Here is a 49,972-nt window from a genome sequence, read left to right as displayed (position 1 = left end):
GCAGATGCGCCGCCGGGCCGAACTCGCCGAACACCCCTTCGGCACCCTCAAATGCCGGGCGGGCTACCGCCACTTCCTCGTCCGCGGCTTCGACAAGGTGCGCGGCGAATGGAGCCTGATGGCGCTCTGCTACAACTTCTCCCGCGTATTGAGCATCCTCGGAATCGACAGCTTCATGGCCTATCTGGCCAATTGCCATCCACATTGGGCGTTCTGGCTGCTTAACGCCGTCACCCGCCTACAAGCCACGGCACCGCGCTTCCAAGCAAAAATACGCCCGACCCTCGGCTACGCCATATAATCAGGGGCGAAACACAATTCTTGCCCACTCTCTTCGCTCCATCCGGGCTACGGAGTTATTGCGTGGCTCCGACCGCATCACATATTCCGTCATTGCGAGCGCAGCGAAGCAATCCAGAATCTTTCCGCGGAGGCAGTCTGGATTGCTTCGCTACGCTCGCAATGACGACGGAGAGAAATCCCCATGGCCAAAGCCGCAGCCGCTGCAGGAATCGCCACCGGCCAATGCCTGTGCGGCAAGGTCAGCTTCGAGATCGACGTGCCCGCGCGCTGGGCCTGGCACGATCATTCTGCCAGTAGCCGCCGCGCCCATGGCGCGGCCTACGCGACCTATGTCGGGAGCTGGAAAAAGCGCTTTCGCATCACCGCTGGCAAGGCCGCGCTCACGCATTATGAAGACAAGGCCACCAAGACCACTCGCAGCTTCTGCTCGCATTGCGGCACGCCGATCGCCTATGAGCGCCCGCGCGGGCCGCACATGGTCAATATCCCCCGCGCGCTGTTCAACGAGCGCACCGGCCGCCAGCCACTCTATCACATCGCGATCGAAGAGCTGCAGGAGTGGGCCTATACCGGCGAGCCGCTGGTGCCGCTCAAAGGCTTTCCGGGCGTGGTCTGGCAACGCTCGAAAAAGAAGAAGCGCGCGGGTGGCGAGGACCCGTTCGAACTCGGGCGCGACGAGATGTAGCTGCGCCCTCCTGCCCCGGACGCAGCGCAGCACCGCTTCGGTGATGCGCTGCTGAGCCGGGGCCCACGCATCGGCGAACTCCGCACAAATCTGGGTCCCGGCTCTGCGCCGCAACGCTGCGCGCTGCGTCGCGTCCGGGACACGAGATCGTCGCACGCAACGCAGCCATGACCGCACTTCCTTGCGCGCCTCCCAAGACTTCGGTCATCATGCTCCCGTCCTTGCGGCAACGTCCGCTCCTGGAGGAAACATGAAGAACAAGATCACCGGCCGCTCCGCCTTTCTCGCGTTGCTCAAGGACGAGGGCATCACGCATCTGTTCGGCAATCCCGGCACCACCGAGCTGCCGATCATGCACGCGCTGAAGGACCATCCTGATCTCACCTATGTGATGGCGATGCAGGAGAGCCTGGTGGTGGCGATCGCCGATGGTTACAGCCGCGCCTCCGGAAAGCTCGTCGCCTGCAATGTCCATGTCGCGCCAGGCCTCGGCAACGCGATGGGCTCGCTCTACAACGCGCAGTTCACGGGCACGCCGATGATCCTCACCGCCGGCCAGCAGGAGCAGGGCCACGGCCTGATGGAGCCGGTGCTGTACGGTCCCTTGGTGCGCATGGCCGAGCCGCTGGTGAAATGGGCGGTCGAGGTGACGCGGCTGGAGGACCTGCCGCGCATCGTGCGCCGCGCTGCCAAGGTCGCGACCACGCCGCCGACCGGCCCCGTGTTCATCTCGCTGCCTGGCGACATCCTCAATAGCGAGGCCGGCATCGATCTCGGCCGTTCCACCCGCATCGACGCGCGTACCAAACCACCGGATGAGGCGCTCAGGGCCTTTGCTGCGCGGCTTCTGAAAGCCGAGCGTCCTGTGATCGTCACCATGGACGAGGTCGTCAAGAGTGATGCGCTGAAGGAAGCGGCTGAATTGGCCGAGTTGCTCGGCGCCGCCGCGTATCAATCCTCGACGCCCTATGGTTCGCACTTCCTCTCGGAGAGCCCGAGCTTCGTCGGCACGCTGGCGCGGGTTCAGAAGGCGGCGCGCGATACGCTCGCGCCCTACGATCTCCTGATCGCGCTTGGCGGCGATCCCCTGCGCATGTCGGTCCATAGCGAGGTCGTTGCGCTGCCGGATGGTCTCGGCATCGTGCAGATCGGTCTCGCGGATTGGGAGATCGCCAAGAACTACGGCGCCGAGATCGCGCTGAAGGCGGATTTGAAGGAAACGCTGCGCGCGCTGATCCCCGTGCTGAAGGAGCTGGGCGGCACAACGCTCGCGAGCCGCGCCAGGCAACGTCTTGCCGAGCTTGCGCCGAAGAATTGGACAGCGCGCCGCGCCGCGCTGATCGAGCAGATCAGCAAGAGTGCCGGCCGCACGCCGATCGATCCGGACTTTCTGGTGCTGCAAATGGTCGAGGCCATGCCCGACCATGCCATTCTCGTTGACGAAGGGCTCACCTCCAGCCGCCAGATCACGAGCCTGCGTCCGCACCGCGATCGCTACGGCTATCACGGCCTCGCCTCCGGCGGCATCGGCTGGGGCCTGCCGGCCTCGGTCGGCGCCAGCATCGCCAATCCGGATCGCCCCGTCGTGTGTTTCTCCGGCGATGGCAGCGCAATGTATTCGATCCAGGCGCTGTGGACGGCGGCGCATCACAAGCTGCCGCTCAACGTCGTCATCGCCAACAATGGCGGCTACCGTATCATCAAGCAGCGCCTGCTTGCCTTCCATGGCGATGACAATTACGTCGGCATGGATTTCGTCGATCCGCCGGTGGATTTCGCCGGCATCGCGAAGGCGCTGGGCTGCGAGGCGATTAGGGTGAGCGATCCGCGGGAGCTGAAGGCAACGCTGGCGTCAGCGTTCGGCCGACCGGGGACGAAGCTGATCGAGGTGATGGTGGATGGGAAGGTTTGAGACGCGATCGAGTTCCCACACACTCAGTGTCATCGCCCGGCTTCGACCGGGCGATCCAGTATTCCAGAGACAGCTGTTGTCTACGGAGAAGCCGCGGCGTACTCGATGCCCCGGTCAAGCCGGGGCATGACACCGAGTGTGTGGTGGCTACCCCTTGTTCCCCACGCGATACCCCGCCGCCGGATGCGGCGCACCTAACCGCGCACGGCCGGCGCCGAACAGCTTCTCCCGCAGCGTACCCTTGGCATAGTCCGCCTTGTATCGTCCGCGCCGCGTCAGCTCCGGCACCAGCATGTCGGCGATGTCCTCGAAATCGCCGGGCGAGACCGCAAAGGCGACGTTGAGGCCGTCGACGTCGGTCGCCTCGAACCACTGCTCGATCTTGTCGGCAACCATCTCCGGCGTGCCGACCACGACCGGGCCGGCGCCGCCGATGCCGACATGCTCGATGACGTCGCGCACGGTCCAGACCCGGTCGGGGTCGGCACGGGTGACGTTGTCCATCGCGCTGCGGCCGGCGTCATTCTGGACGTGCCGCACCTGCTGGTCGAGGTCGTAGCCGGAGAAATCGACGCCGGTCCACCCCGACATCAGCGCCAGCGCGCCTTCCGGGCTGATGTGGCGGCGATAGTCGGCGTATTTCTCTTTCGCCTCGGCTTCCGTCCGTCCCAGGATGATCGTCATCATCGAGAACATCAGGATTTCGGCCGGGTTGCGGCCGAGCGCAGCGGCCTCCTGCCGGATTGCTGACACGCGCGGCGCGATCACCTTGGCCGACGGTCCCGACATGAACACGCATTCGGCATGCTTTGCCGCGAACTGCCGGCCGCGCGGCGAGGTGCCGGCCTGGTACAGCACGGGCGTGCGCTGCGGCGAGGGCTCGCTGAGGTGAATGGTGTTGTTGATGCGGTAGTTCGCCCCCTCATGATTGACGCGATGCACTTTCGTGGGATCGGTGAAGATGCCGCGCTCGCGATCCCGCAGCACAGCGTCGTCCTCCCAGCTTCCTTCCCAGAGCTTGTAGACGACCTCCATATATTCGTCCGCGATGTCGTAGCGGTCGTCATGCCCGGTCTGCTTGTCCTTGCCGGCGCCGCGCGCGGCGCTGTCGAGATAGCCGGTGACCACGTTCCAGCCGATCCGCCCCTCGGTGAGGTGATCGAGCGTCGACATCCGCCGTGCGAACGGGTAGGGCGGCTCGAAGGACAGATTGCTGGTGACGCCGAAACCGAGATTTTGCGTCACCGCCGCCATCGCCGAGAGCAGCAGCAGCGGCTCGTTCGACGGCGTCTGCGCCGCATTGCGCAAGGCTGCGTCAGGGCTGTTGCCGTAGACGTCGTAGACCCCGAGCACGTCGGCCAGGAACAGCCCGTCGAAGCGGCCGCGCTCCAGCGTCTTGGCGAGATCGATCCAGTAGGGCAGGCGGTTATAGTCGGCAGTGCGGTCGCGCGGATGGGTCCACAGGCCCGGTGACTGGTGTGCGACGCAATTCATCGCAAAGGCGTTGAGCCGGATCTGCTTGGCCATGATGTCCCTCGGCACTCTGTACTGAGCACTCTTCGAATGGTAGACGTGCGCCCGAATTTGGCGAAGTTCTTGCATATCCTAGACTTGGATGTCTCGGCCTTGGCAAGGCCAAAATCCGTAGCGCTGCCGCGCTTGGCAAGCCGATCTCAAGAGAGCAAGAACGAAATCCCAAGAGAACTCCAAGAACTATCGACGTCCCCGCCACTTTCGAAGTCCCGCCCGTCTCGGGTAATGTCCTTCGTCCCAAAACCTCGAAAAGCAAGTCATGACCAGAGCCGACGCCATCGCCCGCGCCCGTGAGGATTTCAAATCCGGTGCGTTCCTCACCGAGCTCGACCGCCGCGTCGCTTATCGGACCGAGAGCCAGAATCCGTCGCGCGGCACTGAGCTGCGCGCCTATCTGGAACAGGAAATGCAGCCGGCCTTTGCTGCGCTTGATTTCACCAGCCGCATCGTCGAATCCCCGAGCGGCAAGGCGCCGTTCCTGTTTGCCGAGCACCACGAGAGTGCCTCAGTGCCGACCGTGCTGATCTACGGTCATGGCGACGTCGTCGATGGCATGGAGGGGGAGTGGCGCGATGGCCGCGATCCCTGGCGCACGACGGTTGCGGGCACGCGCCTCTATGGCCGCGGCACCGCCGACAACAAGGGGCAGCACAGCATCAACATGGCGGCGCTCCGCGCAGTGCGGGAGGCGAGAGGCGGCAAGCTCGGCTTCAACGCCAAATTCATCGTCGAGATGGGCGAGGAAATCGGCTCGCCCGATCTCGGTAAGGTCTGCGATCTCAATCGCGACGCGCTCAAGGCCGATCTGTTCATGGCCTCCGACGGGCCGCGCCTGTCCGCCGACCGTCCGACGTTGTTTCTGGGCTGCCGCGGTGGCATCCGCATCCATCTGGACGTGAACCTGCGTGATGGCGGCCACCATTCCGGCAATTGGGGCGGCGTGCTCGCCAACCCCGCGACCATCCTGGTCAACGCGATTTCCACGCTGGTCGACGGCCACGGCCGCCTCCAGCTCGACGCACTGAAGCCGCCGCGGCTCACCAACCAGATCCGCAGCTATCTCGCCGACGTGCAGGTGGTGCCGACCGCGGACGAGCCGGCGCTGGCTGAGAATTGGGGCGAGGATGGACTAACGGCGGCCGAACGGCTCTACGCCTGGAACACGCTGGAAGTGCTGGCGATGTCCTCGGGCAATATCGAGAAGCCGGCGAACGCCATTCCCGGCCATGCCAATGCCGTGCTGCAACTGCGTTTCGTGGTCGGGACCAAGATCGAGGGCCTGATCGATGCCATCCGCGCGCATCTGGTCGCGAGGGGTTTTCCGATGGTCGAGGTGCGGGCGGCCCAGAGTTTTGCTGCATCGCGCACAGACTTCGACAGCCCCTGGATCAAATGGGCGGCGGATTCGGCACAGGAGACCACCGGCAAGGCGCCGGCGGTGCTGCCGAATTTCGGCGGCTCGCTGCCCAATGACGTGTTCTCCGAGATCCTGGGCCTGCCGACGATCTGGGTGCCGCACTCCTATCCCGGCTGCTCCCAGCATGCGCCCAATGAGCACATCCTGCTGCCATTGACCGAAGAGGCCTTGACGGTGATGGCCGGGCTGTTCTGGGATCTCGGCGAGTTGCCGGCGCCGTTAACCTGAGCCTTTGATCCAGCCGAAAGTTACATTCTAATCCGGCTCGATTTGTGCTTGCATCCGGGCCGCATCATCCGAAAGGGGAAGAAAAAGTGAAACATTTCCGTCACATCGGGCTCGCGCTGGCCGCAACCTTCGTCGTCAGCCAGGCCGGGGCCCAGGGGCTGACCGGCACGCTGAAGAACATCAAGGACACCGGCGCGATCACGCTGGGCTTCCGCGACTCCTCGATCCCGTTCTCCTATCTCGACGACAACCAGAAGCCCGTCGGGTTCGCGATGGACATCTGCTACAAGATCGTCGACGCCGTGAAGAAGGAGCTCAAGCTCGACAAGCTCGAGGTCAAGCTCAACCCGGTGACCTCGGCAACCCGCATCCCCTTGATGGCGAACGGCACGATCGATCTCGAATGCGGCTCGACCACCAACAACGCCGAGCGCCAGAAGCAGGTCGCCTTCACCAACACCCACTTCCTGACCGCCAGCCGCTACGTCTTCAAGAAGTCGAGTGGCCTGAAGTCGATCGACGATCTCAAGGGCAAGTCGGTGGTCTCGACCGCCGGCACCACCAACATCAAGCAGCTCACCGAAGCCAACGTCGCGAAGGGCCTCGGCGCCAACATCATTCCGGCCAAGGACCACGCCGAAGCCTTCCTGATGGTCGAGACCGACCGCGCGGTCGCCTTCGTGATGGACGACATCCTGCTGGCGAGCCTCGTTGCCGGCTCGAAGTCGCCGAACGACTATGCCATCTCCAAGGACGCGTTCTCCAAGCCCGAGCCCTATGGCATCATGCTGCGCAAGGACGATGCCCCCTTCAAGAAGGTGGTCGATGCGGCGACGGCGGCCCTCTATACGTCCGGCGAAGCCCAGAAGATCTACGACAAATGGTTCACCCAGAAAATCCCGCCGAAGGGTCTGAACCTCAACACGCCGATCTCGGCCGAGCTGAAGAACGAGTTCGCCAAGCCGACAGACTCGCCGAACCCGGACGACTATAAGTAATATAGACCTCGATCTTTCGATCGGAATCATGTCCGGCCACTCTTGACACCAGGGTGGCCGGACATTTGCATAGGCGCCGGGACATCCATGACTGGCGCGTTCGCGCGGGGGACACGTGAACTACAACTGGAACTGGGGAATCTTTTTCCAGCCGAACCCGATGGGGACCGGCACCTATCTCGACATGCTGCTGGCGGGCCTGGTGCTGACCCTCAAGACCGCGGCGCTGGCCTGGGTCATCGCGCTGATCACCGGCTCGATCGTCGGCGTGATGCGGACGCTGCCGTCGAGGGGCGCCACCTGGTTCGGCTTCGCCTATGTCGAATTCTTCCGCAACATGCCGCTCCTGGTGCAGCTGTTCCTGTGGTTCTTCGTGCTGCCGGAAATCCTGCCGAAGGCCGCAGGCCTCTGGTTGAAACAGCTGCCGAACGCGCCGTTCTGGACGGCCGCGATCGGCGTCGGCTTCTTCATGTCGGCGCGCGTGGCCGTGCAGCTGCAGGCCGGCATCTCGTCGCTGCCGCGTGGGCAGAAGATGGCGGCAACCGCGCTGGGTCTGACCACGGTGCAGGGTTATCGCTACGTGCTGCTGCCGATGGCGTTCCGCATCATCCTGCCGCCGCTGACGTCCGAGTTCCTCAACACCATCAAGAACACGGCGGTCGCGATCACCATCGGTCTGCTCGAGCTGACCGGACAGGCGCGCTCCATGCAGGAATTCTCGTTCCAGGTGTTCGAGGCCTTTACCGCCGCGACCATCCTCTACCTCCTCGTCAACGCCGTCGTCGTGACCGCGATGCGCTTCCTCGAGCGCTGGGTTGCGATCCCCGGCTACATCACGGGGAAATAAGCGATGCTCGGCAATTTCGATTTCGACGTCATCCGCCGCGCGCTGCCCTACCTGTTCTACGAGGGCATGACCTTCACGCTGACGCTAACGGGACTCGCGGCTCTCGGCGGTCTCATCTTCGGCACGGCGCTCGCCCTGATGCGCCTTTCCGGCTTCAAGATCCTTGGCCGCATCGCCGGCGTCTATGTCGACTTCATGCGCTCGCTGCCGCTGGTGCTGGTCATCTTCTGGTTCTACTTCCTGGTGCCCTATATCGGGCAGTGGCTGACCGGCGCCTCGCGCCCGATCAGCGTCGGCGCGTTCGCATCCTCGCTCATCACTTTCATCATGTTCGAGGCGGCGTATTTCTCCGAGATCATGCGCGCCGGCATCCAGTCGATCTCGCGCGGGCAGCCCGCCGCGGCCAGCGCGCTGGGGCTGACTTACGCCCAGACCATGCGCTACGTCGTGCTGCCGCAGGCCTTCCGCAACATGCTGCCGGTCCTGATCACGCAGACCATCGTGCTGTTCCAGGACACCTCGCTGGTCTACGTGCTGTCGATCACCGACTTCCTCGGCGCCGCCAGCAAGGTGGCACAGCGTGACGGGCGCCTGGTCGAAATGTATCTGTTCGCAGCTGTCGTCTACTTCACCATTTCCTGTATCGCGTCGTTCGGCGTCCGCCGGCTCCAGGCGCGCATCGCCATCATTCGCTAGGTCGGAACGTGGATTTGAGCTCTCGACAGGTGGTGCCCTTCACCTCTCCCATAGGGAGAGGTCGGATCGCGCTAGCGATCCGGGTGAGGGGTTTTGCTCCAACCATAAATCTGAACCCCTCACCCGGCGCTTCGCGCCGACCTCTCCCCTTGGGAGAGGTGAACCGAGTCTGCCGCAGGGCTTGAGAAACACATGATCGAAATCAGCCACGTCAACAAATGGTACACTCCGAGTTTCCAGGTGCTGACGGATTGCACCACCAGCGTCACCAAGGGCGAGGTGGTCGTGGTCTGCGGTCCGTCGGGCTCGGGCAAGTCGACGCTGATCAAATGCGTCAATGCGCTGGAGCCGTTCCAGAGCGGCGACATCCTGGTCGACGGCACCAAGGTCAACGATCCCAAGACCGATCTGCCGAAGCTGCGTTCGCGCGTCGGCATGGTGTTCCAGCACTTCGAGCTGTTTCCGCACCTTAAGATCATCGACAATCTCTGCCTCGCGCAGGAGAAGGTGCTGGGGCGGTCGCACGACAAGGCGCTGACCAAGGGCACGCAGCTTTTGGAGCGCGTCGGATTGAAAGAGCAGGCGCAGAAATTCCCGGCGCAGCTCTCCGGTGGTCAGCAGCAGCGCGTTGCCATCGCGCGCGCGCTGGCGATGGACCCCATCGCCATGCTGTTCGACGAGCCGACCTCGGCGCTCGATCCGGAGATGATCAGCGAGGTGCTCGACGTCATGGTCGACCTCGCCCGCGAAGGCATGACGATGATGGTCGTGACCCACGAGATGGGCTTTGCCCGCAAGGTCGCCAACCGCGTCATCTTCATGGACCGCGGCGAGATCGTCGAGGACGCCGCGAAGGACGATTTCTTCGGTAAGCCCCGCAGCGACCGCGCGCAGAAGTTCTTGTCGAAGATTCTTTCCCATTAATTCCTGTCGTCATTCCGGGACGCGCCTCTTGGCGCGGGCCCGGAATCCATCGAGCGGCAGGACGCGAGGCGAGCTGGATTCTCAGATGCGCAATTGCGCATCATAGTTCATTCGCTTCGCGCCGCCCCGGAATGACGAAACAGGGGTGATCGCGACCCCCGTTTCGCGTATAACGCCCCAAATTCCCCATTTCCCGCCAGGAGACCTGCCTTGGACTCGATCGCCTACGTCAACGGCTCATTCGTCCCGCTCTCGAACGCGAAAGTCTCGATCCTCGATCGCGGCTTCCTGTTCGCCGATGGCATCTACGAGGTCTCGGCCGTGCTTGACGGCAAGCTGGTCGACAACGCCTCACATCTGGCGCGGCTGGAGCGCTCGGTCGGCGAGATCAAGCTGAAGTTGCCCGAGACGGTCGAGCGCATCACCGAGCTCCAGAAAGAGCTGATCGCGCGCAACAAGGTCGAGAGCGGTCTCGTCTACCTCCAGGTGACGCGCGGCGCCGACAAGGGCCGCGACTTCGCGTTTCCCAAGGGCGACGTCAAGTCGAGCCTGGTGATGTTCACCTCCGAGAAGGACATCATCAATGCCGCGTCGGCGAAGACCGGCATCAACGTGATCACCGTGCCCGACATCCGCTGGGAGCGGCGCGACATCAAGAGCGTGGCGCTTTTGGCGCAGGTGCTGGCGAAGCAGGCCGCGGCTGAAGCCGGCGCCGGCGAAGCCTGGATGCTGGAAGACGGCTATGTCACCGAAGGTGGCTCGTCCTCGGCATTCATCCTGACACAGGACGATGTCATCGTGACCCGCAAGAACTCCAACGCGATTCTGCCGGGCTGCACTCGCAAGGCCGTGGTGGCGCTCGCCGAAGAGCGCCAGCTCCGCGTCGAGGAGCGTTCTTTCACGGTGGCCGAGGCGCTCGCCGCCAAGGAGGCTTTTGCGACGTCGGCCTCACTGTTCGTCCAGCCGGTGGTCGCGATCGACGGCAAGAAGATCGGCGACGGCAAACCCGGCCCGATGGCAACGCGGCTGCGCGAGATCTACGTGGAGTTCGCCAAGGCGACGGCGGTTTGAGGCGGCGCATCCAGGTGTCATCGCCCGGCTTGACCGGGCGATCCAGTACTCCGAGACGGTCGTGATTGGATCGAGAGGCCGCGGCGTACTGCATGCCCCGCCTGCGCGGGGCATGACGGCGGCGTGAGTTGTGACAGCGACCAACCCTTACGCCACGGACGCCTTCACCTTCACCGGGTGAACCGCGCGGAACGAGATCGCAATCCTGTTCCAGGCGTTGATCGCGCCGATCAGCATGGTCAGGTTCACGGTCTCCTCCTCGGAGAAATGTGCCCGGACCTGCTCGTAGACGTCGTCCGGCGCATGCGTCTTCGAGATCAGCGTCACCGCTTCCGTCCAGGCCAGCGCGGCGCGCTCGCGGTCGGAATAGAGCGGGGATTCGCGCCAGGCGTTGAGCAGATAGATGCGCTGCTCGGTCTCGCCGCGCTTGCGGGCGTCCTCGGTGTGCATGTTGATGCAATAGGCGCAGCCGTTGATCTGCGAGGCCCTGATCTTGACGAGCTCGATCAGTGATTTCTCCAGGCCCGTCGACTGGATCTGCGTCTCCAGCGCCATCAGTGCTTTGATCGTGTCGGGCGCGGCCTGGTAGTAGTTCATGCGGGGCTTCATGGTCGTTCTCCTTTCGTGGGGTGAGGTCAGTGGGCTCCGCCGGCGGAAGTCTGGCCGGGCTTCTTCAGGAAGAGGCCTGCGATCAGGGCCACGATCAGCGCCGCGCCGAGCAGATAGAAGGTGTCGCTGAAGGCGAGGATATAGGCCTGCTTCTGCACGATACGACCGATCGCGACATAGGCGCGATGCGACGCATCCGCATGATCGAGGATGCCGTGATTGATGAAATATTGCGTGAGTTGCTCCAGCCGCGTGCGCGTCGCCTGCTCGAACACCGAGACCGACTGCATCAGCACGTTGGAGTGATACTGCTCGCGCTTGGTCAGCACGGTCTGCAGCAGCGCGATGCCGACGGCGCCGCCGAGATTGCGCATCATGTTGAACAGGCCGGACGCGGAGCCCGCATTCTCCGGCTCGATGCCTGATGTCGCGACGGCCGACAGGGGGGCCATCACCAGCGCCTGGCCGATCGCCCGAACCACATTGGGCCAGAGCAACTGATCGGCGGCATAGTTGCTGGTCATATAGATATTCATGAAGTTGGAGGCCGCGAACAGGACGAAACCGACACCGATGATGATCCTCGCGTCGAACTTCTGCATCAGCCGCGGCACCAGCGGAATCAGCATGAGTTGCGGCAGCCCGGTCCATGCCAGCACAAAGCCGATCTGCTCGGCGTTGTAGCCCTGGATGCGAGCCAGATATTGCGGCAGGATGAAGACCGAGCCGTAGAGCGCGACGCCGAGCAGGAAGTTCGCGAGCATGCCGAAGCCGAAATTGCGGCGCACGAGCAGGCGCAGGTTGAGCAGCGGCTTCTTGACTGTGAGCTCGATGATCAGGAACGCAGTCAGCGCAACGACGGCGATCACCGACAGTTTCACGATGAAGGGCGAGCCGAACCAGTCGTCCTTGTTGCCTTCCTCCAGCACGGTCTGGAGCGCGGACAGGCCGATTGCCATGGTGACGATGCCAGCCCAGTCGCCCTCGCGCAGGAGCGAAAGCTTCATCGGCCTTGCGTCGAGCGCGTACCAGAGCATGCCGACCATGATCGCGCCGGGCACGAGGTTGACGTAGAAGATGTATTGCCAGCCGAAATTCTCGGTGAGATAGCCGCCGATGGTCGGGCCGATCGCGGGTGCAAAGGTCGCCGACAGCGCGAACAGGGCAAGGCCCACCGGCTGTTTTCCGCGCGGCAGCAACGTGATGATCAGCGTGAAGGCCATCGGAATCAGCACGCCGCCGGTGAAGCCTTGCACCGCGCGCAGCACGATCATCTGCGACAGATCCTGCGCCAGCGCGCAGGCCGCGGACAGCGCCAAGAACAGGATCGCGTTGGTAAGGAGATAAATCCGGATCGAGAACACCTGCGCGAGCCAGCCGGAGAGCGGAATCACCACGATCTCGGCGATCAGATAGGAGGTCGAGATCCAGCCGCCGTCGTCGATGCCGGCGCCGATCGCACCCTGGATGTCGGCCAGCGAAGCGTTGACGATCTGGATGTTCAGCACCGCCATGAAGGCGCCCAGTGTCGCACCGATCACGGCGATCCATGTTCTTGCGGAAACCGCCGGCGTGGCGGGCGCAGCAGGGGCGGGGAGGCCGGCTGCGGCGTTGAGGGTGGGTTGGAGCGTGCTCATGGAAGCCTCGTCAGCTTCAGCCGCCGTTCGGACGGGACGTGTTGTCGGCGAGATGCCTGGCCGTCTCGCGTTCGGCCAGCACCGCCTGCTTGGTGTCGACGGTCGGCACCGCGGACATGCCGGGGCGCAGCAGTCCGGTGAGGTTATGATCGTCGAGCACGATCTTCACCGGCACGCGTTGCACGATCTTGGTGAAATTGCCGGTGGCGTTGTCCGGCGGCAGCAGGGCGAATTCGAGCCCGCTCGCCGGCGACAGGCTGTCGATATGGCCGCGCAGGGGCTGGCTGCGGAAGCTGTCGACGCGCAGCTCGACCGGCTGGCCGGGACGCATATGCGTGAGCTGAGTCTCCTTGAAGTTCGCAACGACATAGACCGCATCGAGTGGCACCACGGCCATCAGCTGTGTGCCGGCCTGCACGTACTGGCCGACGCGCAGCGAACGTGCGCCAACCGTGCCGTCGACCGGCGCTGTGATCTCGGTATAGGACAGGTTCAGCGCCGCCTGCTGCGCTACCGCACGGGCGCGCTCGAGCTGGGCCGTCGCCTGGGCGCGCTGGGTGGTGAGCACGTCGACCTTGCGCTGCGCCGCCAAGAGGCCGGATTTGGCGTGCTGCAATTGCGCGGTGCTGGCGCGCAGCGCCGCATCGGTCTGCTGCGCGCGCTGGATCGTGCCGGAGCCCGACTTCATCAGGTCGTCGTAGCGGGCGCGTTCCTCCTGGGCGAATTTCAAATTGGCGTCCGCAGCAGTGACGTCGGCGGTGCTCTGGGCGATGATCGGCTGCTGCAATTCGAGCTGGGCATCGATGTTGCGCACCGAGGCTTCGCCGGCGCCGACATCGGCGCGGGCCTGGTCGAGTGCTGCCTTGAAGTCACGATCGTCGATTTTGGCTAGCGGCTGGCCCGCTTTGACCTTCTCGTTGTCGCCGACCAGCACCTTCGCGATGTAGCCGGAGACCTTAGGCGCGATGATCGTGGAATCGGCCTTCACATAGGCGTCGTCGGTGGATTCGAGGTAGCGGCCGGTGGTCCAATAGTCGTGTCCGAAATAGACGATTGTTGCCGTTCCTGCGAGGAGTGCGAGCACCAACGCCGCGCGCCGGACCAACGTCCGGGAGGGCAGGCGCGGCGGCGTCTTGGAATAAACATCAATGATTTCAGTTGCTTGCTGGAAGTTTTCGGTGCGCGGCATTTCGGACATGGTGGTCTCCTATCGGCGTGCTGAGACTATCTTTCTTTCTTGCTTCGATGATAATCGGCGAAATACCGGAAGGATTATCCATTAAGGGTGGATAGTCCGGGGGATCGCCTTATTGCCTGAGGTCTACCGAACCGGATGTGCCGCTGCCCCAGAGCGATTGCCGCGCCTGTCGAGCAATTGCTGCTAACGAGGGCCCACGCCGCGCGAACCTGTAGGCGGGCGAGACCGCCTGGGTGATCTGTTAGATAATCCCGGCGAATTCCTTGCGATTATCGATCAAGAGCGGATAATCAGGCGGCATGGACCGATTGACCAGCCTCGAAGTCTTCAGCCGGGTGGTCGAGACCGGCGGCTTTTCCGCAGCAGCCCGCAAGCTCAACATGTCGACCAGCATGGTGAGCAACCATGTCCAGGCGCTGGAAGACCGGCTCGGCGTCCGGCTGCTCAATCGCACCACGCGCAAGGTCAGCCTCACCGAGATCGGCAAGGCCTATTACGACCGTGCCACGCAGATCCTCGCCGATCTCGAGCAGGCCGACGACATCGCGAGCGAATTGCAGTCGGTGCCCCGCGGTACGTTGCGCATCCACGTCGCCACGCATATGGTGCCGTTCGTCGCGCCGGTGGTGGCGCAGCTCCTCTCGACTTATCCGGAGCTCAAGATCGACCTGCGCATGGGCGAGGCCGACGTCGACCTCATCGAGGAAGGCTACGACGTCGCCCTGCGCATGACCGCGCCGCCGGATTCGAGTCTGATCGTACGCAGTCTCGCCACTTGGCGGCACGTGCTGTGCTGTTCGCACGATTATCTCGAGAGGCATGGTCGTGTTCAGAAGCTCGACGAACTCGCCGCGCACCATTGTGCGCGTCACTTGAACTATCCTTTCGGCGACGAGTGGCGCTTCTTCGATCGCAAGGGTGCCCCGGCCTCGGTACGCATCTCCGGCCGCTTCGTCACCAATAGCGGGGAAGCGCTGCGGAAGGTGGCACTGGAGGGCGCTGCCGTCTGCCTGATGGCCGGGTTTCTGGTTCAGGACGATCTTGAAGCAGGCCACCTCGTTCGGCTCCTGCCCGAATATCGCCCGGTCGAGATGTCGATGAATGCGGTCTATCCGCACCGCCACCATCTGTCGGCGAAGGTCAGGACCTTCATCGACATGCTCGTGCATCACAGCGCCGAGCAGCAGAAGCTGATCAATCCCTATTCATGAGCGGCGCGGCGGTCAGGCCGCTCGCGCCGTTACCGGCCGCGCCAGCAGGGATTCGACCTCCGCCTTGACCGAGGCGATGGCAGCCTCTTTCACGGGCCCATAGCCGCGGACGTCCATGGGAGCCTTGGCCACGACGATGAGATCTGCCAGGCGTGCCGCGTCGAGCCCGCCGAGCATCCGGTCGATCAGGTCCTCGTACCAGGCGATCAGCTCCCGCTCGGCGCGCCGTTCGGCGGTGTAGCCGAATGGATCGAACGGTGTTCCGCGCAGCCCCTTCAATCGCGCCAGCATGGCGAGCGGCATCTGGATCCACTGCCCGAAGGCGCGCTTGCGCGGACGTCCACGTGCGTCACGCCTTGACGGCAGGAATGGCGGGGCAAGGTGATACTGGATGCTGAAGCCGTCCTCGAACTCGCGCTTCAACTCGTCGATGAAGCCGCTCTGCATGTGCAGCCGCGCCACCTCGTATTCGTCTTTGTAGGCCATCAGCTTGAACAGGGCGCGGGCTACCGCATCGGTCAGGGCCTCGCTGCTCAGGACAGCCTCGGCACGGCGGACCTTCGCAACGATCGCCCGGTAGCGCGCTGCATAGGCTTCATCCTGATAGGCGGTGAGGAAATCGGCGCGGCGTTCAATGAGCTGGTCGAGTGTCTCGACCGTGGGCATATCGTCCGTCTTCGGCAGAAATTCCGGATCGGCAGCGGCGATGCGGCCCCAGGCGAAAGCCTGCTTGTTGCGCTCGACGGCGACGCCATTGAGCTCAATCGCGCGCAGCAGCGCTTGCAGCGAGACCGGCACCAGTCCGTGCTGCCAGGCAAAGCCCAGCATGATGATGTTGGCATAGACGGCATCGCCGAGCAGCCGTTCGGCCAGCGCATTCGCGTTGAGCGTGTCGAGATTGTTGTCGCCGATCACGCGGCTGATCGTGCGCAGGCGGGCAGGCGAGGCGAGGTCGGCGTCGCGGAAGCGGACGACGTCGCCGGTCGGCATCTCCGCGGTATTGATCGCGGCACGCGTGCCGCGGCGATAGGTGCCGGAGGCCTTCGGCGAGGAGCTCACGACAAGGTCGCAGCCGATCAGCGCATCGGCCGCGCCCTGGTCGATGCGCACCTGGTGCAGCACCTCGGGGGAAGCGGCAAGCCGGATGTAGCTCAGCACGGGCCCGAATTTCTGCGCAAAGCCGGTAAAATCCAGCACCGAGACGCCGCTTCGTTCGAGATGCGCGGCCATACCGATCAGCGCACCGACCGTGATCACGCCGGTGCCGCCGACGCCGGTCACCAGCAGGTCATAGGGCCGGTCGAGCATTGCGAACGCGGGCAGGGGAAGCGTCGCGGCGCGGCCGATCGCGTCGATCTGGCTCGCGGTCTTCTTCCGGCGCGTCGCGCCCTCGACGGTAACAAAGCTCGGACAGAAGCCGTTGAGGCAGGAAAAGTCCTTGTTGCAGGCCGACAGATTGATCTGGCGCTTGCGGCCGAACGGCGTTTCCTTCGGCTCGACGCTGAGACAGTTGGACTCGACCGAGCAATCGCCGCAACCTTCGCAGACGAGATCATTGATGTAGGCGAAGCGCTTCGGGTCGTCCATCTGGCCGCGCTTGCGCCGCCGCCGTTTCTCGGTGGCGCAGGTCTGCTGGTAGATCAGCACGGAGACGCTGGGCACGCCGCGCAGTTCGCGCTGCACGGCGTCCATCTCCTCGCGGGGATGGATTGTGACGCCGGTTGGCAGGTCGGGCGGAGAAAATTGCGCGGGATGGTCCGACACCAGCGCGATGCGCTCAACACCTTCGGCGCGGACGCTGTGAGCGATGGCATGCACGCTGATGGGCCCGTCGACCGGCTGGCCGCCGGTCATTGCGACGGCGTCGTTGAACAGGATCTTGTAGGTGATGTTGGCCTTGGCGGCGATCGCCTGCCGGATCGCCATCGAGCCGGAGTGATAATAGGTGCCTTCACCGAGATTCTGGAACACGTGCTTGTGGCCGGTGAATTTCGATGAAGCCGCCCAGTTCACGCCCTCGCCGCCCATCTGGATCAACGAGGAGGTCTCGCGGTCCATCCAGCTCGCCATGAAATGGCAGCCGATGCCGGCCAGTGCCTTTGATCCCTCCGGCACCTTGGTCGAAATGTTGTGCGGACATCCCGAGCAGAAATAGGGTGTGCGCGTCGCGCCTGGGACGTTGATCGTGCGTGCCGCCTCCGGCATCAAGGCGGCTGCCCGCGCGGCGAGATTGAGGCCCGGAAACATCGGGTCGAGCCGCCGCGCCAGAACGGCAGTCAGCGCGCGCGGCGACAATTCGCCGATCCAGGAGATCAGCCGCGCTCCTTGCTCGTCGTGCTTGCCGACCATGCGCTCGGGCTTCGCGCCCGGATAGTCGTAGAAATATTCCTTGAACTGGCTCTCGATGATGCCGCGCTTCTCCTCGACCACGAGAATCTCGCGCTTGCCCTTCACGAATTCCATCGCGTCATGCAGCGCCAGCGGCCAGACCATGCCGACCTTGTAAACGTCGATGCCGATGCTGCGGCAGGCCGCTTCATCGAGGCCCAACAGCCGCAGCGCTTCCATAAGGTCGAGATGCGCCTTGCCCGTGGTAACGATGCCGTAGGTTGCGTTCGGAATGTCGTAGATGTGCCTGTCGATCGGATTGGCCTTGGCAAAGGCGTAGACAGCGTGCTTCTTCGCTTCCAGCCGCTCCTCGATCTGCGGTCCCGGCAGGTCGGGCCAGCGATAGTGCAGGCCGCCCGGTGGCGGCGTGAAGTCGGGCGCACGGAAGTCGCGGGGCGGGCTTAGCGCCACGGAGGCGCCCGATTCCACGATCTCCGAAATCGCTTTGAAGCCGACCCACATGCCGGAGAAGCGGCTCAGCGCGTAGCCATATTCGCCGAATGCGAGGTATTCGCTGACGCTTGCGGGGTGCAGCGTCGGCATGAACCAGCTCATGAAGGCGACGTCGGACTGGTGCGGCATCGAGGACGAAACGCAGCCATGGTCGTCGCCGGCAACCACCAGCACGCCGCCATGCGGCGAGGAGCCATAGGCGTTGCCGTGCTTGAGCGCATCGCCGGAGCGGTCGACGCCGGGGCCCTTGCCGTACCAGAGCCCGAACACGCCATCGACCTCGCGGTCGGCTTGCGTCTCGACCTGCTGCGAGCCGAGCACGGCGGTTGCCGCAAGGTCTTCGTTCACGGCGGGGAGGAATTCGATGCGGTCACGCTTGAGCCGCTCCGGGATGCGCCAGAGCTCGAGATCGATGCCGCCGAGCGGCGAGCCGCGATAGCCGGAGATGAAGCCGGCGGTGTTGAGGCCGCGCGCGCGATCGCGCCTGACCTGGTCGAGTGCGACACGGACGATCGCCTGTGTGCCGGTCAGGAAGACACGGCCTTCCTCACGGTCATAGCGGTCGGAGAGTTCGTAGATGTCGAGCGACGGAATGGCGTCCATGAGGACCTCCCGCGGCATTCCCTGCCGGATCAGCAGAGGGTAGGCCCGGGCGGCTGGTAGGTCTTACCTATCTTTCCTGATAGGAGCTTCGTTCTGGTAGATATGTCCGATTTGGCCTATTATTCGGTAAAATTATCCAGTTTGGCGGGATCTCATGATCGAAGAGCAGGACACGCGGATTCTTGCGCACCTCCAGAAGGACGGCCGCGCCACCAACCAGCAGCTTGCCGATGAGGTCGGCATGTCCACCTCGGCCTGTTGGCGCCGGGTACGCGCACTGGAGGAAAGCCGCGTCATCCGCGGCTACGCCGCGCTGATCGATCGCGAGCGGGCGGGCTTCGCGATGTCCGCCATCCTCCATGTCTCGCTGGAGCGGCATGACGCAAAGTTCGTCGACGAGTTTGTGTCTCGGGTCACCAAGCGCCGCGAGGTGCTGGAGTGCTTTGCGACCACGGGCGATGCCGACTATCACTTGCGCGTCGTCGTGCAGGACATGGCTGCCTACAACAGATTCTTGGACGAGTTCATGTTCCGCATCCCCGGCATCCGCTACGTCCGCAGCAACGTGGTGCTGAAGGAGATCAAGACCGGCGTGGCGCTGCCGTTTTGAAGCAATGTCGCCAGGGATCCGTGGCTCACACCGTCTCCGACCGTCGGCGCAGTTGGCGCAACGAGAGGAGATGCAACAGGATCGAGCATGGCACGACGAAGGCAGGGGTCAGCACGTTCGGAAAACGATCCAGGGCCATGCTCGGGCCGTCCGGAATGATCAGCTGGAGCGGGCCCGGCGACATGATCATCCCCAAGGTGATCGCGACAGCCAAGTCCGCCAGGCCGAAGACGTTCCAGAAGATGCCTGCCTTCCGCCCGTCAGCTGTCCCGGTTGCCAAAGCCATGGCCGCCGGCACGGCAAGCAGGCCAGTCAGCACATCGCCGGTTCCTGCCGGTAGCGCCCACAATCCCGGCAGCAGCCCGCGCAGCCAGTAAGCCAGCCATTGGCTGCCGAAGATGCGGTAGAGTTGAAGGGCAACGAGCCAGGTCGTCGGCATTGCATCGAGCAATTGTCCGATCCGCTTCGACGACAGCAACACCGGCGCACCGACGATTACCGGCAGCAGGATCGCCGCCGGAAGCAGCGGCAAGGGCGAAGCGCCGGTGCCGAATGCGCCGTTGATGGCTGCGGTCCAGGTGACGGCTGCCCAGAGCGTGAAGGGGACCATCAAGGCCAACCAGGTTGCCCGGCGCTGTGCCGGCGCCAATTCCGTGTTTTCGAGGCAGAGCCACAAGCCGAGCGCAATGAGTCCATGGGTCATCAACCGAACGCCAAGCGCAGGAAAGCCGCTCTCCGGAAGTGCAGGTAGCGCGATGATCAACCAGGTCCATAGCATGGCGAACGGCACGGTCCAGGTCAGGCTGAGCCAGAGAGGACGCTGGGCAGTCATGGTGGCGGAAACAGCATCGGTGCTCATGTGCTCACTCCATTTGGAACGCCGTGGTTGCGGGCGCGTGCAAGGGCAGCATCGCGGCCGGCACCCGACGGATCGCGATCCTGTCCGAGGTCACGGACTTTTTTCTCTGTTCCGGCCCTGAGCAGAATCATGAAGGCAAGGGCGTGGCCGACGAGCAGCAGTGGTACGTAAAGTGTGGGGATATAAATGCCGGCGCCGAACAGGCCGGGATCCGGGATCTTTGTCGCGCCCATGTAGTACGCGTTCAGGAGGTCAAGCGTCCCCCAGACGTTGAAGATCCAGACCACCGGGATGGCGATCGACCATCGCCACGAGAGAGCCGCCATCGACAGAAGCGCAAGGACAGCAGCGATAAGATCACCCCATCCCACCTCGGCGGCAAAGCGCGAACTCAACTCCGCAGAGACGAACCCGGTCACCATGAAGTTCATTCCCAAGAACCTGAACGCATGGAAAGCTGCGATGAGTCTCAGGGCGTCATAGCGCGGCATCACGCGGATCGCCGGCCAAACATAGATGGCAGCGACCACCGAGCTGGTCAGGAAAGCGCCGGCGACGCTGAGAACGAATGGAAGATTGAAGTTCGGCGGCACGTTCGGATTCCCTATGATTGACCATGCTGTCGAGCCGGGGCGATGCCTATCAATCCGGCTCGACGTGGCGCCGCTCAGGGTTTGGCCATGAGCAGACGGAGCGGCATGAGTGGACCGACCGCGATGTACTCGTGGTCGATGAGGTTCTGCTTCGCCAGTGGCAGGCCTTCCATGATGGCGTGCCCTTCGGCGACATCCTTGACGTTCAGCAGGAAGACGGCTCCGCGCCCATCGGACCGCGAATACCATTCGCGAACCATCCCATTGAGATAGAGCTGGGTGGTTTGCCTGATTTCATCGGGCATCACCGCCATGACCTGTTCGCGTGTGATGCCGGGCCTGACAGTCAGAATGACCATCACGCCGGTTGTCGGTGACGTGGTTTGTGCTTGGGCAAGGGATGGCTCTGCCATGGAGGTAATACCTGTCAGTGTGAGGGTGAGCGCCAGGACGATGTTGCGGATTGCCTTCATCGGTTTCATCTCTCTGATCACGGCCATTGCCGCGATGTCGCAAATGTCAGGCGCACCAGCGGCGCGGCGCATTTGCGATCCTGATGTAAGGCCGTCTTTGCGAGAGCGACTATTCGCGATAATATTGATAGGCCATGAAGCAGAACTTCACAGTCCGGCAAGGTGCGCTCGACGGTGTGGAGGCGTTCCTGAGCGTCGCCCAGCACCGCAGTTTCCGCCGGGCGGCTGCTGGGCTCGGGGTAACGCCGTCGGCGATCAGCCAGTCGGTGCGCGCACTCGAAGCACGCGTCGGCGCCGTGCTGTTCCTGCGCACGACTCGCAGCGTCAGTCTGACCGAGGCCGGCGAACGGTTCTTTGCGCGCGCAAGGCCTGCCTTCGAGGAGCTCGTCGCGGCAAGCGGGGCCGCGCGCGACCTCGGACAGCGACCGGCCGGGCTCTTGCGTCTCACGGTGCCGCGCTCGGTCGTGCCGATTCTGCTGGAGCCCCTGGTCGCCTCGTTCTGTCAGGCCTTTCCGGAGATCGAGGTGGAGCTTGCTGCAAGCGAAGAGCTGGTCGACCTCGCCGCTGGAGGTTTCGATGCCGGCATCAGGATGGGGCAGTTCATCTCCCCGGACATGATTGCGGTCCGCCTGACGAAGCCGTTGCCTTTCCTGATCGTCGGCAGCCCGGCCTACCTCGAACGTCGCGGCCGGCCCCGGCGGCCGGACGATCTGCGCGAGCACGCATGCCTGAGATTGCGGCGATCAAACGGTGCGCTCGCACCCTGGTCGCTCAACGACGGCGGTCGTTCGATCGAGATTGCCGTTGCGGGACCCTTCATCGCCAACGACTTCCCGACGATGTTAGGTGCCGCCGTCGAAGGCGTCGGCCTTGCGCAAGTGCCAGGGCCGCTGGCGACCGACGCCGTCAGAACGGGAAAACTCGTCGCCGTGCTGGAGAAATTCGCGCCGATGACGCCGGGGGTGTTTCTCTACTATCCCAGCCATCGACAAATCATGCCGAAGCTTCGAGCCTTCATCGATCATGTGAAGGGCCGATCCCGGGCCGCGCGCTGAGCTATTGCCCCTCCCGCACAAACCTGTTGCGCAACGTCCCGATCCCCGTGATCTCAATCTCGACGACATCGCCATGCTTGATATCCGGCGAGGCGCCGTCCGTGCCCATCCAGATCACATCACCGGGCCATAGCGTGAAATATCTGGTCAGCTCGACCAGGAACGGCACCACGCCGAAGATCATGTCATTGGTGTGGAAGCGATTGGTCTCCTTGCCGTTGACCCGGACGATAGTCTGCATCTTTTCGAGATCGGCCTTGGTCTCGATCCACGGTCCCATCGGCTTGAACGTGTCGACGTTCTTGGAACGCCACAGGCTGCGATCGGCCTTCTGCCAGCTGCGCTCGCTGACGTCGTTGCCGATGGTGTAGCCGAACACGCAATCCATCGCGTTCGCTTCAGTGAGATGTTTCACCTTCTTGCCGATGACAACGACGAGCTCGCCTTCATAGTGGATCTTGTCCGTCGCAAAGGACGGGATCACGACATCCTCGTCGTGTGCGATCAGCGCGTTCTGCGCGCGATAGCCGATTTCGGGCCGGTCGGGCACCGCCGGTACCTCGCCGCGTTTGTCGGCGGCCTCCTTCAGGTGCTTCAGATAGTTCAGGCCGACGCAATAGAAGGTGCGCGGGATCAGTGGCAGCTCGATCTTGACCTGTGCCAGCGAATGCGTGCGCGAGGTGCGCTGCCATTCACTGAAGGGATCGCCGTCGACGGCGATCACCTTGTCACCCTCGAGGATCCCCCAGGATGTCTTGTCCGACGCGGTGAATTTCAGCCAACGCATGTCCGGTCCTCGTCATTATTCCGCGGCATCGCGGGGCCGCGTCTTCCAAGCACCTGCGGCCGGCCGCTTCAGCCCGAGATTGTCCCGCAACGTCTTGCCGCGGTACTCTTTCTGGAATAGCCCGCGTCGCTGCAATTCCGGCACGACGTGTTGCACGAAGTCCGCGTAGGAGCCGGGCACGTAAGTCGCGGCGATGACAAATCCGTCGCAGCCGCGCTCGACGAACATCTCCTCCAGCTTGTCCGCGATCTCCTTGGGGCCGCCAACCATTGCGTCCTGGACTTGGCCGCGGCCGGAGAAGGTGACGAAATCGCGCGCGCTCGGGTTGCTCTTGCCCGAATTCTTCAGCACGCCGTCGCGAATCCCTAAGATGCCCTGCATGCTCTTCAGCTCGTCCGTCGTCAGCGGCTCGTCGAGATCCTTGGAGGCGAAGTCATAATTGAGCGCTTCGGCGAGCAGCGACAGCGCGTCGATCTCGAGCGGAAGTTTGTTGATCAGCGCCATCTTGTCTTCGGCCTCCGCCCTGGTCGCCGCGCAGACCGGCGTCGTCAAGTTGCAGAGGAACATCTGGTCGGGATCGCGGCCAGCCTTGGCGGCTTCGTTGCGCACGGAAGCATAGCCGTCCTTGGCGGCGGCGAGGTTGCGCGCGGCGGTGAAGATCACTTCGCCCCATCGCCCCGCGAAGCGCTGGCCACGGCCGGATGCGCCGGCCTGGATGATCACGGGATGGCCCTGGTCCGAGCGCGGCACGGTGAACGGTCCGCGTGACTTGAAGGCCGGCCCCTTATGATCGAGCCGCTTGACCTTGGCCGGATCGGCAAAGCGGCCGCTTTGCTTGTCCATGATGAGCGCGCCGTCCTCCCAGGTGTCCCAGTGGCCGAGCACGACCTCCATGAACTCGTCGGCGCGGTCGTAGCGGGAGTCATGTTCCGGGTGGGAGTCGCGCCCCATATTGAGCGCCTCGCCGTCGTTGAGCGAGGTGACGACGTTCCAGCCGGCACGCCCGCCGGACATCAGGTCGAGCGTTGCAAAGCGCCGGGCGACGTCGAACGGCTCGTAGTACGTGGTGGAGCAGGTCGAGCCAAGGCCGAGCTTCTCGGTGACCATGCCCATCGTGGTTAGCACGATCAGCGGGTCCATCTTCACGCAGCGGATGCCGTATTCGACGGTGTGGGCGTGATCGTTACCGTAGCGGTCTGGCATCGCCAGGCGATCGTCGAAGAACGCCATGTGGAACTTGCCGGCCTCGAGGATTTTCGCGATCTCCTGATAGTAATCCGCCGACATGGAATCGTTGCGCGAGTCCGGATGCCGCCAGGAACTCGGCAAGTTCGTGCAGTTCTGAGCCTGGAGGAAGCCGACCAGTACCACCTGCCGCGTCATGCTGCTGTTCTCCTGATGCCGTCAGGCCAGATCGAGGACGGTGTCGAGCCTGTACTCGCGCGCCAGCGCGCGCAGCTTCTCCCAAGTGGCATCCTCGATCTCGATGCCGTCGCGCAGACGTTGCTGCTCGCGCAGGCCCTCGATCTCGCCGGGATAGAACACGCCCTTGCTGCCCTCGGACGGCGGTGTCGATTTGAGGTAGCGTGCAAACTCGGCGACTTCACGCTTGAACTCCTGCAGCGGACGGAAGGCCGCGACGTTGAACACCGCCATGAAGCATCCGTCATTGTGCCGCCCGGTGGGCTCGACGCCGAAGCCGAGACCGGTGAGCAGGCCGCATAGCACCTCGACCATGGCAGCAAGTCCGCTGCCCTTGTAGCCTTCGGTGCCGCCGAGCGGCAGCAGCGCGCCGCCCTTGCGGTATTGGGTCGGATCGGTGGTATGCCGCCCCTCGGCATCGATGATCCATCCCGTTGGAATTTCTTCGCCGCGGGCGACGGCGAGCTGGACCTTGCCGGCCGCCACCGCCGAGGTCGCCATGTCCAGATAGAACGGCGCGTCGAGGTCGGACGGCACCGCGATCGAGATCGGGTTGGTGCCGAGCCGCGCTTCCTTGCCGCCGAACGGGGCGACGTGCTTCGGCGAGCGCCCGGAATCCGCGGTCGCAATCCCGATCATGCCTTCGCGCATCGCCATCAACGGATAGGCGGCGAGGCGGCCGACATGGCTTTGCCGGAACACGGTGCAGGCGACGACGTTCGTCGTCCTCGCCTTCTCGATGGTCAGTGCCATCGCCTTTGCATTGACGTGGAAGCCGAATCCCCAATGGCCGTCGATCACGGTCGTGGTCGGCGATTCCTGGACGATGGTCCATTCGGCGCCGGGCACGATGTGTCCGGCCTTGATGCGGTCGATATAGGTGGGAACGGCGATTACGCCGTGCGAGTCATGGCCGGCGAGATTGGCGTTGACGCAGCCGGTGGCGACTGCGTCGGCCTCTTCCTCGGACGCTCCGGCGGCACGGAGCAGTGCGGCGCTGATGCGCGTGAGGCGATCGGCCCTGACGATCGGCATGGCGTTCCCTCGGCTTAGTGCCCTTAACACGCTGCTCGTTGGGTGCCATCGTCTCAAAGCGCCGCTGCGATATCAATCTCCCGTAAACCAATACAGGGCTGCAAATTCGTAAAGAGAGCGCACCTTTGGTCGAAACTTCATCCCGTGCGGCGGTATTTTTGATAGTTTGGCGCCGGTCGTTCGCAGCTCATTCACTTTGATCGACGGTTTGCAGCGCGCAATAACGACCACTTAGGCGATCGGCATTCATAAAGTCACCCGGGAGAAATGGGCAGAAATGCCCGGGAGCTGAGATCGTGCCGACGACACTCGCGCGCACCTTTGCGGCGTTGAGCGCCATCAACGAAGCGATCCTCTACGCGAAATCGCCGGACGAGCTGTACCAGAAGGTCTGCGACGCCGGGTTTTCGAGTGGAGACTTCTTGGCCGTCGCCGTATTCCTGGTGGGACCGGATTGCGGGCGGCTGCATTTTGCGGCCGGTTGCGGCGACGACGTTGCGCGGCTGCGCTCGATCATGATCACGACGGAAGCAGGCACGCCCGAAGGATCCGGCGTCGGCGGTGAGGCGTTTCGCGATCAGAAGCTGTGCATCAGCAACGACTATCTGAACGACCCGCGTTCGCTGGCGTGGCGCGAGGGAGCGGCCAAGGCCCATATCGGCGCGGCCGCGGCGTTGCCGCTGCTCTGCAATGGCAACAGCGTCGGCGTGCTCTACGTGACCCGCCGCGAAGCCGGCTCGCTGAACGAGCAGATGGTGTCGCTGTTCGAGCGCATGTCGGCCAATATCTCCTATGCGATCGAGAATTTCGAGCGAGAAGGAGCACGCCGGGACAGCGAGGCAGCGATGCGGCGGCTCAATCGCATGTTTGGGGCGCTGAGCGCGACGAACGAAGCAATCCTCAAAGCCAGCACCGAATTGGACTTGTATCAACGGGTCTGCGACGCAGCAGTGCACGGCGGTAAATCGCTGGCGACTTTCGTGCTGCTGCGCGAGCAAAATTCGCACTGGCTGATGCCGGTGGCCGCAACCGGACAAAATCTCGACCTGATCAGGCAGGCGCGCTACTCGGTCGATCCCGACAATCCTCACGGTCGGGGCATCTCCGGCCAGGTCTTCCGGACGCAGAAGGCGATGGTCGAAGACGATCTCGTCGGTCGCACCAAGGGAACGACCTGGGAGCGAGCCAACATCAATGCCGGCGCGGTCGCCTGCGTCGCCGCGCCACTGATCAAGCGCGGAAGCAGCGTCGGCGTGATGTTCTTCTTCGTCAGCAAATCCTGGGCGAAGGACGAGGGTATCGTCGCGCTGTTGCTGCGCATGACCGAGAACGTGTGCTTTGCGCTCGAGAACTTCGATCGCGACGAGGAGAAGGCGCAGATCGCGCACGAGGAGGAACGGCTCGCGCGCATGTACGCCGCGCTGAGCGCCACCAATGAAGCGATCATCCGGGCCACATCGCGTGCCGAGCTGTTCGATCTCGTATGCGAAGCTTCGGTACAGGGCGGCAAGTTCGGCTCGGCGACGATCGCGCTCGCCGAGCCTGCGTCCGAGCTGCTGCGGGTCGTCGCCTCTGCAGGGCCGAACTCCGATGAAGTACGCACGCTCAAATTCGCCACGACCGACAAGGTGCCGGAGGGAAGAGGCCTGACCGGCACGTGCTTCCGCACCGGGCAGCCGTGCCTCACCAACGACCTGTTCGCCGACGAGCGCCTCAAGCCCTGGCACGACAGTGCCCGCCGAACCGGCGTCAAGTCCTCCGCTGCGCTGCCGCTGCTCAACGGCGAACGCGCGGAGGGCGTGTTTCTGTTCAATTCCCTCGAGATCGGCGCGTTCACGCCTGAATTGGTCGAACTGCTGCAACGGCTCGCTCGCAATGTGTCATTTGCGATCGCAAATCTCGACCGCGCCGAGGAGAAGGCGAAGGCCGACAAGCAGCGAGACCGGCTGAGCGGCATGTTCGCGGCGTTGAGCGCCACCAACGAAGCCATCATGCGCGCCGAGACCCGCGAGGAGCTGTTCGACGTCGCATGTCAGGCGGCCGTGCTGGGCGGTATGTTCACCTCGGCGACGATTGGAATCACCGACGAGAAACGTGAGCTGGTCCGGGTCGTCGCGGCGAAGGGGCGGCTTCAGGAGCGAATGGTCGGGCGCACCTGCGCGATTTCCCCAGATCATCCCGAGGGCCAGGGGATCATCGGAACCTCGCTGCGGACGTGCCGGCCCAGTGTCATCAACGACTATATGAACGACCCGCGCTCGGCACATTGGCACTCCAAGGCAGTCGAGGACGGGACCCGCGCCGCTGCCAGCTTCCCGCTTCTGCGCGCCGGTCAGGAGCCGATCGGCATTCTGCTGTTCCTTGCGCCGGAGGAGGATACATTCACGCCCGATCTGGTCGAGCTGCTGGCTCGCCTTGCCGAAAACGTCTCCTTCGCGCTCGACAATTTTGATCGCGCCGAGGAAAAGGCCCGCACCGAGGCGCAGAAGGAGCGTCTGACCCGCATGTTCGCGGCGCTGAGCGCGACCAACGAGGCGATCATGCGGGCGAAATCGCGCGCCGAATTGTTCGACCTCGTGTGCCTCGCCGCTTCGAACGGCGCCAAATTCACCTCGACGACGATTGCGCTCGCCAGCGCCGACAGCGATCAGCTCAAGATCGTCGCCAGCGCCGGACCGTCGTCCGACACCACGCGTAATGTCCGCCTCTCTGTCGACCCCGAGCGCCCCGAGGGCCGGGGCATGGCCGGCACAGCGTTCCGAACCCGGCAGCCCTGCATCAGCAACGACTACCTCAACGACCAGCGCGTGAGCGCCTTCCACGCCATCGTTCGCGGCGACGGTGCGCGCTCGGGCGCGGCGATCCCCCTCGTCGTTCACGATCTGGCTGTCGGCGTCATGATCTACATGTCGACCGAAAAGGACACGTTCACGGCCGAGTTCGTCGAGCTGTTGCAGCGCCTCGCCGACAATGTCGCCTTCGCGATGGAGAATTTCGATCGCGCCGACGAGAAGAACAAGGCGGATGAGCGGATCGAATACCTCGCCTCGCATGACAGCCTGACGGACCTGCCGAACCGCGAGACGTTCAACGGATTGCTGCGCGAGGCGATCGACGTGGCGCAGCGCAACGATCACCGTTTTGCGGTGCTGTTCATCGATCTCGACCGCTTCAAAGTCATTAACGATTCGCTGGGTCACGAGGCTGGCGACCTGCTCCTGCTCGAAGTGGCGAATCGCTTGCGCGGCGCGCTGCGGTCAAGCGACGTGGTGGCGCGGCTCGGCGGCGACGAGTTCGTGGTGATCCTCGACCAGTGCGGCGAGATCGACGACGTCCAGCGCATCGCCAGCGGACTGCTCGCCGCGCTTGCCGAGCCCACGGAGCTGGCCGGCCACGAGTGCCACACCACGGCCTCGATCGGCATCGCGATGTATCCGGCCAACGGATCCGACGCGCAGACGCTGACCAAGAACGCCGACATGGCGATGTATCTCGCCAAGGAAGACGGCAAGAACGGCTATCGCTTCTTCTCCAAGGAAGTGAAGACGCAGTCGATCGAACGTCTGTCACTGGAGAGCGCGCTGCGCCGGGCGCTGGAGCGCGAGCAGTTTTCGCTGAACTACCAGCCCAAGGTGGATATGGAGACCGGCCAGATAACCGGCGTGGAAGCGCTGCTGCGCTGGACGCATCCCGATCTCGGCAATGTCTCGCCGGCGCAATTCATTCCACTTGCGGAGGAGACCGGGTTGATCGTGCCGATCGGCCGCTGGGTGCTGAATGAAGCCTGCGCGCAAGCCATGGCCTGGCAGCGACGCGGCCTGCTGCCGCTGTCGATGGCGGTCAACCTGTCGCCGCGCCAGTTCGCCGACGAGCATCTGTTGCAGGACGTCGACGAGGCGCTCGCCGCCAGCGGCATGTCGCCGGTGCTGCTCCAGCTGGAGGTCACCGAGAGCATGATGATGCGCAATGTCGGACGCGCGCTCAAGGTGCTCGATGCCATCCAGAGCCGCGGGATTCGCCTCGCCATCGACGATTTCGGTACCGGCTATTCGTCGATGTCGCTGATGAAGCACTTCCCGATCGACACCATCAAGATCGACCGCTCCTTCGTGCGCGACCTGCCGCAGGATTCGGAAGACCAGGCGATCGCGCAGGCGATCATCAGCATGGGCAAGGCGCTCGGCATGACAGTCGTCGCCGAAGGCGTCGAGAATGCCGAGCAGGAGGCGTTCCTGCGCACCCATGGCTGCGACGAGATGCAGGGCTATCTGATCGCCAAGCCGCTGCCGGCGCGACAGATGGCCGAACTGCTGCGGCCGATGGTTCTGCCCGTGGCGCCACCGCTCCAGCCGGAGCGGGATCCGGTCGCCGAGGAGGCCGCAGCGTTACGGCTGAAACGCGCTGTCGTCTGACGGCTGCGGGTGCAGCTCGCGGACGGCGTGTTCTCCGCCCTCGGACTTGTTTGGAAACTCCTGCGGTCCAGTCAGCGACGTCTGCTCGACGAACAGGGCGAGAATGCTGCGCGCGCCCTCGGCGAAGCTCGACCCCTCGTTCAAGCCGAGCTCGGCGCACCATGCGCAACCCATCGGCTCATTGTCGTCGAGCACCGCCATCGCAGGCCCCCACCACCAGGCCGGCGCGGGGGAACGCTCGCCCTCGGGCACGACCTGCCAGCGGGCGAACTCTTCCATCACGCGCTCGAACTCCAGGCGTGCAGCCTGATGCATGCGGTCGATACTCCCTCAATCCACGCCCGATGATAGGCCGGCAGGCGGAATTGATCGTGGCCTTCGTTCGGAAAAATCAGCTCGCGCAAATGGGCCGAGCCATGCAAGCCGACATCATCGTCGGCAGTGCGAAAACGTGCGGCCGTCAGCGATGCGCCAACGGCGGCAGCGAATATCCATTCTAGCCGTTTCGAGGCACGGCAGGCAAGCTACGGGTGCCGCGATTTCCTAACGCGATCTGAACGGATGCGCCTTCTGGTGCCAGGCCCAGGCGGTGCGGATGATCGTAGGCAGGTCGGAGTGACGGGGCACGAAGTTGAGCACCTTCTTCGCAGCAGAGGGATCCGCGACCAGATAGGTGGGATCGCCGGGGCGGCGCGGCTTGATGGTGTGCGGCACCTCGCGTCCGGTCTCCTGCCTGATGGCGTTGAGGATCTCGCGAACGGAGAAGCCGGAGCCGGTGCCGAGATTGAAGCTGCTGCCGGCATGCCCCCGCTCCAGAAGCTTCAGTGCCGCGACATGCGCCGCCGCAAGGTCGGTGACGTGGATGTAGTCGCGGATCGCGGTGCCGTCGGGCGTATCGTAGTCGTCGCCGAATACGGCGAACTCGACATGTCCCTGAAGTGCCATCATCGCGCGCGGAATGAGATGGGTTTCATTATCGCGCAATTCGCCGATGCCGCCGGCCGGATCGGCGCCGCTGGCGTTGAAATAGCGCAGGCAGAACGCGCCGAAGCCATAGGCCGTGCGGTAATCGGCGAGCATGCGCTCGATCATCCACTTCGAGGCGCCGTAGGGGTTGATCGGCGCGCAGGGAAAGTCTTCCGGCAGTTCCTTGGAATCGGCGTTGCCGTAGACGGCGCCGGTCGAGGAGAACACGATGCGATGGCAATTCGCGTTACGCATGGCCTGCAACAGCGACAGCGTGCCCTGCACGTTGTTGATGTAATATTTCTGCGGGTCGGTCATGGACTCCCCGACCAGGCTCGCCGCCGCAAAATGCATCACTGCCGTAATGTTGTAATCGGCGAAGGCGCGCGCCAGCGCCGTGCCGTCGAGCAGGTCGCCCGTCACCAGTGGGCCGGTAACGAAGCTGCGATGACCTGTCGAGAGATTGTCATAAACGACGGGCTGATAGCCGGCGGCGGTCAGGGCGCGGCAGGCATGCGAGCCAATATAGCCCGCGCCCCCGGTGACGAGGACGGTCGGTCGGTCGGTCATGTCGTCTTCTGCTCTTCTCTTAGCGGAGGGGCCGGTGGCGGCTGAAGAGAAGATAGAGCGCGCGGGGGTTGGTGGTCAAATAGCGCCAGAGCAGGCGGCGCGGTTCGAGCCAGGTGCGCCAGGCCCATTCGAGTCCGATCTTCTGCATCCATTGCGGCGCGCGGGAACGGCTGCCCGACAAAAAGTTGAACAGACCGCCGGATGTCTTGATAACGCCAACATTGGTGAGATGCGGAGTGAATTCCTCCACGAATGCCTGCTCGTTGGGCACGCCGAGCGCGATCCACAGATAATCCGGCGCAAGTGCATTGATTTCCTCGACCTTCGCGCGCAGTGCCTCGCCGCGCAGATAGCCGTGGCTGCGCCCGAGGATCTTGAGGTTCGGATACATCTTCTGGACGTTCTCGACCGCAGCGATGTTTTCGGCTTCGCTGGCGCCGAACATGTAGAAGGTGCGGCCAACCGCTTCCGCCTTGCGCGCGACGACGTGGAACAGGTCCGTGGTCGCAACGCGCTCCGGCAGCGGAAACCAGGATTGCAGCTTCGAAGCCGCGACCAGCGGCTGGCCGTCGGCGTTGATCAGGTCGGCGGCGCGGAACAGGCGTTCGGTCTGCGGTTCCGTCGAGCAGCGCGCCAGCACCTCGCCATTGGCCGAGGTCAGGAACAGCGGACGGCCGATGCGATTATCAGGATCGGTCGCCTCGATCATGAAATCGGCGGTTTCTTCCAGGTCGATCGCGGCCATGCGAAGGCCGCCGACGGTGATCCGCGGCACCTCGGCAGTTGCCGCCCGTCCATCGAGGTTGACGCGGCGCTCAAGCATATTGTCTGCCTCGCTGGCGCGTTTGGGCTGCGGGAGTGAGCTCGTCGAGCACGACGCCGACGAGTTTGCGCTCGGCGCGGCCGAGCGCGGTCAAGATCTCTTCCAGGCTGTCGTTGATGTCGAGGCTGGTCGGCAGCACCGCCACCAGCGCGTCGGTTTCGTCCAGCAGCTTGCGGCCGCCGGCCGAGAGCGGCACAGCGGGGCCGTCGAGGATCACGAGATCATAGCCGCCCGCGGCGCGCGCCTGTGCAATCGCTTTGCGGATGGCCTCAGCCGTTTTGCCGACATCGCCCTCTGCGGCCGGCAGCACCGAGATGCCGTTGACCGTCTTGATCTCGCGGGCGTCCTTGCTGCCGATCGAGAGCCAGCCGAGCCGGCTCGGTTCGCTCTTGCCGCGACGGTCGAGCTTGTTCGAGAGCGAGCGTGCCTGATGATCGGCATCGATCATCAGCACACGGGCGCCGTCGCGCGCGGCCGCCAGCGCGAAATTCAGCGCGGTCACGCTACGACCGGTGGTCTCGCCAGTGCCGACGAGCGCGATGACAGGCATCGCCTTGCCGTCGGCCCGCCGGGCCACCGCAGCGCGCATGTCGCGCCAGGCATTGAGCAGCGTGGTCAGGGGGAAGCCGGGACGCAGGGTCGGCCAGCCCAGCCGGGTGAGATCGAGGCCGCCGCCCGTGGCGAGAATGGCGCCGAGCGTGTGAATGACGTCGGCCTCCTGGAGGCGTGCGATCAGCGGCTTTTCGATCAAGGGCTTCTCGACCATCGAAGGCTGTAACGGAGGTGCGGCAAGTTCCGGCGGAGCTGGTTCAACTTCCGGAGCTCGCGAGGCCTGCTGGGGCGGCGAAGCCTCCGAGGCCTCTGCAGCCCGCGCGCGCTGCGGAGCTCGCGTTGCATCCGGCGCAGGCGTGCGCTGTGGACGGGCAGGCGTCGGCGCTGGCGCGGTCGCACCGGCGAACAGGAGCTCGGCCGCAGCGAACCAGCTTGACGCTGCGACCGCGCCGAAGATCAGGCCGATCATGGCGAACAGGCTCATCGCCGGCGGGAACGAGCGCCGCTGCGGCACCGTCGCTTCACCGATGACGCGGGCTGCGGAGGTATTCAGGCTCTCCTGCTCCTCGGTCTCGCGCGAACGCTTGAGGAATGATTGATAGACGTCACGGCTGGCGTCGGCCTCGCGCTCGAGCTCGCGCAGGCGGACTGCGGCCTGGCTGAGCTGGACGCTCTGCCGCTTCTGCGCTTCCAGCGCCCGGTTGAGCGAGGCTTCGAAGTCGCGGGCACGCGTCAGGTCGTTCTTGGCGGACTGGGCGAAGCGGTCGATTTCCTCGTTGATGGTGCGCTTGAGATCCTCGACTTGCTTCTCGGTCTGGCGCAGCGCCGGGTGGCGCGGGCCGAGCTCGCCGGCCTGCTCCGCATATTTCTTGCGGGCGTCCGCATATTGCGCGCGCAGGTTCGCAATCGTCGGCGATTGCAGCGCCTCGGGGATCGCGCCCGCATCCGCGGCCGTGCGCCGGCTCGCCTCGATCTGGTCGAGCCGCGCCTGCGCATCCATCGTCGCCGCGCGGGCCGCGGCCAACCGCTGGTTGCTGGCGGAGAGCTGCTGGTCGCTGATCAGCGTGTCCTGGGTGCCGACGAAATTATTCTGCGCCTTGTAGGTGGCAAGCGCGGTCTCGGCGTTGCGCAGCCGCTCGCGCAGCTCCTTCAGCCGGCTGGAGAGATCACTGGTGGCGCGCCGTGCGGCCGAGGCTTGCGAGTTGCGGGATTCCGCGAGATAGGCGTTCGTCAACGTGTTGGCAAGCATCGCTGCTTTCGCGGGATCTATCGACCAGACCTCGATGTCGACGATAAAGCTCTTCTCGGTCTTGCGAATCGTGATGTGCTTGTTCAGCGCGTCGAGCGCTGCGAGCTGCACTTCCTTCTTTTCCGCGGCGGAGGGGGCGCGGGGCTGAAGGCCAATCAGGCCAAGCAGTGACGACATCAGGCTCGTGCCCTCGCCGCCGCCGAATTCCGGATCCTTGTCGAGACCGGCCTGCTGGATGACCTGGAGCAGCACGCTATTGGAGGTGATCAGGCGCGCCTGGCTCTCCACCACCATGGACATGCCGGAGACGTCCTGCGCGCGCGGCGTGAGCTCGCGATCGACGAGCTGAAGCTCGCGCGGGTCGACATAGAGCTGGGCGGTGGCGGTGTAGCGGGGCGTCAGGCTCTTGCCGATGGTGACCGCAAGCGTCGCGCCGAGCAGGGCGGCCGCGGCAATCGCGACCTTTCGCCGCCAGAGCAGATTGGCGAGCTCCAGCACGCTGAAGCCATCCTGAGGCTTTCGTTGCGGGGCCTCCGGTCTGGCCCGATCAATCGGCTGGTTATAGTCAAGCATGATCCCCAGCTTTCATTCCAACTGCCGCGGGCTGAGGGGTTACTCTTCGCTTTACGCCACGCACCCGGGATATGGGGGCCCAATCAACGCAACAGGGAAAATTAACCATACTCATTGAGGGACTATTCACCGAAATGGCAAACAAAGCGTTTAAGCGCATTCCGCTCTCCGGCGTGTCGCCGTGACGCTGAGGTCCCCCAGAGATTAACGGTTCGTTACCGCGCGCAGCGTGGCCGCGAAGCTTCGCTTGTCGTGCGATCCGCTGCGCGCGCATGGCGGTCAGCTCTTCCGCAGGATGACGTGATAGTCGCCGCGACGGACATCGGTGCCGCGCGGCAGCACCGCGTTCAGCACCGCGGCGCCAGCGTCGACCACGGCCGCAAACAGCGGCTTGCGCCGGCGCATCTCGGGATAGCGCGGGCTCTCGACCTCGCGACGATAGATCATCTCGAGACCGTTGGCGGCCGCGAATGCTTCGAGCCTCGGCAGTGTCACCAGCGGATGGAAGAACGTCGGGAACGGCGGCTCGCCGGGCAGGCCGGCATCCTTGATGCCGCGGATGTTCCGGTAGAACCAGACGTGAAACCAGTGCGGCGAGTATTTGGTGACCACGCCCGACAGCGAGCGCGGATTGGGCGCGCCGATCAGGATCATTCCGCCGCGCCTGAGCGCATCGCGGAAATTCAACAGTGCGGATTCGACGTCGGGAAGGTGTTCGATCACGTTGTAGCAGATCACGAGATCGAAGCTCTCTTGCCCGAAACGGTAGGTCTGGACGTCGCCGAGGATCGCCTCGTCCGCGTAGGTATTGTTGCGGACCTGATCCTCGTCGATATCGACGACGGTGACGTGGCTGCGGCTCGGCAATTCCGGCGGCAGAACGCTGCACGAGCCGCCGCCTGCTTCATAGATGGCGAGCCGGCCCTGCGGAAGTTCGCGGCGTAGCATGTCATGAATGGCGAGTAGGCTGTCGCGGGCTTCGCCAGGGATCAGATCGTGCAGCGCCTGGGTGGGTGGAGTGGCCGCGGAGACACTGATTGCCGTGGCTGTCGCGAAATCGATCGTGGCTGGCTTGTTCATGCTTTTCTGACTGCGCTTGTTCTATTCAAATTTACAGGAAAAAACTAGCTCGCCCGAAGAGCAAATCTGATGCCGCGCCACCTCACTGGTCGCAGTGCTTACGGTCGGGTTAATGCACATACGCGTTAACTACGGCATTGTTCATGTCGCGGCGTTGTCGGCGCAGTGGACCGCGAATTGCACTATCACGCGCGCGAGGTTTCGCAGCAGAAACATGCGAAGGCGGTTAAGTGCGTGGTGTTGTGCCGAGACGGTTGGAGGTCGCCGGCATGCATCCTGCGCCCGTCGTTCATTTTGGGACGCATCTGTGCCGCGGCGATGTGTCGTCGCGGGACGGGGCCTATCCGCGCGATCGAAGCAGGGCTTTTTCAATATATCTCGGACATCTAGGACGTCATGACATTGATCCCGACAGACCTGTCCGCCACGCGCATCGCGGACGTCGTGTGCGATCCCAACCGGGAGATCGTGGCGACCTCCCGTATCATCGACCTGTCGGTCGGCATCGTCGTCTGCATTCCCTGCTTCCGCCGCCCGCAACATCTGCGGCTGACGCTGGACTCGCTGGTGAGCCAGCGCACCCCCCGCTCCTTTGCCGTCGTCATGGTCGAGAACGATGCTGCGCGGCGCGAGAGCGCGCCGATCGCCGCGGAGTATCTCGCTGGCGGCAGGCTCCAGGGCGTCTGCCTCGTCGAGAAGCGGCAGGGTAATTGCCAGGCGATCAACGCCGCGTTCGAGACGGCGCAGGCGCTGTTTCCCGCCGCGACCCGCTTCCTGATGATCGACGACGACGAGATCGCCTCGCCCGATTGGCTCGAGCTGATGGTTCGTACCGCGGAGGCGACCGGCGCCGACGTGGTCGGCGGGCCGGTGGTGCCGGTCTTCGACGACGACAGCCAGCCCTGGCTGTCGCGTCATCCCGCCTTCTGTCCTGCCTATGATTACAGCGGCGCGGTGCCGCTGATCTATGGCTGCGGCAATTGTCTGATCACGCGCGCGGTGTTCGAGCGGTTCGAGCGACCGGCCTTCGATCTGCGTTTCAATTTCCTCGGCGGCGGCGACTGCGATTTCTTCGTGCGGTGCCGCGATGCCGGCATGACATTCCACTGGACGGCGGAGGCGGTCATCACCGAGACCGTGCCGCAAAGTCGCACCAGTCTCGGTTGGATCGCAAAACGAGGCCTGCGCATCGGCGCGATCAATTATCGTGTGCAGTCCAAGGCTGCGCAGAGTGTAGCGGCGCGGATGCTGGTGTTTGCGCAGATGGTTGGACGGTTGCCGTTGTCGCTGGTGCGGGCGGCCAGTCTGCTGACGTCGTCGAAGACCGTTGTCGCGATGCATCCCGTGATGGTCGCGCTCGGCTCCGTGCTCGCGGCTTTGGGCATCGAGCCGAAGCCCTATGAAGCCTCGAAGATCGTGTCCTGACGCCCTGGTCGCGGGTTAGATGCCAAAACGGGCGAGGGCGACCCGGAGCGCGGAGCGCGGCAGCGATTTGGGCGACCTCCGGCCCACCATCCCGAGATAGGCGAAAGCTTCGCAATATCTGCCGAAGCGGACCGCCTGCATCGCCGAATAGGTGACGAGATGAATCTCGGCGGCCCGGCGCAGTGCGCCGGCCGTGCCTTCGGGCAGTCTCGCCAGGATCAGCCCGTCGTCGAAGACGCGCGCGACCGCCGGGAAGAAGTCCTGCGGCGTCCGCACCGCCGCGTTCATCGTGTTGGCCGTGTGCAGGCGATAGTCGAGCAGGAGCTTTGGTGCGAATTCGAACTCGCCGATCGCGGCAAGACGGCACCAGCAATGCCAATCCTCGCAATATCTGAGGGAGACGTCGAAGCCGCCGATGGCGCGGAAGGCCTCCGCACGGGTGAGCACGATGCCGCCATTGACGATGAAGTTGCCGGCCGCGAGCCGCGTCAGCACGTCGCCGGACGGCTTGCGGCGTGCCTTCAGCAGATCGCGCCGGCCGATCTGCCGTCCCTCGCTATCGATCGTGTTGTAGTCGCCATAGACGAGAACCGCACGCGGAGCGCCGCGCGCTGCCGCCAGCAGTGCCGCCACTGCATCGGGACGCAAGCGGTCGTCGGCATCGAGGAAGAGCAGCCAATCCCCGATCGCCTGCCGCGCGCCGAGATTGCGCGCGGCCGACACGCCGGCGGAGTCGTTGCGTATCAGACGCAGCCGTGGATCACGCATGGCGCGGACGATCGCCACGGTTCCGTCGGTCGAGCCGTCGTCCACGACGATCACTTCGGTGACATCGCCTTGCGCGAGCGCGCTCGCAATGGTTTCACGGACATAGGCCGCAGCATTCTTGGCGGGAATCACGACGGAGACCGACGCGCCCGGGTGCACCGGCAGCGGCGGGCGCGCCGCCGGCATCACGCGTGAGGCAGCCGGCAATTCGAGAACGTCGTCGGCGGTGATCAAGCTGCGGCTCGTCTTTAATGATCCGTTAACCAGGCGCATCCGCTGAGCTGGCAACGCCAACGATCGCAACCTCGGCCGCTGCGGATGATACCCGCATTACGGTCAAATCATTGCGCGGAAGGCCTGGGTGGTGCCGGTTTCGTGGATTAGCGTTAAGCCGCCGGCATTGAGCTTGTTGCAATTCGCAAGGAGTGCGACAGGGCTGCCCCGTTGCAGAAGATGCCTGCCATCGCCTGCATGCTGGTTGACGGGCGGTTAACGGGGATTGGTTAAGGTCTTCAGCTTCCCTTGAATGTCGCTTTGACCTTCCTTCGGCTTCTTCACCTGCCTTGAGCCATGAATCGCAGCTTGGATCGCAGCGCCGCTGACATGATTGACGTCGAGAGTCGATCGTTCGGCCACGTCCTGCGCGACGGGCTCGCGGGGGTGAACGCCGTGCAGGCGGCGCGCTGCCTGGTCGCCGTCGCGGCTTTGCTGCTGGTGCTGGTCACGCTCGATCCCTTTCCGGACCTGCGCAGCCCCGATGTCGGCACCGTCGTCGGCGGACGAATGGCGCTGACCTACGTCTCTTTCGGCCTCTTGGCCGCAGTCGCGGTGCTGCTCGCCGCCGCCACCGACGGTCTCTCGCTGAAGACCCTGGTGACCCCGCTGCATCTCTGTCTCGTCGGTTGGCTGTTGGTCAACATCGCCTTCTCCGAGAGCCGCGGCGTTTCGCTCCAGCGCTTGGTGCTCGCGGCGAGCGTGACGTCGCTCGCCGTGCTCCTGCCGCTATTGCCGCCGACGCAGCGCAGCTTCAACCTGTGCCTCGGCGGTGCCGCGCTCGCGCTGCTCGTGCTGTGCTATCTCGGCGTCTTCCTCGCGCCGCAATTTTCGATCCACACCGCGCTCGATATCACCGAGCCGCAGCTTGCCGGCGACTGGCGCGGCAGTTTCGGCCACAAGAACGTCGCCTCGCCCGTGATGACCATCCTGGTCTATATCGGCATCTACCTTTGCGCCGTCGGCTCGTTCGTGATGGGCCCGGCGATCGCAATGCTTGCCGGCATCTTCCTGATCTTCACCGGCGGCAAGACATCCTCGGTGCTGTGCCTCGCGATCTACGTGCTGGCGTCACTAGTCTACGTCACGCGCAGCCTGTGGCTGAAGCGGATCATCTGCTTCGTGCCGCTGATCGTGATGAACCTGTTGACGGTCGGCAGCGTCTTGAGTCCGGCGCTCGGCGCCATGACGCGGCTGCTTCCGCTCGATCCTACCTTCACCGGCCGCTCCGCCATCTGGGAATTCGCGCTCGCAGCCGTCGCCGAGAAGCCGATCATCGGCCACGGCTATGCGGCCTTCTGGGACGACGTGAGCGAGCGGCAGACCACCCAAGGCGCCGAATGGGCGACGACTGCGGCACACAGCCACAACAGCTATCTCGATCTCGCGGTCACCATCGGCCTGCCGGGGCTGTTGCTCGTGATCCTCGTCTTCGTGTTGGCGCCGCTCGGCAATTTCCAGTCAGCCCAGGCGTACAACCGTAGTAGCGCGCTGGCAAAGCTGTTCCTCACCGTATGGCTGTTCGGCCTGTATTACGGAGCCACCGAGACCTTCCTGCTCGAGCGACAGAGCCCGATCTGGTTCATGTTCGTCCTCGCGGTGGCCGGCCTGCACTTCCTGGCCAGGTTTCAGTGCGTCGGGCAGGTGGAACCTGAGCACTGACACCTTGTCGCAGCGGAGCGGCTCGAGTGGCATCGCTTAACGATAAGCAGCGACGTTACTTGTGGTTGCGATGAAACATAATCTATCTGGAAACATTCAGTAACCGTATGTCCCGCGGATGACGTTCCTCAGCGTCGAGCAATCAGCAGGTCGGGTGTCCAGCACGTTGGGAATCGTAGTCGATTTCGTGCGTGACTGGCGGCGGGCCGCATTGCGCCTGAACGCAGGCCATCGCACCGCGTTCCAGCACGGCTACTGGCTCGGCGCCTGGTATGAAGCGTTCCACGATCTCGCACCGCTGATCGCCGTGATTTCCGATGCTGCGACCGGCAAGGACATCGCACTTGTACCGATGATCAGCCATCTCAGGCGCGGCATCCGCGTGGTCGAATTCGCCGATCTCGGCGTCTCCGACAACAACGCGCCGATCCTGTCGCTTGACGCGGATGCGACCGATGCCATCGGCAAGGCGTTGATCGACGCGCTGCGCGCCGTGCCCGACGGCTTCGATCTGCTGCGCCTGAGGAAGATGCCGGCCCAAATCGGCGGCAAGCCGAATCCGCTGGTGTCGCTCGGCCGGATCGGATCCTCCTCGCTCAACGGCAATCTCGTGCTGATTGGCGACGACTATGAAGATTACCAGGCCTCGATCAAGCGCATGCAGATGCCGCGCTGCTGGCGCGTCTTCAGCCGTCATGCCGGCGCGCGGTTCGAAATCGCCACGGATGTCGCCCGCGCGCATGAACTGCTGGACGTGATGGATCTCCAGCAGCAGGCGCGCATGCGAAAGCCCGGCTCGCCATTTGTGCTCAACGACGAGACCCATGCGCGATTCTACCGCGAGGTCGCCCGCCAAGGCGTCGCGGAAGGCTACGCCGTCGTCTCGGCGCTGGTCTGCGACGACAGCATCGTCGCTACCTCGCTTGGCGTCAGGCAAGGCGCGACTTACTACCTGCTGCGCATCAGTCACGCCGGCGAATCATGGTCGAGCTGCTCGCCGGGGCTGCTCGTCATCGAGCGCACCATGGCGGCGCTGCATGCACGGGGCGTGCGCCGTTTCGATCTCAGCATCGGCAACCAGGACTACAAGCGCCGCTTCGGCGCTCAGAAGGTCCCGCTGACCGATGTCAGCGTCGCGCTATCCTGGCGCGGTTTGCCCTATACATGGCGTGACCATGCCGCGCAGGGCCTGCGCCGTCACCCCAGGCTCGCCGCTCTTGCGGCGCGGGCGATGGGCAAGGGGACACGCTGAGGCGGCATTCTCGAACGAGAATGCCGCCCGCGATCGCATCAGCCGTGCAGCTTTTTCGCGGTCTCCGCAATCTGGCGTCCCTGATAGCGCGCGCCGGCGAGCTCGTTGGCACTGGGCTGGCGGCTGCCGTCGCCGCCGGTGATGGTGGTGGCGCCGTAGGGCGCGCCGCCCGTGACCTCGTCGAGCTTCATCTGACCGGCGAAGCCGTAGTTCATGCCGACGACGACCATGCCGAAATGCAGCAGGTTGGTGATGATCGAGAACAGCGTCGTCTCCTGCCCACCGTGCTGGGTCGCACTCGACGTGAAGGCGCCGCCGACCTTGCCGTGCAGCGCGCCCTTGGCCCAGAGCCCGCCGGCCTGGTCGAGGAAGTTGGCCATCTGCGAGGCAATGCGGCCAAAGCGGGTGCCGGTGCCGACGATGATCGCGTCGTAATTGGTGAGGTCTTCGATCTTGGCGATGGGCGCAGCCTGATCGAGCTTGTAATGGGAGGCTTTTGCGACCTCGGCCGGCACCAGCTCTGGAACGCGCTTGATGTCGACAGTAGCGCCGGCTTCGCGCGCGCCCTCCGCAACGGCATTCGCCATCGCTTCGATGTGGCCGTAGGCGGAATAATAGAGGACGAGAACTTTGGTCATGGGTGGTCTCCGTTGGATGACGAGGTGAGTTGTTTATTCGTTGCCCGGCTTGCCCCGCCTGTGACGCCGAATCCTCTTCGGCGTGGCGTAGGCCGGGCATGACGAGTTGCTGTGTGGTGACGGCGCCTACGCCGCGTCGACGAGCACGAGCTCCGAATCTTCCAGAGCGGTGATCTTCAAGCTGTCCTCGTCGTGGATCGCGGCGCCATCGCGGGCGTTGACGCGCACGCCGTTGATCTCGACTGAACCTGCCGCGGGCACGAGGTAGAGGTGCCGCGACTTCTGCGGCGCGTATTCCGCGCTCTCGCCGGCCTTCAGCGTGGTGGCGAGCACCCGCGCATCGGCGCGGATCGGCAGCGCGTCCGCATCGTCTTCGAAGCCGCTCGCGATGGTGACGAGCTTGCCGGAGCGGCCCGCCTTGGGGAACGGTTTCGAGCCCCAGGTCGGCTGACCGCCGCGTGCCGTCGGCTCGATCCAGATCTGGAAGATCCGCGTCCTGGTCGGCTCGAGATTGTACTCGGAGTGGCGGATGCCGCTGCCCGCGCTCATCACCTGCACGTCGCCCGCCTCGGTGCGTCCCTCGTTGCCGAGGCTGTCCTGATGGGTGATCGCGCCCTCGCGCACATAGGTGATGATCTCCATGTTGGCGTGGGGATGGGCGGGAAAGCCGGTGTTCGGCGCGATCTCGTCGTCGTTCCACACGCGCAGGGCGCCGTGACCCATGTTGTTCGGATCGTAATAGCTGGCGAAGGAGAAATGGTGCTTGGCCTTGAGCCAGCCGTGATCGGCGCCGCCGAGCTTTGCGAAAGGTCTGAGTTCGATCATTTGCGTAATTCCTTGACTTGAAGGGGGGCGGTTCGGATCAGGCGCCGAACCCGCCGTCGACATTGAGCACGGTGCCGGTGACGAAGGAGGCCTCCGGGCTTGCGAGGAAGACGACGCCGGCGGCGATTTCTTCCGCGGTCCCGAAGCGTTGCAGTGCGTGCTGCTTGCGCTGCGCGTCGGCGAATTCACGATCGTCGTCGGGGTTCATGTCCGTGTTGATTGAGCCAGGCTGCAGCACGTTGACCGTGATGCCGCGCGGCCCGAGGTCGCGCGAAGCGCCCTTGGAGTAGCCGACGATCGCAGCCTTGGTCGCAGCGTAATCGGCGAGGCCAGGGAACGAGGCGCGTGTGGCAATACCGGAACCGATCGTGACGATGCGGCCGCCTTCGCCCATCAGCTTCGAGGCCGCGCGGATCCCGGCGATCACGCCGTGCACGTTGATGTCTTCCTGGCGGGCGAGCGCGGCGGTGTCGGTCGCGGCATCGTCGATCAACCCGCCGACAGCGACGCCGCCATTGCGGATATCTAGCCGGCCGAAATCACTGGCGACGCTCCTGACCAGTTGATCGACCTCCTTGGCCGAGGCCTGATCGGCCTTGTAGGCGCGGGCCTTGACGCCATGGGCCTTCAGCTCGGCGACGACGGCCTCCGCCTTGTCGGGCGAAGCGACATAGCTGATGGCGACATCAGCGCCTTCATCGGCGAGTGCGCGGGCCGAAGCCGCGCCGATGCCGCGCGAGCCGCCGGTGACGAGGGCAACCTTGCCTGAGAGCTTCTTGGTCATTGGATTTCTCCATTTCTGAATGTCTGATGACCCTTGGAAATGTCTGATGACCCTTGGATAAGCCTCCGCCTGTGGTATAGAAATAGAAACTGTTGAAACGTATTGTTTCTAAAAATACCCGATAGGATCGGCTGCCATGGCAAAACTCCCCGATTTCGAGGCGCTCGCGGTTTTCGCAAAAGTCGTGGAATTACGGTCGTTTGCGGGGGCCGCAAGCGAGCTCGCGATGTCCAAGGCGACGGTCTCCAAGGCGGTCACGCGGCTGGAGGAGCGGCTCGGCGCCCGGCTGTTCAACCGCACCTCGCGCCGGCTCGCGTTGACCGATGCCGGCCACAAGCTCGCCGAACGCGCGACGCGCCTGCTGGCCGATGGCGAAGCCGCGGAGAACGAAGCGCTGGCGCAATCGGTGGCACCGCGCGGGCTGGTCCGGCTCGCCGTGCCCATGACGTTCGGCATCAAGGCGGTGGCGCCATTGTTGCCGGAATTCTTTCAGGCCTATCCGGAAGTCTCGGTCGACCTGCATCTGAGCGATGCAACCGTCGACCTGATCGGCGAGGGATTTGACATAGCGGTGCGGATCGCGCGGCTGCCGGATTCCTCGCTGATCGCACGGCAGCTCTTCACCATGCCGCGCTATACCGTGGCCGCGCCGTCCTATCTCAAACAGCACGGCCGGCCGACACATCCGATGCATCTGGCCGAGCACAAATGCTTCAGCTACGTCTATCTCTCGACGCCGAACGTCTGGCACTACACCAATTCGGCCGGCGAGCAGGCCAGCGTGCGCCCGGGCGGCCAGCTCCGCGTCAACAACGGCGAAGCGGTGATGCCGGCGCTGATCGCAGGCCTCGGCATCGCCGAGCTTCCCGAGTTCATCGTCGGCGAGGCGATCTCCTCAGGCCAGGTCGAGGTGATCCTGAAGGATTGGAAGCAGGCCGAAGGCGCCGTGCACCTGGTAACGCCGCCCGGCGGCCCGCGCCCCGCGCGCGTCGAGGCGCTCGGCGATTTCCTGGCCGCGAAGCTGCCGGGCACCTGCAAGCGGCGGCCGAAGAAGGGTGCGAAGGCAATGTAACTGCCGTAGGGTGGGCAAAGCGTGCCCACGGCTTTGCCCGAGGTGATCACAAGTGTCTCGATATCGGCGCGCACAGGGCAGGATGTTTTTCTTCACCGTCGTGCTCGCAGATCGGTCGAGCACGCTACTCGTTGATCAAGCCGATCGCCTGAGGCGAACTTACCGAACCGTCTTTCAGCGCCGGCCGTTTGAGACGGTCGCAATTTGTATCTTGCCCGACCACCTCCACGCGATCTGGACGTTGCCGGAAGGTGACGTCGACTTTTCATCGCGTTGGAATCTGATCAAAAGCGGATTTTCGCGTGGCTTGGAGGCTGGGTTCCCTTCAAGTAGCAAGCTGAGAAAGCGTGAGAAGGGCATCTGGCAGCGACGTTTCTGGGAGCACACAATTCGCGACGACGCAGACTTGGAGCGACACGTTGATTACATCCATTTCAACCCCGTGAAACACGGCCTCGTCACCCGAGTGCGCGACTGGTCTCTCAGCAGTTTTCATCGCTATGTGGACCAGGGCATTCTTCCCTTGGATTGGGGAGGGGATATGCGCGATGTTGCGGGGCATTTCGGCGAGTGATGGTGGGCACGGCGCGCGAAGAGCGCGCCTTTGCCCACCCTACGGCATCTCGCTTTGCGGCTGGACTACGACACCTTCACGCCGTCGATCGCGACAATGCGCAAGCTTGGCTTCAGCGTCTCTTCCAGCTGCGACTTCAACTCGTGGACACGCGGGTCGCTCGAACGCTTCGCGCAAACCGCATATTGATGGACGGATTGTGCCAGTGCGCGCCGCGCTTCCGGTGTTCGCGTCATTTCGGGCGTTGAAAGTCGCAAGACGATCGCGGCGAGATTCACCAGCATCTCGTCCAAGGCAACGTCGATGGTCGCGAGTTTTCCCATGGCACACTCCTGGGAGGGCAACGGAGGCCTCAGGCATGCGTTCCGGGCTCGGCCGAACATGGCTAATGCTTCGTAAACATCTTGTTCTTGCCGATCGCGACGTTAGGCTGGCTGGCGAAACAAAGAAAATGAGGGGAGGGACCTGCCATGGATCGACGCGACGTCCTTCGCGCCGCTGCTACACTGCCGTTGTTGCGCGCTGCGTTACCTGACAAAGCCTTCGCCCAGACCTATCCCGTCCGCAACATCACCATGATCGTGCCGTTTCCGGCGGGCGGACAGGCCGATCTCGCGGCGCGCCCGGTGGCACAGGCGCTGGAGCGGGTCCTCGGCAAGCCCGTGATCGTCGACAACAGAGCCGGCGGTGGCGGCGGATCGGTCGGCAATGCCGCAGCGGCGCGCGCCGAGCCGGATGGCTACACGCTGCTGATGACGCTGTCCTCGCTCGCGGTGCTCCCAGAAGCCGACCGGCTGTTCGAGCGTCCCGTTGCTTACGAGGTCTCGCAGTTCATGCCGATCGCGCGCGTGCTCGCCGATCCCACGCTGCTCGCGGTGCCGGCCTCGGCGCCATGGAAGACGGCGCAGGATTTCGTCGAGGACGCGAAGAAGCGGCCGGGCCAGATCACCTATGGGTCGTCGGGGCCCTATGGCACGCTGCACGTGGCGATGGAGATGTTCGCAAGCAGCGCCGGCATCAAGCTGCTGCACGTGCCGTTCCGCGGCGCAGGTCCCGCACTGACCGCGATCCTCAGTGGTACCGTGCAGGCGATCGCCGCCGCGCCCGGCACGCTGAAGCCGCAGGTCGACGGCGGCAAGCTGCGCGTGCTCGGCAATTGCGGCGCGCAGCGCATCGCGAGCTTCCCCGACGTGCCGACCTTTCAGGAGCTCGGCTACAGGGATGTCGAGATGTACATCTGGGCCGGCCTGTTCGCGCAAAGCGCGCTGTCGGCCTCGATCGCGACCCGTCTGCGCGAGGCGATGGCGCAGGTCATGACGAGTCCGGACGTGCTCAAATCGTTCGAGACCTCGGGCAGTCTCGTGGCCTATCAGGATGCGCCGGCCTTCGCGCAATTCGTCGCGGCCGACAGCGCGCGACTGGTCGCGGCGGTGAAGAAGATCGGCAAGGTGGAGTAGGTTCCAGGCGCGCTTTCACATTTTGTTGTTGGTCCAGAACCTTCCCCCGCCTCATTGATTGGGGAGGTTTTGATGGGATTCGGGAAGGATCGGGACATGCGAACAGAGCGGATTGCGCTGGGTGTGGCGCTCGCGATCGGCGGCATCGTCGCGCAGAACGCAGCATTCGCCCAGGAATATCGCGGCACAATGGAACAGCAGATGGCCTGCACGCCTGATGTGTGGCGCCTGTGCAGCGATCAGATTCCCGACGTGAACCGTATCGTGGCCTGCTTGCAGCAGAACACGCCGCAGCTCTCGAGCGGCTGCCGTGCAGTGTTCCAATCGAACAACCAGGCCCAGCCGCAGCAGCCGGTGCCGCGCAACCGCGCCGCGCCCCCGCCGCGCTACAACACCGCGCCGCCCCCTCCGCCGCGGCCCTATTATGACGAGGATGATTAGCCTCGCTTAGGATCGGTGTTCGCAGACATCGACCCATTCGGCCGCGACGAGCTCAGCCATCCGCTCCGGCGTGATGCGCACGGCGCTGTGGGTCGAGCCTGCGGCCGGCACCACCACGTCGAACGCTTTCAGCGAGACGTCGCAATAGATCGGCAGCGGCGCCTTCAGGCCGAACGGACAGACGCCGCCGACCTCGTGGCCGGTGATCTCGGCGACCTCCTCCAGTCCCAGCATTTTCGGCTTGCCCCCGAACTGCGCTTTCACCTTCTTGTTGTCCATGCGCGAAGTGCCGGCAGCGACGATCAGGATTACGCGTTCGCCGATGCGCAACGACAGCGTCTTGGCGATGCGCCCCGGCTCGACGCCATAGGCTTCCGCCGCCAGCGTCACCGTGGCAGAGCTGATCGGGGATTCGATGACGGTAATGTCGGGGGCTCTCTCGGCGAAAAAATCGCGAACGGATTGAAGGCTCATTCCAAACAGCTCATTCCAAGAACATGGGCGGCGATCCCGAAGCGATTCCTTAAGCGATTCCTGGCAACTCGGAGAGTGCGCGGATGCGGTGATCCGGCGCGAAGCCGAGCTCGTCCATCTGGGTGCGGATCGCCTTGAACATCGTCAGCGGTGCCACGAGTTCGTTCTCGACGCAAGCCAGCGCCATGGCTTCGGGCGTCACCCGCTCGATCCAGGCGACCTTCAATCCGAACGATTTCGCGCCGGCGGCGTCCCAGGGATTGGAGGAGACGAACAGAACCTCGTTCGCCTTGGTGCCGAGCACCTCGCCGATCAGCTCATAGACGTCCGGGCTCGGCTTGAAGATTTTCTTCGCGTCGACGCTGATGGTGGCATCGAGCAAGGCGTCGAGGCCGGAATTGCGCACGAGCGCATTGAGCATGTCCGGACTGCCGTTGGAGAGGATGGCAAGCTTTCGCGGTCTCAGGGCCGCAAGCGCTGCCGTCGCATCCGGATAGAGGTCGAGGTGCAGATACTTCTCGATCACGCGCTCGAATGCGTCGTTCTCGTAAGCGATCCCAAGCACGCGCAGCGTATAGGCAAGCGAGTCGCGCGTGACAGTGGCAAAATCCTGGTAGCGCCGCATCAGCGAGCGCAACCAGGTGTATTCGAGCTGCTTGATACGCCAGACCTGCGTGATGATCTCGCCATAGCCTGGAAACGCATCCTCGGTGATCTCTGCGACCGACTGGATGTCGTAGAGCGTCCCGTAGGCGTCGAAGACGACGGCTTTGGTGCTCATTGACCCCTCCCTTGGATCGTTGCAGGCGCACGGACTATATCGGAACGGCCAGCTATCGTCGTTCTATATTCCGAGCCTCCCGCTGGGCGAGACCCGGCTGAGGCCTCGAGCGTCTGAGCCGAGGGCTTCGGTCACCGGGATCGAAGCCCTATGCGCTATGGGCGATGGGTGAGCGCCTAGATTCCCAACAGCTTGCGCGCGTTGGCCTTGAGCACCTTCGGCCGGATCTCGTCGCGGATGTCGATCTTGGCAAAATCCGACAGCCAGCGATCCGGCGTGATCACCGGCCAGTCCGAGCCGAACAGCATCTTGTCCTGGAGGATCGAGTTGATGTAGCGCACCAGGATCGGCGGGAAATATTTCGGCGACCAGCCGGAGAGGTCGATATAGACGTTCGGCTTGTGGGTCGCGACCGACAGCGCCTCCTCCTGCCAGGGGAAGGAGGGGTGGGCGAGGATGATCTTGAGGTCGGGGAAATCGGCCGCGACATCGTCCATGTACATCGGGTTGGAATATTTCAGCCGCATGCCCATGCCGCCGGGCATGCCGGAGCCGACGCCGGTCTGGCCGGTGTGGAACAGCGCGATCGCGCCGCCATTATTGATCTCTTCATAGAGCGGATAGGCCATGCGGTCGTTGGCGTAGAAGCCCTGCATGGTCGGGTGGAATTTGAAGCCGCGCACCCCGTATTCCTCGATCAGCTTGCGCGCCTCGCGGGCGCCGAGCTTGCCCTTGTGCGGGTCGATCGAGACGAAGGGGATGAGGACGTCGAGATGGTCGGAGGCGACCTCCAGCATCTCGTAATTGTTATAGCGGCGGAAGCCGGTCTCGCGCTCGGCATCGACCGGGAAGATCACGGCGGCGATGTTCTTGGAGCGGTAGTACGCCGCGGTCTCCGGTACCGTTGGCGGATGCTTGTTGGGCGACTTGAAATACTCCGCCATCTGCGCCTGGAAATCGTCATAGCCGTCGTCGGCATGGCAGCCACAGGGCTCCTCGGCATGGGTGTGGATGTCGATGGCGACGACATCGTCGATGTTGGGCAGCTTCAGCTTTGGCATGGGTTTCCTCCCGGGTTGCCAAATTGATTATATCATATAACGAATTTGGCAAGGCGCTGCCGCAGGTTATCGGCTCGGCAGATCGGGCCGATCCGGCCGTTTCTACTGTGCATGGGGTTGTTTTCGCGAATTTTGCTGGTTCGGAACCGGGCAGTTAACATTGACATCACCTCCCGCGATGCCTTAAGAACCGCCCCGTCCCGGGCGGTCGGTCCGCCAGCGGGAAAAATCTCATTTTGCCATATTCGCGCGTGCCGAAACGGTAGTGCCGAACACGGCCTTTCGAACGTTCAGGATTCTGCCATGAAGGTCCGTAACTCGCTGAAATCGTTGCGCGGTCGCCATCGCGCCAACCGCCTGGTCCGCCGCAAGGGCCGGGTCTATGTGATCAACAAGGTGCAGCGCCGCTTCAAGGCGCGTCAGGGCTGATCTCGCCCTCCAGGACGCCTTCGCGCTCCGCAAGACCACGGTCTCACACGAGTTTGACGCCGCCCTGCTTTGCAAGGGCGGCTTTGCGCGTTTAGACTTTGCCCATGGCACTGAGATTCCTCTGCGCGCCCACCCTGTGTCTGGCCCTGGTCCTGGGGACCGCCGGCTTCGCCCCGGTGCTGGCGCAGCAGATTGAGCCGCCGCCTCCGCCCGGCCAGCAGAAGAAGCTGCCGGAAGCGCCGGCCAAGCTGCCCAAGGTCGACCGCACCAAGAATCTCGATTTC

46 protein-coding genes (1 of these 46 cut by a window edge) are annotated in these 49,972 nt (G+C 64.1%); 22 read left to right on the top strand and 24 right to left on the bottom strand.

The annotated features are described in order from the left end of the window. The 3 genes from BLV07_RS48320 to BLV07_RS15590 form a co-directional block, all read left to right on the top strand. A partial coding sequence (locus tag BLV07_RS48320) for a transposase (protein ID WP_210187796.1) occupies positions 1 to 301 on the top strand: 301 nt, incomplete at its 5' end. A gap of 183 nt (positions 302 to 484) precedes the next feature. Then, entirely contained in the window at positions 485 to 988 is a 504-nt protein-coding gene (locus tag BLV07_RS15595) for a GFA family protein (protein ID WP_091887057.1), read from the top strand. 250 nt (positions 989 to 1,238) lie between these two features. Continuing rightward, a complete protein-coding gene (locus BLV07_RS15590; protein WP_091887055.1) occupies positions 1,239 to 2,900 on the top strand; it encodes a thiamine pyrophosphate-binding protein in 1,662 nt (553 codons plus the stop codon). 147 nt (positions 2,901 to 3,047) lie between these two features. Here the strand turns inward: BLV07_RS15590 and BLV07_RS15585 are convergent, their stop codons facing one another. After that, entirely contained in the window at positions 3,048 to 4,427 is a 1,380-nt protein-coding gene (locus BLV07_RS15585) for an LLM class flavin-dependent oxidoreductase (protein ID WP_091887053.1), read from the bottom strand. Between the two features lie 265 nt (positions 4,428 to 4,692). On the opposite strand from BLV07_RS15585, the gene BLV07_RS15580 reads away from it, so the two are divergent. The 6 genes from BLV07_RS15580 to BLV07_RS15555 all read left to right on the top strand — a co-directional run bounded on the left by BLV07_RS15580 (position 4,693) and on the right by BLV07_RS15555 (position 10,614). After that, positions 4,693 to 6,078 (top strand): M20 family metallopeptidase, encoded by a 1,386-nt coding sequence (locus tag BLV07_RS15580; RefSeq protein ID WP_091887051.1) that lies wholly within the window; start codon positions 4,693 to 4,695, stop codon positions 6,076 to 6,078. Between the two features lie 86 nt (positions 6,079 to 6,164). Further along, a complete protein-coding gene (locus tag BLV07_RS15575; RefSeq protein ID WP_091887049.1) occupies positions 6,165 to 7,076 on the top strand; it encodes an amino acid ABC transporter substrate-binding protein in 912 nt (303 codons plus the stop codon). 115 nt (positions 7,077 to 7,191) lie between these two features. After that, positions 7,192 to 7,923 (top strand): amino acid ABC transporter permease, encoded by a 732-nt coding sequence (locus BLV07_RS15570; protein ID WP_091887047.1) that lies wholly within the window; start codon positions 7,192 to 7,194, stop codon positions 7,921 to 7,923. A 3-nt stretch (positions 7,924 to 7,926) separates the two neighbouring features. Beyond that, positions 7,927 to 8,619, top strand: a complete 693-nt coding sequence (locus tag BLV07_RS15565) for an amino acid ABC transporter permease (protein ID WP_091887045.1) — start codon at positions 7,927 to 7,929, stop codon at positions 8,617 to 8,619. A gap of 192 nt (positions 8,620 to 8,811) precedes the next feature. After that, positions 8,812 to 9,543, top strand: a complete 732-nt coding sequence (locus tag BLV07_RS15560) for an amino acid ABC transporter ATP-binding protein (RefSeq protein ID WP_091887043.1) — start codon at positions 8,812 to 8,814, stop codon at positions 9,541 to 9,543. A 210-nt stretch (positions 9,544 to 9,753) separates the two neighbouring features. Continuing rightward, the gene (locus BLV07_RS15555) at positions 9,754 to 10,614 is read left to right on the top strand and encodes a D-amino-acid transaminase (RefSeq protein WP_091887041.1); all 861 of its coding nucleotides are present in this window, start codon (positions 9,754 to 9,756) and stop codon (positions 10,612 to 10,614) included. 147 nt (positions 10,615 to 10,761) lie between these two features. Here BLV07_RS15555 and BLV07_RS15550 read toward each other — a convergent pair whose 3' ends face one another. From BLV07_RS15550 to BLV07_RS15540, 3 genes are read right to left on the bottom strand one after another with little or no spacing between them, the layout of a single operon-like run. Further along, positions 10,762 to 11,223, bottom strand: coding sequence for a carboxymuconolactone decarboxylase family protein (locus BLV07_RS15550; RefSeq protein ID WP_091887039.1), 462 nt, complete (start codon positions 11,221 to 11,223; stop codon positions 10,762 to 10,764). 26 nt (positions 11,224 to 11,249) lie between these two features. Beyond that, complete coding sequence (locus BLV07_RS15545) at positions 11,250 to 12,860, bottom strand: MDR family MFS transporter (RefSeq protein ID WP_091887037.1); 1,611 nt, start codon at positions 12,858 to 12,860, stop codon at positions 11,250 to 11,252. Positions 12,861 to 12,876: 16 nt separating this feature from the next. Further along, a complete protein-coding gene (locus tag BLV07_RS15540; protein WP_091887035.1) occupies positions 12,877 to 14,058 on the bottom strand; it encodes an HlyD family secretion protein in 1,182 nt (393 codons plus the stop codon). 299 nt (positions 14,059 to 14,357) lie between these two features. Here BLV07_RS15540 and BLV07_RS15535 point away from each other — a divergent pair, with 299 nt between their 5' ends. Continuing rightward, a complete protein-coding gene (locus BLV07_RS15535) occupies positions 14,358 to 15,269 on the top strand; it encodes a LysR family transcriptional regulator (protein ID WP_091887033.1) in 912 nt (303 codons plus the stop codon). Between the two features lie 12 nt (positions 15,270 to 15,281). Here BLV07_RS15535 and BLV07_RS15530 read toward each other — a convergent pair whose 3' ends face one another. Then, positions 15,282 to 18,713: an indolepyruvate ferredoxin oxidoreductase family protein gene (locus tag BLV07_RS15530; RefSeq protein WP_091887031.1), complete on the bottom strand. Its 3,432-nt coding sequence runs from the start codon at positions 18,711 to 18,713 to the stop codon at positions 15,282 to 15,284. A gap of 154 nt (positions 18,714 to 18,867) precedes the next feature. Here BLV07_RS15530 and BLV07_RS15525 point away from each other — a divergent pair, with 154 nt between their 5' ends. Beyond that, positions 18,868 to 19,323, top strand: coding sequence for an Lrp/AsnC family transcriptional regulator (locus BLV07_RS15525; RefSeq protein ID WP_091887029.1), 456 nt, complete (start codon positions 18,868 to 18,870; stop codon positions 19,321 to 19,323). 25 nt (positions 19,324 to 19,348) lie between these two features. Here the strand turns inward: BLV07_RS15525 and BLV07_RS15520 are convergent, their stop codons facing one another. From BLV07_RS15520 to BLV07_RS48850, 3 genes are all read right to left on the bottom strand, one after another. After that, positions 19,349 to 20,182: a DUF8737 domain-containing protein gene (locus tag BLV07_RS15520; protein WP_091887027.1), complete on the bottom strand. Its 834-nt coding sequence runs from the start codon at positions 20,180 to 20,182 to the stop codon at positions 19,349 to 19,351. Further along, the gene (locus tag BLV07_RS15515) at positions 20,179 to 20,775 is read right to left on the bottom strand and encodes a DUF8737 domain-containing protein (RefSeq protein WP_244551120.1); all 597 of its coding nucleotides are present in this window, start codon (positions 20,773 to 20,775) and stop codon (positions 20,179 to 20,181) included. Before BLV07_RS15515 ends, BLV07_RS15520 begins: the two co-directional genes overlap by 4 nt. A 74-nt stretch (positions 20,776 to 20,849) precedes the next feature. Next, a complete protein-coding gene (locus BLV07_RS48850) occupies positions 20,850 to 21,320 on the bottom strand; it encodes a hypothetical protein (protein WP_091887025.1) in 471 nt (156 codons plus the stop codon). 62 nt (positions 21,321 to 21,382) lie between these two features. Between BLV07_RS48850 and BLV07_RS15505 the strand changes: the two genes are divergently transcribed. Further along, positions 21,383 to 22,303, top strand: a complete 921-nt coding sequence (locus BLV07_RS15505) for a LysR substrate-binding domain-containing protein (RefSeq protein WP_091887023.1) — start codon at positions 21,383 to 21,385, stop codon at positions 22,301 to 22,303. A gap of 1 nt (position 22,304) precedes the next feature. Here the strand turns inward: BLV07_RS15505 and BLV07_RS15500 are convergent, their stop codons facing one another. From BLV07_RS15500 to BLV07_RS15490, 3 genes are read right to left on the bottom strand one after another with little or no spacing between them, the layout of a single operon-like run. Continuing rightward, positions 22,305 to 23,090, bottom strand: a complete 786-nt coding sequence (locus BLV07_RS15500) for a fumarylacetoacetate hydrolase family protein (protein ID WP_091887020.1) — start codon at positions 23,088 to 23,090, stop codon at positions 22,305 to 22,307. A 15-nt stretch (positions 23,091 to 23,105) separates the two neighbouring features. Beyond that, the gene (locus tag BLV07_RS15495; protein WP_091887018.1) at positions 23,106 to 24,473 is read right to left on the bottom strand and encodes an LLM class flavin-dependent oxidoreductase; all 1,368 of its coding nucleotides are present in this window, start codon (positions 24,471 to 24,473) and stop codon (positions 23,106 to 23,108) included. 21 nt (positions 24,474 to 24,494) lie between these two features. After that, positions 24,495 to 25,547, bottom strand: a complete 1,053-nt coding sequence (locus BLV07_RS15490) for an Ldh family oxidoreductase (protein WP_091887016.1) — start codon at positions 25,545 to 25,547, stop codon at positions 24,495 to 24,497. 296 nt (positions 25,548 to 25,843) lie between these two features. Between BLV07_RS15490 and BLV07_RS15485 the strand changes: the two genes are divergently transcribed. Continuing rightward, positions 25,844 to 29,959 (top strand): sensor domain-containing phosphodiesterase, encoded by a 4,116-nt coding sequence (locus tag BLV07_RS15485; RefSeq protein WP_091887014.1) that lies wholly within the window; start codon positions 25,844 to 25,846, stop codon positions 29,957 to 29,959. On the opposite strand, the gene BLV07_RS15480 is transcribed toward BLV07_RS15485, so the two are convergent. The 5 genes from BLV07_RS15480 to BLV07_RS15460 all read right to left on the bottom strand — a co-directional run bounded on the left by BLV07_RS15480 (position 29,933) and on the right by BLV07_RS15460 (position 35,772). Then, the gene (locus BLV07_RS15480) at positions 29,933 to 30,274 is read right to left on the bottom strand and encodes a hypothetical protein (protein WP_091887012.1); all 342 of its coding nucleotides are present in this window, start codon (positions 30,272 to 30,274) and stop codon (positions 29,933 to 29,935) included. The two genes, BLV07_RS15485 and BLV07_RS15480, sit on opposite strands and share 27 nt — an antisense overlap. Before the next feature lie 228 nt (positions 30,275 to 30,502). Next, entirely contained in the window at positions 30,503 to 31,495 is a 993-nt protein-coding gene (gene galE / locus BLV07_RS15475; RefSeq protein WP_091887010.1) for a UDP-glucose 4-epimerase GalE, read from the bottom strand. A 19-nt stretch (positions 31,496 to 31,514) separates the two neighbouring features. Then, a complete protein-coding gene (locus BLV07_RS15470; RefSeq protein WP_091887008.1) occupies positions 31,515 to 32,318 on the bottom strand; it encodes a WecB/TagA/CpsF family glycosyltransferase in 804 nt (267 codons plus the stop codon). Beyond that, the gene (locus tag BLV07_RS15465) at positions 32,311 to 34,692 is read right to left on the bottom strand and encodes an exopolysaccharide transport family protein (RefSeq protein WP_091887006.1); all 2,382 of its coding nucleotides are present in this window, start codon (positions 34,690 to 34,692) and stop codon (positions 32,311 to 32,313) included. Before BLV07_RS15465 ends, BLV07_RS15470 begins: the two co-directional genes overlap by 8 nt. A gap of 279 nt (positions 34,693 to 34,971) precedes the next feature. Next, positions 34,972 to 35,772, bottom strand: coding sequence for a class I SAM-dependent methyltransferase (locus tag BLV07_RS15460; protein ID WP_091887004.1), 801 nt, complete (start codon positions 35,770 to 35,772; stop codon positions 34,972 to 34,974). Between the two features lie 396 nt (positions 35,773 to 36,168). Here BLV07_RS15460 and BLV07_RS15455 point away from each other — a divergent pair, with 396 nt between their 5' ends. After that, entirely contained in the window at positions 36,169 to 37,197 is a 1,029-nt protein-coding gene (locus tag BLV07_RS15455) for a glycosyltransferase family 2 protein (RefSeq protein ID WP_091887002.1), read from the top strand. A 15-nt stretch (positions 37,198 to 37,212) separates the two neighbouring features. Here the strand turns inward: BLV07_RS15455 and BLV07_RS15450 are convergent, their stop codons facing one another. Then, the gene (locus tag BLV07_RS15450) at positions 37,213 to 38,199 is read right to left on the bottom strand and encodes a glycosyltransferase (protein ID WP_176945556.1); all 987 of its coding nucleotides are present in this window, start codon (positions 38,197 to 38,199) and stop codon (positions 37,213 to 37,215) included. 348 nt (positions 38,200 to 38,547) lie between these two features. Between BLV07_RS15450 and BLV07_RS15445 the strand changes: the two genes are divergently transcribed. Further along, on the top strand, positions 38,548 to 39,900 hold the full coding sequence (locus tag BLV07_RS15445; RefSeq protein WP_091887083.1) for an O-antigen ligase family protein: 1,353 nt from the start codon (positions 38,548 to 38,550) through the stop codon (positions 39,898 to 39,900). Between the two features lie 118 nt (positions 39,901 to 40,018). Continuing rightward, entirely contained in the window at positions 40,019 to 41,152 is a 1,134-nt protein-coding gene (locus BLV07_RS47560) for a GNAT family N-acetyltransferase (RefSeq protein ID WP_176945555.1), read from the top strand. Between the two features lie 38 nt (positions 41,153 to 41,190). Here the strand turns inward: BLV07_RS47560 and wrbA are convergent, their stop codons facing one another. The 3 genes from wrbA to BLV07_RS15425 all read right to left on the bottom strand — a co-directional run bounded on the left by wrbA (position 41,191) and on the right by BLV07_RS15425 (position 43,399). After that, a complete protein-coding gene (gene wrbA, locus BLV07_RS15435; RefSeq protein WP_091887000.1) occupies positions 41,191 to 41,790 on the bottom strand; it encodes an NAD(P)H:quinone oxidoreductase in 600 nt (199 codons plus the stop codon). A 126-nt stretch (positions 41,791 to 41,916) separates the two neighbouring features. Continuing rightward, positions 41,917 to 42,615, bottom strand: coding sequence for a pirin family protein (locus BLV07_RS15430; RefSeq protein ID WP_091886998.1), 699 nt, complete (start codon positions 42,613 to 42,615; stop codon positions 41,917 to 41,919). Between the two features lie 37 nt (positions 42,616 to 42,652). Beyond that, on the bottom strand, positions 42,653 to 43,399 hold the full coding sequence (locus tag BLV07_RS15425) for an SDR family NAD(P)-dependent oxidoreductase (protein WP_091886996.1): 747 nt from the start codon (positions 43,397 to 43,399) through the stop codon (positions 42,653 to 42,655). A gap of 136 nt (positions 43,400 to 43,535) precedes the next feature. Here BLV07_RS15425 and BLV07_RS15420 point away from each other — a divergent pair, with 136 nt between their 5' ends. Both BLV07_RS15420 and BLV07_RS15415 read left to right on the top strand, forming a co-directional pair. Next, complete coding sequence (locus tag BLV07_RS15420; RefSeq protein WP_091886994.1) at positions 43,536 to 44,471, top strand: LysR family transcriptional regulator; 936 nt, start codon at positions 43,536 to 43,538, stop codon at positions 44,469 to 44,471. A gap of 52 nt (positions 44,472 to 44,523) precedes the next feature. Next, complete coding sequence (locus tag BLV07_RS15415; RefSeq protein WP_176945554.1) at positions 44,524 to 45,045, top strand: REP-associated tyrosine transposase; 522 nt, start codon at positions 44,524 to 44,526, stop codon at positions 45,043 to 45,045. Between the two features lie 65 nt (positions 45,046 to 45,110). Here BLV07_RS15415 and BLV07_RS15410 read toward each other — a convergent pair whose 3' ends face one another. After that, positions 45,111 to 45,368, bottom strand: coding sequence for a hypothetical protein (locus tag BLV07_RS15410; protein WP_091886990.1), 258 nt, complete (start codon positions 45,366 to 45,368; stop codon positions 45,111 to 45,113). Between the two features lie 147 nt (positions 45,369 to 45,515). On the opposite strand from BLV07_RS15410, the gene BLV07_RS15405 reads away from it, so the two are divergent. Further along, positions 45,516 to 46,502: a tripartite tricarboxylate transporter substrate binding protein gene (locus tag BLV07_RS15405; protein WP_091886988.1), complete on the top strand. Its 987-nt coding sequence runs from the start codon at positions 45,516 to 45,518 to the stop codon at positions 46,500 to 46,502. A 96-nt stretch (positions 46,503 to 46,598) separates the two neighbouring features. After that, positions 46,599 to 46,943 (top strand): hypothetical protein, encoded by a 345-nt coding sequence (locus tag BLV07_RS15400; protein ID WP_091887079.1) that lies wholly within the window; start codon positions 46,599 to 46,601, stop codon positions 46,941 to 46,943. Between the two features lie 6 nt (positions 46,944 to 46,949). On the opposite strand, the gene BLV07_RS15395 is transcribed toward BLV07_RS15400, so the two are convergent. The 3 genes from BLV07_RS15395 to BLV07_RS15385 all read right to left on the bottom strand — a co-directional run bounded on the left by BLV07_RS15395 (position 46,950) and on the right by BLV07_RS15385 (position 49,259). After that, complete coding sequence (locus BLV07_RS15395; RefSeq protein ID WP_091886986.1) at positions 46,950 to 47,417, bottom strand: YbaK/EbsC family protein; 468 nt, start codon at positions 47,415 to 47,417, stop codon at positions 46,950 to 46,952. Positions 47,418 to 47,466: 49 nt separating this feature from the next. Further along, positions 47,467 to 48,198, bottom strand: a complete 732-nt coding sequence (locus BLV07_RS15390; protein ID WP_091886984.1) for a haloacid dehalogenase type II — start codon at positions 48,196 to 48,198, stop codon at positions 47,467 to 47,469. A 176-nt stretch (positions 48,199 to 48,374) separates the two neighbouring features. Next, positions 48,375 to 49,259 carry a 4-hydroxyphenyl-beta-ketoacyl-CoA hydrolase gene (locus BLV07_RS15385; protein ID WP_011090280.1) on the bottom strand — a complete coding sequence of 295 codons (885 nt, stop codon included), beginning with the start codon at positions 49,257 to 49,259 and terminating at the stop codon, positions 48,375 to 48,377. A 303-nt stretch (positions 49,260 to 49,562) separates the two neighbouring features. On the opposite strand from BLV07_RS15385, the gene ykgO reads away from it, so the two are divergent. Together ykgO and BLV07_RS15375 are read left to right on the top strand one after the other, a co-directional pair. Further along, positions 49,563 to 49,688 carry a type B 50S ribosomal protein L36 gene (gene ykgO, locus BLV07_RS15380; RefSeq protein ID WP_006611362.1) on the top strand — a complete coding sequence of 42 codons (126 nt, stop codon included), beginning with the start codon at positions 49,563 to 49,565 and terminating at the stop codon, positions 49,686 to 49,688. Positions 49,689 to 49,792: 104 nt separating this feature from the next. Beyond that, positions 49,793 to 49,972: the 5' end (the start) of a tetratricopeptide repeat protein gene (locus BLV07_RS15375; protein WP_091886982.1), read on the top strand. The gene runs 462 nt beyond the window's last position; 180 of the gene's 642 nt are visible here — the first part of the coding sequence; it begins with the start codon at positions 49,793 to 49,795; its stop codon lies beyond the right edge, outside the window.

It is taken from the genome of Bradyrhizobium sp. Rc2d, assembly GCF_900099855.1.
Classification (GTDB): Bacteria; Pseudomonadota; Alphaproteobacteria; order Rhizobiales; family Xanthobacteraceae; genus Bradyrhizobium.
This window is presented reverse-complemented; position numbering and strand designations above follow the sequence as displayed.

Bases quoted from the DNA above. Each gene is read 5' to 3' on its own strand.
- BLV07_RS15490 (WP_091887016.1), bottom strand. From the start codon at position 25,547: ATGCCGATCGTCAGGGCCGATCGCCTCACGCGCATCAGCGCCGCACTG.
- BLV07_RS15460 (WP_091887004.1), bottom strand. From the start codon at position 35,772: ATGAACAAGCCAGCCACGATCGATTTCGCGACAGCCACGGCAATCAGT.
- BLV07_RS47560 (WP_176945555.1), top strand. From the start codon at position 40,019: ATGACGTTCCTCAGCGTCGAGCAATCAGCAGGTCGGGTGTCCAGCACG.
- BLV07_RS15390 (WP_091886984.1), bottom strand. From the start codon at position 48,198: ATGAGCACCAAAGCCGTCGTCTTCGACGCCTACGGGACGCTCTACGAC.
- BLV07_RS15590 (WP_091887055.1), top strand. From the start codon at position 1,239: ATGAAGAACAAGATCACCGGCCGCTCCGCCTTTCTCGCGTTGCTCAAG.
- BLV07_RS15410 (WP_091886990.1), bottom strand. From the start codon at position 45,368: ATGGGAAAACTCGCGACCATCGACGTTGCCTTGGACGAGATGCTGGTG.
- BLV07_RS15420 (WP_091886994.1), top strand. From the start codon at position 43,536: ATGGCAAAACTCCCCGATTTCGAGGCGCTCGCGGTTTTCGCAAAAGTC.
- BLV07_RS15405 (WP_091886988.1), top strand. From the start codon at position 45,516: ATGGATCGACGCGACGTCCTTCGCGCCGCTGCTACACTGCCGTTGTTG.
- BLV07_RS15595 (WP_091887057.1), top strand. From the start codon at position 485: ATGGCCAAAGCCGCAGCCGCTGCAGGAATCGCCACCGGCCAATGCCTG.
- galE (WP_091887010.1), bottom strand. From the start codon at position 31,495: ATGACCGACCGACCGACCGTCCTCGTCACCGGGGGCGCGGGCTATATT.
- BLV07_RS15385 (WP_011090280.1), bottom strand. From the start codon at position 49,259: ATGCCAAAGCTGAAGCTGCCCAACATCGACGATGTCGTCGCCATCGAC.
- ykgO (WP_006611362.1), top strand. From the start codon at position 49,563: ATGAAGGTCCGTAACTCGCTGAAATCGTTGCGCGGTCGCCATCGCGCC.
- BLV07_RS15395 (WP_091886986.1), bottom strand. From the start codon at position 47,417: ATGAGCCTTCAATCCGTTCGCGATTTTTTCGCCGAGAGAGCCCCCGAC.
- BLV07_RS15545 (WP_091887037.1), bottom strand. From the start codon at position 12,860: ATGAGCACGCTCCAACCCACCCTCAACGCCGCAGCCGGCCTCCCCGCC.
- BLV07_RS15530 (WP_091887031.1), bottom strand. From the start codon at position 18,713: ATGGACGCCATTCCGTCGCTCGACATCTACGAACTCTCCGACCGCTAT.
- BLV07_RS15430 (WP_091886998.1), bottom strand. From the start codon at position 42,615: ATGATCGAACTCAGACCTTTCGCAAAGCTCGGCGGCGCCGATCACGGC.
- BLV07_RS15580 (WP_091887051.1), top strand. From the start codon at position 4,693: ATGACCAGAGCCGACGCCATCGCCCGCGCCCGTGAGGATTTCAAATCC.
- BLV07_RS15540 (WP_091887035.1), bottom strand. From the start codon at position 14,058: ATGTCCGAAATGCCGCGCACCGAAAACTTCCAGCAAGCAACTGAAATC.
- wrbA (WP_091887000.1), bottom strand. From the start codon at position 41,790: ATGACCAAAGTTCTCGTCCTCTATTATTCCGCCTACGGCCACATCGAA.
- BLV07_RS15400 (WP_091887079.1), top strand. From the start codon at position 46,599: ATGCGAACAGAGCGGATTGCGCTGGGTGTGGCGCTCGCGATCGGCGGC.
- BLV07_RS15495 (WP_091887018.1), bottom strand. From the start codon at position 24,473: ATGACGCGGCAGGTGGTACTGGTCGGCTTCCTCCAGGCTCAGAACTGC.
- BLV07_RS15480 (WP_091887012.1), bottom strand. From the start codon at position 30,274: ATGCATCAGGCTGCACGCCTGGAGTTCGAGCGCGTGATGGAAGAGTTC.
- BLV07_RS15535 (WP_091887033.1), top strand. From the start codon at position 14,358: ATGGACCGATTGACCAGCCTCGAAGTCTTCAGCCGGGTGGTCGAGACC.
- BLV07_RS15470 (WP_091887008.1), bottom strand. From the start codon at position 32,318: ATGCTTGAGCGCCGCGTCAACCTCGATGGACGGGCGGCAACTGCCGAG.
- BLV07_RS15560 (WP_091887043.1), top strand. From the start codon at position 8,812: ATGATCGAAATCAGCCACGTCAACAAATGGTACACTCCGAGTTTCCAG.
- BLV07_RS15505 (WP_091887023.1), top strand. From the start codon at position 21,383: ATGAAGCAGAACTTCACAGTCCGGCAAGGTGCGCTCGACGGTGTGGAG.
- BLV07_RS15465 (WP_091887006.1), bottom strand. From the start codon at position 34,692: ATGCTTGACTATAACCAGCCGATTGATCGGGCCAGACCGGAGGCCCCG.
- BLV07_RS15520 (WP_091887027.1), bottom strand. From the start codon at position 20,182: ATGAGCACCGATGCTGTTTCCGCCACCATGACTGCCCAGCGTCCTCTC.
- BLV07_RS15550 (WP_091887039.1), bottom strand. From the start codon at position 11,223: ATGAAGCCCCGCATGAACTACTACCAGGCCGCGCCCGACACGATCAAA.
- BLV07_RS15425 (WP_091886996.1), bottom strand. From the start codon at position 43,399: ATGACCAAGAAGCTCTCAGGCAAGGTTGCCCTCGTCACCGGCGGCTCG.
- BLV07_RS15585 (WP_091887053.1), bottom strand. From the start codon at position 4,427: ATGGCCAAGCAGATCCGGCTCAACGCCTTTGCGATGAATTGCGTCGCA.
- BLV07_RS15500 (WP_091887020.1), bottom strand. From the start codon at position 23,090: ATGCGTTGGCTGAAATTCACCGCGTCGGACAAGACATCCTGGGGGATC.
- BLV07_RS15525 (WP_091887029.1), top strand. From the start codon at position 18,868: ATGATCGAAGAGCAGGACACGCGGATTCTTGCGCACCTCCAGAAGGAC.
- BLV07_RS48850 (WP_091887025.1), bottom strand. From the start codon at position 21,320: ATGCGCCGCGCCGCTGGTGCGCCTGACATTTGCGACATCGCGGCAATG.
- BLV07_RS15455 (WP_091887002.1), top strand. From the start codon at position 36,169: ATGACATTGATCCCGACAGACCTGTCCGCCACGCGCATCGCGGACGTC.
- BLV07_RS15565 (WP_091887045.1), top strand. From the start codon at position 7,927: ATGCTCGGCAATTTCGATTTCGACGTCATCCGCCGCGCGCTGCCCTAC.